The 57671-nt window shown below is 57.0% G+C and carries 50 protein-coding genes and 1 pseudogene (2 of these 51 cut by a window edge); 16 read left to right on the top strand and 35 right to left on the bottom strand.

Features of this window, described 5'->3' with window-relative positions; genetic code table 11:
• Positions 1-1052, bottom strand: partial view of an NAD-dependent malic enzyme gene (locus B498_RS09080; RefSeq protein ID WP_008501758.1) — the 5' portion only. The gene continues 634 nt to the left of window position 1, outside the view; 1052 of the gene's 1686 nt are visible here — the first part of the coding sequence; the start codon lies at positions 1050-1052; its stop codon lies off the left edge, out of view.
• A gap of 415 nt (positions 1053-1467) precedes the next feature.
• Here B498_RS09080 and B498_RS09085 point away from each other — a divergent pair, with 415 nt between their 5' ends.
• Both B498_RS09085 and B498_RS09090 read left to right on the top strand, forming a co-directional pair.
• The gene (locus B498_RS09085) at positions 1468-2799 is read left to right on the top strand and encodes a 2-hydroxycarboxylate transporter family protein (protein ID WP_008501757.1); all 1332 of its coding nucleotides are present in this window, start codon (positions 1468-1470) and stop codon (positions 2797-2799) included.
• 121 nt (positions 2800-2920) lie between these two features.
• A complete protein-coding gene (locus B498_RS09090) occupies positions 2921-3562 on the top strand; it encodes a helix-turn-helix domain-containing protein (protein ID WP_008501756.1) in 642 nt (213 codons plus the stop codon).
• Here B498_RS09090 and B498_RS09095 read toward each other — a convergent pair.
• Positions 3555-3854 (bottom strand): ArsR/SmtB family transcription factor, encoded by a 300-nt coding sequence (locus B498_RS09095; protein ID WP_008501755.1) that lies wholly within the window; start codon positions 3852-3854, stop codon positions 3555-3557. The two genes, B498_RS09090 and B498_RS09095, sit on opposite strands and share 8 nt — an antisense overlap.
• Positions 3855-4014: 160 nt before the next feature.
• On the opposite strand from B498_RS09095, the gene fusA reads away from it, so the two are divergent.
• Entirely contained in the window at positions 4015-6114 is a 2100-nt protein-coding gene (gene fusA / locus B498_RS09100) for an elongation factor G (RefSeq protein ID WP_008501754.1), read from the top strand.
• A gap of 83 nt (positions 6115-6197) precedes the next feature.
• Here fusA and B498_RS09105 read toward each other — a convergent pair whose 3' ends face one another.
• The 3 genes from B498_RS09105 to B498_RS09110 all read right to left on the bottom strand — a co-directional run bounded on the left by B498_RS09105 (position 6198) and on the right by B498_RS09110 (position 7684).
• Positions 6198-6623 (bottom strand): DUF3828 domain-containing protein, encoded by a 426-nt coding sequence (locus B498_RS09105; RefSeq protein WP_008501753.1) that lies wholly within the window; start codon positions 6621-6623, stop codon positions 6198-6200.
• Positions 6623-6985 carry a hypothetical protein gene (locus tag B498_RS0121495; RefSeq protein WP_032622944.1) on the bottom strand — a complete coding sequence of 121 codons (363 nt, stop codon included), beginning with the start codon at positions 6983-6985 and terminating at the stop codon, positions 6623-6625. Before B498_RS0121495 ends, B498_RS09105 begins: the two co-directional genes overlap by 1 nt.
• 126 nt (positions 6986-7111) lie before the next feature.
• Positions 7112-7684, bottom strand: a complete 573-nt coding sequence (locus B498_RS09110) for a flavin reductase family protein (RefSeq protein WP_008501752.1) — start codon at positions 7682-7684, stop codon at positions 7112-7114.
• Between the two features lie 108 nt (positions 7685-7792).
• Between B498_RS09110 and nhoA the strand changes: the two genes are divergently transcribed.
• Positions 7793-8638 carry an N-hydroxyarylamine O-acetyltransferase gene (nhoA, locus tag B498_RS09115; protein WP_008501751.1) on the top strand — a complete coding sequence of 282 codons (846 nt, stop codon included), beginning with the start codon at positions 7793-7795 and terminating at the stop codon, positions 8636-8638.
• Positions 8639-8732: 94 nt separating this feature from the next.
• Positions 8733-9182 carry a hypothetical protein gene (locus tag B498_RS09120; RefSeq protein ID WP_008501750.1) on the top strand — a complete coding sequence of 150 codons (450 nt, stop codon included), beginning with the start codon at positions 8733-8735 and terminating at the stop codon, positions 9180-9182.
• Between the two features lie 86 nt (positions 9183-9268).
• On the opposite strand, the gene narI is transcribed toward B498_RS09120, so the two are convergent.
• The 6 genes from narI to B498_RS09150 form a co-directional block, all read right to left on the bottom strand.
• A complete protein-coding gene (narI, locus tag B498_RS09125; protein ID WP_008501749.1) occupies positions 9269-9949 on the bottom strand; it encodes a respiratory nitrate reductase subunit gamma in 681 nt (226 codons plus the stop codon).
• Entirely contained in the window at positions 9946-10641 is a 696-nt protein-coding gene (gene narW, locus B498_RS09130) for a nitrate reductase molybdenum cofactor assembly chaperone (RefSeq protein WP_008501748.1), read from the bottom strand. The genes narI and narW overlap by 4 nt, the downstream gene beginning before the upstream one ends.
• Positions 10641-12185, bottom strand: a complete 1545-nt coding sequence (gene narH / locus B498_RS09135) for a nitrate reductase subunit beta (RefSeq protein WP_008501747.1) — start codon at positions 12183-12185, stop codon at positions 10641-10643. The genes narW and narH overlap by 1 nt, the downstream gene beginning before the upstream one ends.
• Entirely contained in the window at positions 12182-15922 is a 3741-nt protein-coding gene (locus B498_RS09140) for a nitrate reductase subunit alpha (protein WP_008501746.1), read from the bottom strand. The genes narH and B498_RS09140 overlap by 4 nt, the downstream gene beginning before the upstream one ends.
• Before the next feature lie 27 nt (positions 15923-15949).
• Entirely contained in the window at positions 15950-17338 is a 1389-nt protein-coding gene (locus B498_RS09145) for a NarK family nitrate/nitrite MFS transporter (RefSeq protein ID WP_008501745.1), read from the bottom strand.
• A 206-nt stretch (positions 17339-17544) separates the two neighbouring features.
• Positions 17545-18120 (bottom strand): TetR family transcriptional regulator, encoded by a 576-nt coding sequence (locus B498_RS09150; RefSeq protein WP_008501744.1) that lies wholly within the window; start codon positions 18118-18120, stop codon positions 17545-17547.
• A 117-nt stretch (positions 18121-18237) separates the two neighbouring features.
• Between B498_RS09150 and B498_RS09155 the strand changes: the two genes are divergently transcribed.
• A complete protein-coding gene (locus tag B498_RS09155) occupies positions 18238-19725 on the top strand; it encodes an MFS transporter (protein WP_008501743.1) in 1488 nt (495 codons plus the stop codon).
• A gap of 66 nt (positions 19726-19791) precedes the next feature.
• Here the strand turns inward: B498_RS09155 and B498_RS09160 are convergent, their stop codons facing one another.
• From B498_RS09160 to B498_RS09190, 7 genes are read right to left on the bottom strand one after another with little or no spacing between them, the layout of a single operon-like run.
• Complete coding sequence (locus tag B498_RS09160) at positions 19792-21018, bottom strand: Zn-dependent hydrolase (RefSeq protein WP_008501742.1); 1227 nt, start codon at positions 21016-21018, stop codon at positions 19792-19794.
• Entirely contained in the window at positions 21015-21497 is a 483-nt protein-coding gene (locus B498_RS09165) for an L-2-amino-thiazoline-4-carboxylic acid hydrolase (protein WP_008501741.1), read from the bottom strand. Before B498_RS09165 ends, B498_RS09160 begins: the two co-directional genes overlap by 4 nt.
• Positions 21498-21514: 17 nt before the next feature.
• Positions 21515-22672 carry a branched-chain amino acid ABC transporter substrate-binding protein gene (locus tag B498_RS09170; protein ID WP_008501740.1) on the bottom strand — a complete coding sequence of 386 codons (1158 nt, stop codon included), beginning with the start codon at positions 22670-22672 and terminating at the stop codon, positions 21515-21517.
• Between the two features lie 28 nt (positions 22673-22700).
• Entirely contained in the window at positions 22701-23420 is a 720-nt protein-coding gene (locus B498_RS09175) for an ABC transporter ATP-binding protein (RefSeq protein ID WP_008501739.1), read from the bottom strand.
• A complete protein-coding gene (locus tag B498_RS09180) occupies positions 23413-24180 on the bottom strand; it encodes an ABC transporter ATP-binding protein (RefSeq protein ID WP_008501738.1) in 768 nt (255 codons plus the stop codon). The genes B498_RS09175 and B498_RS09180 overlap by 8 nt, the downstream gene beginning before the upstream one ends.
• Positions 24177-25283: a branched-chain amino acid ABC transporter permease gene (locus tag B498_RS09185; protein WP_008501737.1), complete on the bottom strand. Its 1107-nt coding sequence runs from the start codon at positions 25281-25283 to the stop codon at positions 24177-24179. Before B498_RS09185 ends, B498_RS09180 begins: the two co-directional genes overlap by 4 nt.
• An 8-nt stretch (positions 25284-25291) precedes the next feature.
• Positions 25292-26242, bottom strand: coding sequence for a branched-chain amino acid ABC transporter permease (locus B498_RS09190; protein WP_032622943.1), 951 nt, complete (start codon positions 26240-26242; stop codon positions 25292-25294).
• Between the two features lie 170 nt (positions 26243-26412).
• On the opposite strand from B498_RS09190, the gene B498_RS09195 reads away from it, so the two are divergent.
• Positions 26413-27357, top strand: coding sequence for a LysR substrate-binding domain-containing protein (locus B498_RS09195; protein ID WP_008501734.1), 945 nt, complete (start codon positions 26413-26415; stop codon positions 27355-27357).
• 52 nt (positions 27358-27409) lie between these two features.
• Here the strand turns inward: B498_RS09195 and B498_RS09200 are convergent, their stop codons facing one another.
• Both B498_RS09200 and yddG read right to left on the bottom strand, forming a co-directional pair.
• A complete protein-coding gene (locus tag B498_RS09200) occupies positions 27410-28519 on the bottom strand; it encodes a porin OmpC (RefSeq protein WP_008501733.1) in 1110 nt (369 codons plus the stop codon).
• A gap of 629 nt (positions 28520-29148) precedes the next feature.
• Complete coding sequence (gene yddG / locus B498_RS09205) at positions 29149-30027, bottom strand: aromatic amino acid DMT transporter YddG (protein ID WP_008501732.1); 879 nt, start codon at positions 30025-30027, stop codon at positions 29149-29151.
• Positions 30028-30247: 220 nt separating this feature from the next.
• Between yddG and fdnG the strand changes: the two genes are divergently transcribed.
• Genes fdnG through fdnI form a run of 3 tightly spaced genes read left to right on the top strand, consistent with a single transcriptional unit; the run spans position 30248 to position 34840 of the window.
• Positions 30248-33295 (top strand): formate dehydrogenase-N subunit alpha, encoded by a 3048-nt coding sequence (gene fdnG / locus B498_RS09215; protein WP_085930309.1) that lies wholly within the window; start codon positions 30248-30250, stop codon positions 33293-33295.
• Positions 33296-33306: 11 nt separating this feature from the next.
• Positions 33307-34191, top strand: a complete 885-nt coding sequence (gene fdxH, locus B498_RS09220; RefSeq protein ID WP_008501729.1) for a formate dehydrogenase subunit beta — start codon at positions 33307-33309, stop codon at positions 34189-34191.
• Positions 34184-34840: a formate dehydrogenase-N subunit gamma gene (gene fdnI, locus B498_RS09225; RefSeq protein WP_008501728.1), complete on the top strand. Its 657-nt coding sequence runs from the start codon at positions 34184-34186 to the stop codon at positions 34838-34840. Before fdxH ends, fdnI begins: the two co-directional genes overlap by 8 nt.
• Positions 34841-34898: 58 nt before the next feature.
• On the opposite strand, the gene ppk2 is transcribed toward fdnI, so the two are convergent.
• Positions 34899-35717: a polyphosphate kinase 2 gene (gene ppk2 / locus B498_RS09230; RefSeq protein WP_008501727.1), complete on the bottom strand. Its 819-nt coding sequence runs from the start codon at positions 35715-35717 to the stop codon at positions 34899-34901.
• A 166-nt stretch (positions 35718-35883) separates the two neighbouring features.
• On the opposite strand from ppk2, the gene araJ reads away from it, so the two are divergent.
• On the top strand, positions 35884-37059 hold the full coding sequence (araJ, locus tag B498_RS09235; protein ID WP_008501726.1) for an MFS transporter AraJ: 1176 nt from the start codon (positions 35884-35886) through the stop codon (positions 37057-37059).
• 6 nt (positions 37060-37065) lie between these two features.
• On the opposite strand, the gene B498_RS09240 is transcribed toward araJ, so the two are convergent.
• From B498_RS09240 to B498_RS09275, 8 genes are all read right to left on the bottom strand, one after another.
• Complete coding sequence (locus B498_RS09240) at positions 37066-38157, bottom strand: alkylhydroperoxidase domain protein (RefSeq protein ID WP_008501725.1); 1092 nt, start codon at positions 38155-38157, stop codon at positions 37066-37068.
• 10 nt (positions 38158-38167) lie between these two features.
• On the bottom strand, positions 38168-39157 hold the full coding sequence (locus B498_RS09245; protein WP_008501724.1) for a putative FMN-dependent luciferase-like monooxygenase: 990 nt from the start codon (positions 39155-39157) through the stop codon (positions 38168-38170).
• On the bottom strand, positions 39154-40761 hold the full coding sequence (locus tag B498_RS09250; RefSeq protein WP_008501723.1) for a dipeptide ABC transporter ATP-binding protein: 1608 nt from the start codon (positions 40759-40761) through the stop codon (positions 39154-39156). Before B498_RS09250 ends, B498_RS09245 begins: the two co-directional genes overlap by 4 nt.
• Positions 40758-41609 carry an ABC transporter permease gene (locus B498_RS09255; protein WP_008501722.1) on the bottom strand — a complete coding sequence of 284 codons (852 nt, stop codon included), beginning with the start codon at positions 41607-41609 and terminating at the stop codon, positions 40758-40760. Before B498_RS09255 ends, B498_RS09250 begins: the two co-directional genes overlap by 4 nt.
• Positions 41606-42550 carry an ABC transporter permease gene (locus tag B498_RS09260; protein WP_008501721.1) on the bottom strand — a complete coding sequence of 315 codons (945 nt, stop codon included), beginning with the start codon at positions 42548-42550 and terminating at the stop codon, positions 41606-41608. The genes B498_RS09255 and B498_RS09260 overlap by 4 nt, the downstream gene beginning before the upstream one ends.
• 10 nt (positions 42551-42560) lie before the next feature.
• Positions 42561-44180 carry a TIGR04028 family ABC transporter substrate-binding protein gene (locus tag B498_RS09265; protein ID WP_008501720.1) on the bottom strand — a complete coding sequence of 540 codons (1620 nt, stop codon included), beginning with the start codon at positions 44178-44180 and terminating at the stop codon, positions 42561-42563.
• 149 nt (positions 44181-44329) lie between these two features.
• Complete coding sequence (gene adhP, locus B498_RS09270; protein WP_008501719.1) at positions 44330-45340, bottom strand: alcohol dehydrogenase AdhP; 1011 nt, start codon at positions 45338-45340, stop codon at positions 44330-44332.
• 197 nt (positions 45341-45537) lie between these two features.
• Entirely contained in the window at positions 45538-47247 is a 1710-nt protein-coding gene (locus B498_RS09275; protein WP_008501718.1) for an ABC-F family ATP-binding cassette domain-containing protein, read from the bottom strand.
• A 654-nt stretch (positions 47248-47901) separates the two neighbouring features.
• Between B498_RS09275 and B498_RS09280 the strand changes: the two genes are divergently transcribed.
• Entirely contained in the window at positions 47902-48939 is a 1038-nt protein-coding gene (locus B498_RS09280) for an HNH endonuclease signature motif containing protein (protein WP_157179052.1), read from the top strand.
• Between the two features lie 3 nt (positions 48940-48942).
• Positions 48943-49470: a YrhA family protein gene (locus tag B498_RS09285; protein ID WP_032622941.1), complete on the top strand. Its 528-nt coding sequence runs from the start codon at positions 48943-48945 to the stop codon at positions 49468-49470.
• Between the two features lie 606 nt (positions 49471-50076).
• On the opposite strand, the gene B498_RS09290 is transcribed toward B498_RS09285, so the two are convergent.
• From B498_RS09290 to B498_RS09305, 4 genes are all read right to left on the bottom strand, one after another.
• The gene (locus tag B498_RS09290) at positions 50077-51774 is read right to left on the bottom strand and encodes an NAD-dependent malic enzyme (RefSeq protein WP_008501715.1); all 1698 of its coding nucleotides are present in this window, start codon (positions 51772-51774) and stop codon (positions 50077-50079) included.
• Between the two features lie 176 nt (positions 51775-51950).
• Positions 51951-52088, bottom strand: a complete 138-nt coding sequence (sra, locus tag B498_RS09295; RefSeq protein ID WP_008501714.1) for a stationary-phase-induced ribosome-associated protein — start codon at positions 52086-52088, stop codon at positions 51951-51953.
• Positions 52089-52183: 95 nt separating this feature from the next.
• Positions 52184-52399, bottom strand: a complete 216-nt coding sequence (gene bdm / locus B498_RS09300; protein ID WP_008501713.1) for a biofilm-dependent modulation protein — start codon at positions 52397-52399, stop codon at positions 52184-52186.
• A gap of 232 nt (positions 52400-52631) precedes the next feature.
• On the bottom strand, positions 52632-53483 hold the full coding sequence (locus B498_RS09305) for a Vmh family MBL fold metallo-hydrolase (RefSeq protein ID WP_008501712.1): 852 nt from the start codon (positions 53481-53483) through the stop codon (positions 52632-52634).
• Positions 53484-53593: 110 nt separating this feature from the next.
• On the opposite strand from B498_RS09305, the gene B498_RS09310 reads away from it, so the two are divergent.
• Positions 53594-54469: a LysR family transcriptional regulator gene (locus B498_RS09310; protein ID WP_008501711.1), complete on the top strand. Its 876-nt coding sequence runs from the start codon at positions 53594-53596 to the stop codon at positions 54467-54469.
• 19 nt (positions 54470-54488) lie between these two features.
• Here B498_RS09310 and B498_RS0121490 read toward each other — a convergent pair.
• Positions 54489-55428 (bottom strand): annotated as a pseudogene (locus B498_RS0121490) (hypothetical protein).
• Between the two features lie 132 nt (positions 55429-55560).
• Between B498_RS0121490 and B498_RS09315 the strand changes: the two are divergent.
• On the top strand, positions 55561-55989 hold the full coding sequence (locus tag B498_RS09315) for an OsmC family protein (protein WP_008501708.1): 429 nt from the start codon (positions 55561-55563) through the stop codon (positions 55987-55989).
• Between the two features lie 23 nt (positions 55990-56012).
• Here the strand turns inward: B498_RS09315 and B498_RS09320 are convergent, their stop codons facing one another.
• The gene (locus B498_RS09320) at positions 56013-56918 is read right to left on the bottom strand and encodes a LysR family transcriptional regulator (protein WP_008501707.1); all 906 of its coding nucleotides are present in this window, start codon (positions 56916-56918) and stop codon (positions 56013-56015) included.
• A 116-nt stretch (positions 56919-57034) separates the two neighbouring features.
• Between B498_RS09320 and B498_RS09325 the strand changes: the two genes are divergently transcribed.
• A protein-coding gene (locus B498_RS09325) for an SDR family NAD(P)-dependent oxidoreductase (RefSeq protein ID WP_008501706.1) crosses the window boundary here: on the top strand, positions 57035-57671 show its 5' portion. 113 nt of this gene lie beyond the right edge of the window; only the first 637 of its 750 coding nucleotides appear in the window; its start codon is at positions 57035-57037; its stop codon lies beyond the right edge, outside the window.

The raw sequence follows: 57671 nt of genomic DNA, 5'->3' as shown, positions 1-57671 counted from the left end.
AGGTTTTTCTGGAAATCGAGCAGGTTGGTCATGTCGTCGGTCAGCAGGCCGAAGCGATCGACCATAAAGATCCGGCTGCGGGCTTCCGACTCGCTCAGGCCGTCATCGACCATCAGCGCCACAATTTTTTCAGCAATCCCGCATCCGGCAGAGCCGCTGCCCAGGAACACCACGCGCTGATCGCGAATGCGCGTCCCCGCCGCGTGGGCTGCCGCGATCAGCGTCCCTGCGGTGACGGCTGCCGTGCCCTGGATATCATCATTGAAGCAGCACAGCTGGTCGCGGTAGCGCTGCAGAAGTCGGGTGGCGTTTTTCTGCGCAAAGTCTTCAAACTGCAGGAGGACGTTGGGCCAGCGCGCCTTAACCGTACTGATAAACATATCCATAAATTCAGCGTACTGGTCATCGCTGATGCGCGGGTGACGCCAGCCCATGTACATCGGGTCGTCGAGGTGTTGCTGATTATTGGTGCCGACATCCAGCATAATCGGCAGGGTGGAGGCCGGATGGATCCCTCCGCAGGCGGTATAGAGCGACAGCTTGCCAATCGGTATGCCCATACCGCCGATACCCTGGTCGCCGAGGCCTAAAATGCGTTCTCCGTCCGTTACCACAATCACCCGAACGTCGTTGCGCGAGAAGCTTTGCAGCATCTCATCAATGCGGTGGCGGTTAGGCCATGAAATAAACAAGCCGCGCGCGCGGCGATAAATCGTGGAGAAATGCTCGCAGGCTTCACCCACTGTCGGGGTATAGATAATCGGTAACGTCTCTTTCAGATGCGAACGCAAGAGGTTGTAAAAGAGGGTTTCATTGGTGTCCTGAATATTGCGCAAATAAACATGGCGGGAAATATCGCTTTTAAAATGGCAGAACTGCACCCAGGTACGCTCCGTTTGCTCCTCAATGGTTTCAACGTTATGCGGCAATAACCCATGCAGATTAAAATTATCCCGCTCTTCCTTAATAAAGGCGAGGCCTTTATTTAATAACGGATTTTCCAGCAGTACGGCGCCATTATAGGGCGTGTACAGAACGTCTTTACGAGACATGGTTAACTCCTGAATATTTAAACGAAACAGAAATAAGACTAGCAAAAACAGTGACTTTAAGGATGATAAAGACACGGAGTTTTCTGTGTTTTGTTGGGGAGCTAATTTAGCGCTTAGCTAACGTAGCAGGAGTGATAAGGGTCACATTATTTCTGGTTTTATTAATTTCAAAAGAATTGCATTGAATGCCATGAATAACTTTAGTTACATAATAATGAATTAAATTATTTAAAAGGAAAGGGCTGTTGTGTTCACATTTCTCTTCGAAAGCCCATGTTAATTTCACGCTGAGCCTGTTTTTGAGAAAAGGCCACCAAAGTCATTATTTTCTATTTAAGAACATTTATTCGAATCAGGAATAGTTTTCCGCTTATTCCTTTCTCTGTATATCCGAACACAAATTTCAGGTGATTATATGAAAGATAATCCTGTACCGACTTCCGCGCTGTCGACCTCGCGTTTTGCTTTTGGGCTTAACACGACCGAGGTGGGCGCGGTTCCGCTGATGCTGTTCGTCGGGATTGCCGCGATTGTGGCGACGTCCGCCTGGGCAGGGCTGCTGCCGAAAAATATGATAGGCGGACTGGCGGTCATCATGACCCTTGGCTTTGCGTTTGCCAAAGTGGGGCGTCAAATCCCCGTGCTGAAGGACATCGGCGGCCCGGCGATCCTGTGTCTGATGGTGCCTTCCGTGCTGGTCTATTTTGGCGCATTCGGGAAACAAACCCTTGATACGGTGCATCTGCTGATGAAGGAGGCGAATCTGCTCTATTTCGTCATCGCCTGCCTGGTGGTCGGCAGCATCCTGGGGATGAACCGGGTGCTGCTGATCCAGGGCATGATGCGCATGTTTGTTCCGCTGGTGGCGGGGACACTGATGGCCGTGCTGAGCGGGCTTATTGTGGGAACGCTGTTTGGGTATACGCCTTACCACACCTTCTTCTTTATCATTGTCCCTATCATTGGCGGTGGAATTGGCGAGGGGATTTTGCCCCTGTCTCTGGCCTATTCGGCAATCCTGGGGCAGACGCCGGACGTCTTCGTGGCGCAGCTGGCTCCCGCTGCGGTCGTCGGAAATATCTTCGCCATTATTTGTGCCGGCTCGCTGGCGCGTCTCGGGACGAAACGTCCTTCGCTTTCGGGAAACGGCATGCTCACGCGGAGTAAAGACGACGCCAGCCTGTTCGCCGGGGCGCCTGGCGCTCAGCAGACGGATTTTCATCTGATGGGCGGCGGATTGCTGATGGTGTGCGCGTTTTTCATCGTCGGAGGCTTGTTTGAAAAACTGGTCCATATTCCCGGCCCGGTGCTGATGATCCTGATTGCCGTCCTGTGTAAATACTTCAGGGTGATCCCGGCCTCAATGGAGCAGGGGGCGCACAGCTGCTATAAATTCGTTTCGGCTGCGCTGGTCTGGCCGCTGATGATCGGCCTCGGGATGCTATACGTGCCGCTTGAAAGCGTGGTGTCGGTCTTCTCGGTGGGCTATGTAGTGGTATGCGGATCGGTGGTGATTGCGATGGCGCTGAGCGGCTACGTGATTGCGTCGCGTCTGAATATGTACCCTGTGGAAGCGGCGATTGTAACCTGCTGCCACAGTGGGCTGGGCGGTACGGGAGATGTGGCCATTCTGTCCGCCTCCAACCGCATGTCGCTTATGCCGTTCGCGCAGATCGCGACGCGTATTGGCGGTGCCTCAACGGTGATTTTCGCCACGCTGCTGATGGGCTGGATTATGGCGCACTGATTCGAATCGTCAGGATACTGAATCGCAACGACATTTACAGCGTGTCGCTGCGGTTCAGTCCTTTATAAAACTCACCGCGCTGTATAGAATTACCGCAGCCACAGCGACGGGATAACACACGATGACCAGAAGAGTTGATTATCAGATTGAAAAATATCTCCTGACCGAAGCTGCCGAACCGGAGCGCCTGACGCGCCAGTGGGCAGAGGTTCTGGAGGAGTGTCGTGAGCAAAAGGCCGGTGCAGAGGAGCGGCTGCGCCTCGCGTTGCTTAATGTGGATTACGTTACCAGCTTCGAGCTGCCCTTCAGGCTGCTTCTCACCCGTGCGCCCCAGTTGATTGATGCCGTCAGGAAAGAGCTTCAGCTCAGTCAGAAAAATGTTCTGTTTAACGGCAAGCGCTTTGGCTGCGTCTACAGCCTTAAACGGGATCTGGACGGCATACCTGACGAGTTTACCTATCACCTGAAGACGCGGATCCAGCGCAGTGACGCCACGGGCGCGACGGAAGCGTCTTACCGACAAATTGCCCAGCAGGTGAAAGCGCCAAAGGAGCGCCTCAAACTGGCGCTGGACAACGGGCTGTCTGTAACCGCGCTTGACGGGCTTTTCTGGTTTGGCATTCAGCGCATCGCGGCTGATGTACAACGGTTACGCAAAACAGGGATGCGGATCGTGACGTCCAACGCCGAGGTGTTCGATACGCTTACCAAAACAACCCGGCAGGTCCCGGTCTATCGCCTGGAAGGAACTCAAATTACTTAACCTGCAGCAGGATCGCCATCAGCCCCGGAAAACGGGTATCCAGATCGTCTCGTCGCAATGAAATCATGTTTTCGCGTCCCTGCGGACGCTGCCAGATGACCCCGCTGTCGCGCAATACGCGCCAGTGATGGGTCATCGTGGACTTCACCACGTCCTCCGGGCGCAGCGCGTTACAGCTCAGTTCGCTGCCGTCGGCGAGCCGGCGAATAATCGATAGCCGGAGCGGGTTGCCGAGGGCAAACAGCACATTTTCCAGCAGTATTTGTTCAGTTTCAGGGTGGTTAGGGATCATCGTTTTCCTGCGTATGGCGTCAGATTGAGCTATATCAACAATAGGTCAACCCTTAAAAAATAGTTCGATAATACTCGTACAATAGGACTATTATAGCAAACGAACGAATGCACGACCATCCTGGTCGTCACAAACACGTCATACTGACTAAGGAAATATCATGCCCCGACCCATCCCTCTCGAACGTTATCGCAACATCGGTATCTCCGCGCATATCGATGCCGGTAAAACCACCACCACCGAGCGCATCCTGTTTTATACCGGGATGAGCCACAAGCTGGGTGAAGTACACGATGGCGCGGCAACCACTGACTGGATGGCGCAGGAGCAAGAGCGCGGGATCACCATTACGTCCGCGGCGGTTAGCTGCTTCTGGCCAGGCATGGACAGAGGCTATGAGCCGCACCGGATTAACATCATCGACACCCCGGGGCACGTGGATTTCACCATTGAGGTGGAACGTTCCATGCGCGTACTCGACGGTGCCGTGATGGTGTATGACTCCGTGGGCGGCGTGCAGCCGCAGTCGGAAACCGTCTGGCGTCAGGCCAATAAATATCACGTACCGCGTCTGGCCTTCGTCAACAAAATGGACCGTCCGGGTGCCGACTTCTTCCGCGTCGTGCGGATGATGCAGGAACGCCTGAAGGCCAATCCGGTGCCGATTGTCATCCCGGTGGGTGCCGAAGATCATTTCACCGGCGTGGTGGATCTGATCAAAATGCGCACCATTCTGTGGGACGATGCGACGCAGGGTATGGTGTTTACCTATGCCCCCGTGCCGGACGATTTAGCCAGTACCGCCCAGGAATGGCGGGAAAAAATGGTCTCTGCGGCGGCGGAAGCCAGCGATGAACTGATGGACAAATACCTGGAAACCGGCGACCTGACGGAAGCGGAAATTATCAAAGGGCTACGTATTCGCACCATTGCCGGGGAAATCCAGCCGATGCTGTGCGGCAGCGCGTTCAAAAACAAAGGTGTACAGCGCATGCTCGATGCGGTGATCGAGCTGATGCCGTCGCCGCTGGACGTGCCGGCCATTGATGGCGTGGATGAAAAAGGGCAGCACGCGGAGCGTCACCCGAGCGATGATGAGCCGTTCTCGGCGCTGGCGTTCAAGCTGATGAGCGACCCGTACGTCGGGCAGCTGACCTTTATCCGCGTCTACTCTGGCGTGCTGCGTAAAGGCGACGCGGTGTATAACCCGGTGAAAGGGAAGAAAGAGCGCATCGGGCGAATCGTACTGATGCATGCCAACGATCGCCACGAGGTGGATGAACTGCGCGCCGGGGATATCGCGGCCTGCGTCGGGCTGAAAGACGTGACCACCGGTGACACGCTCACCGATCCGAACGCCGTCATTACGCTTGAACGCATGGAGTTCCCGGATCCGGTGATTTCGCTGGCGATTGAGCCGAAAACCAAAGGCGATCAGGAGAAAATGGGCATTGCGCTGCAGCGTCTGGCGGCGGAAGATCCGTCTTTCCGCCTGCACACTGACGAAGAGTCCGGTCAGACCATTATCTCCGGGATGGGTGAGCTACACCTTGAGATTATCGTCGACCGCATGAAGCGTGAGTTTGGCGTCGAGGCAAATATCGGTCGTCCGCAGGTGACCTACCGTGAAACCCTGCGTAAAACGGTGAAGGACATCGAAGGCAAATTTGTCCGACAGTCCGGCGGTAAAGGGCAGTACGGCCATGTGGTCCTGAGTCTGGAGCCGCTGGAGCCCGGAAGTGGTTTTAAATTTGAAGATGCCACCAAGGGCGGCGTGGTGCCGCGCGAGTATATCCCGTCCGTTGAGAAAGGGCTGCGGGAAGCGATGAACAGCGGCGTGCTGGCGGGCTATCCGGTCGTCGATGTTAAAGCGACGCTGACGTTTGGCTCGTATCACGACGTCGACTCTTCGGAGATGGCGTTCCGCATGGCGGCGATCCTCGGTTTTAAAGAGGGCGCCCGCAGGGCGGATCCGGCGATCCTTGAGCCGATCATGCACGTGGAGGTGGAAACACCGGAAGAGTACGCCGGTAACATCATGGGCGATCTCTCTTCCCGCCGCGGCATGGTGCAGGGGATGGCTGAGCAGTACGGCAGCCAGATTATTCGCGCTGACGTGCCGCTGGCGGAGATGTTTGGTTATGCCACGACATTGCGCTCGATGTCCCAGGGACGCGCGACGTATACGATGGAGTTCCATCATTTTGCGGAAGCCCCGCGGAATGTTGCGGATGAGATTATTGCACGGCGTGCGAAGTAGTTAAGTAATTGTACAGGGTAGCTGCCAGGCTACCCTGTGCTTTTTCACCCTCACGAGGGGGCGCTTCTTTCCCTGGCCCGTGGTTACTTAATCAGCGTGGCCGAACGAACTTTCCATTTTCCTTTTTCCTGAACGAGACAATCTGCGACAACGTGATCTTGTTTCTGACCGAATGCGACATAAACGTTGGTGCAAACGGCATCAAAATCAGAATGCAGAACGGTTATCTGATCCCAGTCCTCATCCCAGTCCTGCGCTTTAATGAACATATCCGCATCGGGCATGTCTTTTTCGTTACTGTCTCCTGAATACATCTCCTTAATTGCAGCAATAGTCCCTGAGGCAACGTATTCATTCATAATGTCTGGATTCAGAACTGGCGGTTTTTCCTGCTTCAGCTGAGCGATATACCATTGATTGAATTTGAGCGCAGCCTGTCCCGGTGCATAAATGTTATCTGCGACAGCAAACGGAGACAGGGTGCAGAGTAAAAAGAAGAGTGTTTTCATTAGTCATGCCTGAACAGTTCGTAATGAGGCTGTTTGTTTCGGTAAGCCTGTCCTGGATAAAGAGAGTGTTGTACAAAATCGCTGATCCATTGCTGACCATCGTATAGGCAAACGTGCCCTCTATCGTGACCCGCAATATTTTGGATAACGGCTACGTCACCGGCATGAGGTTGATCGTATACCAGGCGAAAGCCAGCGTTGACCAATGTCCGCCCCATATCTTTTGCCAGACGCGTATTGGGGATTTTTAATCTTCCCCCCGTTCTGATCGCTTCGGTGACGTAGTGAGCACAATACCCCGTACTCTTCGGTTGGGCGTGTGATTTGGCATACGAGATTGCGCCATCTTTATTCCATGTCATTGATATTTCCTTAATGCGAGAGTGATGATGCTGCAACTCTGGAAATATCCTCCGTTTTACCACGCAAGAGTAAACATAAAGTGCCATAGAAATTTACTATAATTCAGTAGGATATGATTAAGAATATCAATCCAGCGCCTTCACCATCTTCCCGCTCGCCACAAACGTCCCGGCTCCAAGATGATGCAGGGTATTGAGCTTATCCCCGTCAAACTGCCAGCGTCCGGCAATAAAGGCCCGCTCATCCGCTGCCGCTGAAACCACTTCACCAAACAGCGTGTCATATTTCTCTGCCGCAGAGGTCACGGGTAATAACCGGCATTCCATCCACGCCAGGCATTTCTCTTCAATGACCGGCAGGCCGAGCTCCGGGCCATTCACGACCGGGATCCCGTAACAGTTGAATTTGTCCTCGTCGCGCCCGCTGACGCTGCCCACCGCGTAAGTCCAGTTGGCCGCCGCCACGCCGGGAATGACGATGCCAAATTTCCCGCTGCGTTCGATAAGCTCGCGTGACCAGGTACTTTTATCCACGACTATCGCGATGCGTGGCGGTTCAAACTCAACGGGCATGGACCATGCGGCGGCCATAACGTTACGTCTGTCGAGCGTTTCATCACGACTGGTAATCAGTACGGTAGGACCGTGGTTCAGCAGACGGCTGGCATGACGTAATTCAACAGGGCGAAAGTGGCTCATAGGATCTCCTCATCTGTAACGATGAGTATGACGAAAAAGCACGTAAATCAAAGTGAGCGCGTAGAATTAGTTTATAAACACAGCATCACTATCAAAGGAAACTGATATATGTCCCCCTTTCTGACCGCCTATTTCGCCCGCATCGGCTGGAAGCAACCGGCTTCTGCTGATATAGACACCCTGCGCGCACTGCATATACATCACAACTGCGCGATCCCGTTTGAGAATATCGATGTCGCCCTGCCGCGCGAAATCCATCTCGAAGACCAGTGTCTGGTCGACAAATTGCTGACCGCCCGCCGTGGGGGATACTGCTTTGAGCAAAACGGCCTGTTTGAGCGGGTATTGCGTGACGTAGGGTTTACCGTGCGCAGCGTATTGGGGCGCGTGGTATTAGCGAGCCCGCCGCAAATGCCGCCGCGCACGCACCGCCTGCTGCTGGTGGAGCTTAACGGTGAGCGCTGGATTGCCGACGTGGGGTTTGGCGGCCAGACGCTGACGGCGCCGATTCGTTTACTCGCTAACGAGGAGCAGGAAACGCCGCACGGTCTGTATCGTCTGCTGAGCGAGGGCAACGACTGGGTGCTGCAGTTCCGCCACCACGAGCACTGGCAGTCGATGTACCACTTTGACCTGACGACGCAGTATTTCAGCGATTACGTGATGGGGAATTTCTGGTCGGCGCACTGGCCGCAGTCGCATTTCCGCCATCATCTGCTGATGTGCCGCCATCTGCCGGACGGCGGCAAGCTGACGCTGACCAACTTCAACTTTACCCACTGGCAGAACGGTCATGTGGAGGAGCAGATCCATTTGCCGGATGCGGAGGCGCTGTATAAGCTGCTGCAGGAGCGGTTTGGCCTGGGCGTTGATGACCCGAAGCACGGCTTTACCCTGGCCGAGCTGACGGCGGTGATGGCGGGGTTTGATACGCATCCGCAGGCCGGGAAATAGCCCGGTGGCGGCTACGCCTTACCGGGCCTACGGGTGATCGAACACAGGCCGCCACCCGGCAGATTAGTTTAAACATCGTCAAAGGCATGCTGATATGGAAATCTTGTTGCGGAATAAATTCAGTTCAGTGGGAATGTTACTCGGGGTTATTGCACTGCTTCTCTCATTAGTGCAGTTCACCTTTGGTCCTTTTTCGACAAAGTCGACGGCGCTTGAAATTGTTGTGGCTGAAAAGGTTTCGGCGGTAAAAAAAGGGATCATTGCTGGCATAAAGGGAGAACAGCCGGTCGTTGAGGCAAAAAAGAAAGCGTTCGATATCGACAGCATTCTTATCAATAGCGGAATCATTTTATCCGTTGTGGCATTAGGGCTTGCCTTCACGGCTGGGATGCGCAAAGAGAACAGATGGGGGGTGAGTGGTGCACTGTTTTTTTCCGGGGCCACGCTCGCTTTTCATGCGGCGTTACTGGCTTTTGGTCTGATTGTCGCAGTGTTGCTTCTGCTGTTGGTTATTTCAGTCGTCAGCGGAAGTACTTTGTTCTGACATTGCGGCCCGGTGGCGTCTACACCTGACCGGGCCTACATGCGTGTGAACGTAGGTCGGGTAAGGCGTAGCCGCCACCCGACAAATCAACGGCGCGATCTCACCACCTGATACCGCCGCGTAAAGTACTCAAACGGCGCGCTCCACACGTGCACCAGGCGGGTGAAGGGGAAGATGAGGAAGATCGTCATCCCCAACACCAGATGCACGCGGAAGATCGGCGCCACGCCGCTCAGCATTTCTGATGAACCGCCCTTAAACGTCACGATCCCCTGCGCCCAGCCCACCAGCTTAATCATCTCGCTTCCGTCAGGATATTGCGCGGAGAAAGGAATGGTTGAAAGCCCGAGGATGCACTGTATCAGCAGGATACTCATAATGATGATATCCGGTGTGGTGGAGGTGGCACGCACCCGCTGGTTGAACAAGCGGCGAATCAGCAGCATCGACCCGCCGATCAGCGTCAGCACGCCGCAAATTCCGCCCGCAATCATGGCCAACTGCTGCTTAACCGCGACGGGTAAAAACCAGGCGTACATCCAGTGCGGGGTTAACATGCCGAACAGGTGCCCGAAGAAGATCCCCAGAATCCCGATATGAAACAGGTTAGAGGCCCAGTTCATCCCGCGCTTGCTGAGCATCTGGCTTGACGAGGCGCGCCAGGTGTACTGTCCGTAGTCGTAGCGCAACCAGCTGCCGAGGAAAAACACGGTGGCGCAGATGTACGGATAAATGTCATAGAAAAACACGTTCAGGTAGTGTGTCATTTTGGGCCTCCGGCGCTGACGTCCACGTACTGCGGCGCGACGTCCTGGCTAAAGCGTCGTTGATATTGCTGCATCGGCGAGCTGTCGCACGATGTGGCGTTGTCTTCGATAAACTTCACCTGTTCCTCTTCCCACACGGCGTCCAGCGCCTGACGGGTATCATCCCGTTTTTCACCGGACACCTGTTTCGCCACGCTGTCGCTGGAAAGCCGCGTTCCCGCCAGCGCCAGCAGAGCGTCAAACAGCTGATAGTGCGCCACGCCGCGCTGTTTCAGGCGGCCGCCAATCAGCGCCAGAATTGGTGCGACGTTTTGCAGCCCGTCACGCGCTTCGTCATCGGATACGATGCTCAGGTATTCCAGGTAGAGCGGCAGGTAGTCCGGCAGCTCGCGGCAGTCCAGCTCAAGACCCGCTTTCTCATACTGGCTCATCAGGTCGACCATCGCCTGGCCGCGATCGCGGGACTCGGCGTGAACGTGCTCGAACAGCAGCAGCGACGTCGCGCGACCGCGCTCAAACACTTCGCACCATTCGGCCTGTTTATCCAGCAGCGGGGCGCTCAGGTGCTGCCGGGCAAACGGCAGCAGCAAGGGCGCGTCCTGCGCAATTAACGAAAGCGCTTCATCACGGTTTTCCCACAGGGTCTCATCGGGATACTCGATCAGCAGCGCGATGATTTTGAGGATCTGCATTACTCTCCCTCCCCATGTTCGCGCACCTCGGTGATGTTGATCGCGTCGATGCGGCTGCTGTTGAAGAGGTTGAATTTCGTATCGGAGCCGTGGCAGCCGTCGCCGAAGGTGAAGCCGCAGCCGTTTTTCTCCGGGAAGGCGTCGCGCGCCATTTCGCGGTGGCTGGTCGGGATCACGAAGCGGTCTTCGTAGTTGGCAATCGCCAGATAGCGGTACATCTCCTCAACCTGCGCTTCGGTCAGGCCGACCTCTTCAATGGCGCGGGTATCGGTCACGCCTTCCACGGTCTGGGAACGCTTGTAGTGACGCATTGCCATCATGCGCTTCAGCGCGCGCAGCACCGGGCCGGTATCGCCCGCGCTGAGCATGTTCGCCAGATACTGCACCGGAATGCGCAGGCTTTCGACTGCGGGAAGAACGCCGTCGCTCTGCGGCAGGCCGCCGGCGTCCGCGTAGGACTGGATCGGCGACAGCGGCGGCACGTACCAGACCATCGGCAGGGTGCGGTATTCCGGGTGCAGCGGCAGAGCCAGCTTCCAGTCCATCGCCATTTTGTAGACCGGGGAACGCTGGGCGGCGTCAATCACGTTCTGCGGAATACCCTGCTTCAGCGCTTCCTCAATGACCGCCGGATCGTTCGGGTTGAGGAACACGTCGCACTGGCGCTCGTACAGATCGGTTTCATGCTCTGTGCTGGCCGCCTCTTCAATACGGTCCGCGTCATACAGCAGCACGCCGAGATAGCGGATGCGCCCGACGCAGGTTTCCGAGCAGACGGTCGGCTGGCCGGACTCAATGCGCGGGTAGCAGAAGATGCATTTTTCAGACTTGCCGCTCTTCCAGTTGAAGTAGATTTTCTTGTAGGGACAGCCGCTGATGCACAGGCGCCAGCCGCGGCATTTGTCCTGGTCGATCAGCACAATGCCGTCCTCTTCGCGCTTGTAGATGGCGCCGCTCGGACAGGTGGCCACGCAGCTCGGGTTGAGACAGTGCTCGCACAGGCGCGGCAGGTACATCATGAAGGTATTTTCGAACTGGCCGTACATCTCCTTCTGGATCTTCTGGAAGTTACGGTCGCGGGCGCGTTTTTCGAACTCGCCCCCCAGCAGCTCCTCCCAGTTGGGGCCCCAGACGATTTTGTCCATCCGCTTGCCGTCAATCAGCGAGCGCGGGCGGGCGGTAGGGAGATGATCCCCCTCCGGGGCGCGGTGCAGATCCTGATAGTCAAAGGTGAAGGGTTCGTAATAATCGTCAATCTGCGGCAGGACGGGGTTGGCGAAAATCTTCGACAGCACGCCCATTTTGCCGCCGAGGCGTGGGGTCAGCTTGCCGTGAATGCCCCGGATCCAGCCGCCTTGCCACTCCTCCTGATCCTCCCAGTTTTTCGGATAGCCGATCCCCGGTTTGGTCTCCACGTTGTTGAACCACGCATATTCCATCCCTTCACGCCCGGTCCAGACGTTCTTGCAGGTGACCGAGCAGGTGTGGCAGCCGATGCATTTATCGAGATTCAGAACCATGCCAACCTGTGAGCGTATTTTCATTTTTTCGCCTCCTGGACCTGATCCCGACCTTCGCCGTCCAGCCAGTTAATGTTTTTCATTTTGCGGATCATGATGAACTCGTCGCGGTTGGAGCCGACGGTGCCGTAATAGTTGAAGCTGTACGCCAGCTGGGCGTAGCCGCCGATCATATGCGTCGGTTTCGGGCAGACGCGGGTGACAGAGTTGTGGATCCCGCCGCGCCGTCCGGTCACCTCTGAGCCCGGAATGTTCAGGATGCGCTCCTGAGCGTGGTACATCATGGTCATGCCCGGCGGCACGCGCTGGCTGACCACCGCGCGGGCGGTGAGGGCGCCGTTGGCGTTGAAGGCCTCGATCCAGTCGTTGTCCTCAATGCCCAGCTCGCGGGCGTCGGTTTCGCTGATCCAGACGATGGGGCCGCCGCGCGACAGGGTCTGCATCAGCAGGTTTTCGCTGTAGGTGGAGTGAATGCCCCATTTCTGGTGCGGCGTCAGGAAATTGAGCGCTTTTTCCGGGAAGCCGTTCGGCGGGATCTCGCGCATATGGGTGACGCTGCGGGTGTCAATCGGTGGACGATAGGCCACCAGACTTTCGCCGAAGGCGCGCATCCAGGGATGATCCTGATACAGCTGCTGGCGGCCGGAAAGGGTACGCCACGGGATCAGCTCGTGGACGTTGGTATAGCCCGCGTTATAGGAGACGTGCTCGCTCTCCAGGCCGGACCAGGTCGGGCTGGAGATGATTTTACGCGGCTGCGCCTGGATATCGCGGAAGCGGATCTTCTCATCTTCCTTGTTCAGCGCCAGATGGGTGTGATCGCGCCCGGTCAGCTCGCCGAGCGCTTCCCAGGCCTTCACCGCCACCTGGCCGTTGGTTTCCGGCGCAAGGGCGAGGATCACCTCTGAAGCGTCAATGGCAGTTTCAATGCGCGGGCGGCCTTTCGCCGGGCCGTCGAGCTTGACGTAGTTGAGCTTTCCGAGGAAATCGACCTCGCTCTGCGTGTTCCACGATATGCCTTTCCCGCCGTTGCCGAGCGTGTCCATCAGCGGGCCGAGGGCGGTGAAGCGTTCGTAAGTTTCCGGGTAGTTCCGCTCGACGACCGCGATGTTCGGCGCCGTTTTACCGGGGATCAGATCGCATTCCCCTTTGCGCCAGTCCTGAATATCAAACGGCTGCGACAGCTCCGCGGGGGAGTCGTGCTGTAGCGGCTGTAACACCACGTCGGTTTCGGTGCCGAGATGCCCGACGCAGACCTCGGAGAAGACGTTGGCGATGCCCTTGTAGATCTCCCAGTCGCTGCGGGACTCCCACGCCGGGTCGACGGCGGCCGAGAGCGGGTGAATAAACGGATGCATGTCCGAGGTATTCATATCGTCTTTTTCATACCAGGTGGCGGTCGGCAGGACGATATCCGAGAACAGGCAGGTGCTGGACATGCGGAAGTCGAGCGTCACCAGCAGGTCGAGCTTGCCCTCAATGGCGGCGGTCTGCCACTCCACTTCCTCAGGCTTCACGTCGTCGGTTGAGCCCAAATCCTCGCCCTGAATCCCGCTCTCGGTGCCGAGCAGGTATTTCAGCATGTACTCGTGGCCTTTCCCGGACGAGCCGAGCAGGTTAGAGCGCCAGACGAACAGGTTGCGCGGATGGTTCTTGCCGTTGTCCGGCTGCTCGCAGGCGAAGCGGATATCGCCCGATTTTAACGCCTGAACGGTGTACGCCTGCGGCGTGATGCCCGCCGCGTCCGCGCGGGCTTTGATGTGCAGCGGGTTGAGGTTGAGCTGCGGCGCCGACGGCAGCCAGCCCATGCGCTCGGCGCGGACGTTGAAATCAATCAGGTGGCCGGTGAACCTCGAGGCGTCCGCCAGCGGAGAGAGCAGCTCCTGCGCGGTCAGCTTCTCGTAGCGCCACTGGCTGGCGTGGTTGTAGAAGAAGGAGGTGCTGTTCATCTGGCGCGGCGGGCGGTTCCAGTCCAGCGCGAAGGCCAGCGGCAGCCAGCCGGTTTGCGGGCGCAGCTTCTCCTGGCCGACATAGTGCGACCAGCCGCCGCCGCTCTGCCCGACGCAGCCGCAGAAGACCAGCATGTTGATCATCCCGCGGTAGTTCATGTCCATGTGGTACCAGTGGTTCACCCCTGCACCGAGAATGATCATCGACCGGCCGTGGGTTTTGTGCGCCGTGTCGGCAAACTCGCGGGCGATTTTTTCAATCAGCCGGGCGGGCACGCCGGTGATCTGCTCGCCCCAGGCGGGGGTATAGGCTTTGACCTGGTCATAGCTCTCTGCGGCGTTGCTGTCCTCCAGACCGCGGTCGAGACCGTAGTTCGCCAGCACCAGATCGTAAACGCTGACCACGCGCTTCTCGCTGCCGTCGGCGAGGGTCAGGGTTTTGCTCGGCACGCGGCGCGTCAGCACCGGCTCCTGCTTCACGCTGCGGAAATGCGGGTTCTCGTTGCCGCCAAAGTAGGGGAAGGCGACATCGGCCACGCTGTCGTGGGTAATGAGCAGCGACAGCGTCAGTTCGGTGTCGTGGCCCGCAGCCTGTGGCTCCAGGTTCCATTTGCCTTTTTCTCCCCAGCGAAAGCCGATGGAGCCGTTTGGTACTACCAGATTTCCGGCGATATCAAAGGCGACGGTCTTCCACTCCGGGTTATTGGCTTCCCCCAGCCCGTCGACAAGGTCCGAGGCGCGCAGCATACGTCCCGGCACCACGCGACCGTCTTCCTGCTCGTCCAGCAGCACCAGCATCGGCATATCGGTATAGCGGCGGCAGTAGTTAAGGAAGTAGTCGCTTGGGTTATCGAGGTGAAATTCTTTGAGGATCACGTGGCCCATCGCCATGGCGAGGGCGCTGTCGGTGCCCTGTTTGGGGGCCAGCCACTGGTCGCTCAGCTTCGCGACTTCCGAGAAGTCCGGCGTGATGGCGACGGTTTTGGTGCCCTTGTAGCGCACCTCGGTGAAGAAATGGGCGTCCGGAGTACGCGTCTGCGGCACGTTCGAGCCCCAGGCAATGATGTAGCTGGAGTTGTACCAGTCGGCGGACTCCGGCACGTCGGTCTGCTCGCCCCAGGTCATCGGCGACGCCGGCGGCAGGTCGCAGTACCAGTCGTAGAAGCTCAGGCAGGTACCGCCCAGCAGGGAAAGATAGCGCGTGCCGGCGGCGTAGGAGACCATCGACATCGCCGGAATAGGGGAAAAACCGGCCACGCGGTCCGGACCATAGTTTTTGATGGTCCAGACGTTGGCGGCGGCAATCAGCTGGTTCAGCTCTTTCCAGTTCGAGCGGATAAACCCGCCTTTACCCCGTGCCTTCCTGTAGCTTTGCGCCTTTTGCGGATCGCTCTGGATGGCGTCCCAGGCCAGCACCGGATCGGTATGCTGCGCCAGCGCCTCGCGCCACAGCTCAATCAGCCTGCGGCGCACCAGCGGGTATTTAAGACGGTTGGCGCTATAGAGATACCACGAGTAGCTTGCGCCACGCGGGCAGCCGCGCGGTTCGTGGTTGGGCAGGTCAGGGCGGGTGCGCGGATAGTCGGTCTGCTGGGTTTCCCAGGTCACGAGGCCGTTTTTAACGTAAATCTTCCAGCTGCAGGAGCCGGTACAGTTCACGCCGTGGGTGGAGCGCACGATCTTGTCGAACTGCCAGCGCTGACGGTAGCCGTCCTCCCAGTCGCGGTTGGTGTTATATACCTGCCCGTGCCCGTTGGCGAAGCTGTCCCCCTTTGTTTTGAAATAACGAAAGCGATCCAACAGTTTGCTCATGACATTTCTCCTGCTTCGGACGTGTAGTTATTCTTGTTTTGCGGATTTGCGGCCATACACCAGCCAGGTAACGAGCACGCAGACGATGTAAAACACGAGGAACACCTTCATGGCGCCGACCGGCGATCCGGTCATCGCCAGCGAGGTGCCAAAGGCTTTGGGAATGAAGAACCCGCCAACGGCGCCGATAGCGGAGATAAAGCCCAGCGCGGCGGCGGTCTCTGTCACCGCTTCGTGCTGCGCCTGCTCGTCCGTGCCGCCCTGTTTTTTGACGCGGTCGAGCGTGATTTGGCGGAAGATAATCGCGATCATCTGGAAGGTCGATCCGCTGCCGAGCCCGGCGGTGAGGAACAGCCCCATAAAGACCAGATAGAACGCGACAAAGCTGCCGGAGCCAGAGCCGGGCAGCGTCAGGAAGATCAGGGCGCTGAAGAGGGCCATAAAAACGAAGTTAATCAGCGTGACCCGCACGCCGCCCAGTTTGTCAGAGATCATCCCGCCCGCCGAACGCGCCAGCGCACCGATTAGAGGGCCAAAGAAGGCGAGGTGCAGAATGTTGACGTCCGGAAACTGGGTTTTTGACAGCATGGCAAAGCCCGCCGAGAAGCCGATAAACGAGCCGAAGGTCGCCAGATAAAGCAGGCTCAGCAGCCAGAGATGAAAGCGCTTCAGCACCGGGAGCTGGCTGGCGATAGAGGCCTTGGAGCTGGCGATATCGTTCATTCCAAAGAAGGCCGCAAGGGTGGCCAGCAGCAGCAGCGGCGCCCATATCCAGGCCGCATTGGCCAGCCACAGGGTGGAACCGTCATCCTGCGGTACGCCCTCCACGCCCAGGAAGGTAAACATCGGCAGGAAGATCACCAGCGGCGCGACCAGCTGCATCACGCTGACGCCCAGGTTGCCGAGCCCGCCGTTAATACCGAGCGCGCTACCCTGTTTTGCCTTGGGGAAGAAGAAGCTGATGTTGCCCATGCTGGAGGCAAAGTTGGCGCCTGCAAAGCCGCAGAGCAGGGCAATCACGATAAAAATCCAGTAAGGCGTCGCGGTGTTCTGAATGGCAATCCCCAGCCAGACGCAGGGAATGATCAGGATGACGGTACTCAATACCGTCCAATATCGTCCGCCAAATATGGGCACCATAAACGAATAGGGGACGCGCAATATCGCGCCGGAGAGAGAAGGTAATGCCGTTAGCATAAAAAGTTGATCGGTGGTGAAATTAAATCCGACTTTATTCAGATTGACGGCAATGGCGCTAAATAACATCCAGACGCAAAACGCTAACAGCAAACAGGCGACAGAAATCCACAGGTTTCTTCGCGCGATATGTTTTCCTTTGTTTTCCCAAAATTGCACATTTTCCGGTTTCCAGTTACTTAACAGATGCGGATTACTCTTCTCACTTTGTTGTGACATATCACCCTCTTGCTCGCCAGATGAAGAGAAAACAAATGAAAACAGTTAGATAGATGTGAGTGCGCTGGTTGGTTTATTGGATGTTTTTGGATACAACTGAAAGGATAGATAAAAAAGCGAACCCCTGAGATTCGAAAGGAAATATGGGTTCGCTTAATGTGTTACTAATTGTAAAACTCGCGGTAAATAATACTCCGTTGGGAGTATTAACCCAATTCGAGGGAGATAAGTTTATCGAGATGCTTATTAAATGCCGCATCGTCCATTTCGGGCATATTTAAAATCGTGATCCCATCAAGCCCACAAACCAGCCCGATCAAACGCCAGGCAATATTTTCCGCGCGATCGGTAAGCTTAAAGGCGTTGGCCTCCGCCCCGGCGCGGATAATCGCCACGGTCTCCTGATGCCACATCTCCATGGTCAGGGCGTAAGCCGCGTTGATTTCAGGATCCCGGCTGGCGAGAATTTGAGCTTCCCGCCAGAGGCGAATGTAAGGCTCAAGCCCGCCGTCGTCACTGCCGAGCATGCTGTGCAGCCGTTCCCGCCAGCTGGCGTTTTCACCCACCACGTCGGCATCCAGCAGCTCGCGGATCACGCGCACAAAGGCCAGCGATTTTAGCTCGCCGCCGGAGGCGAAGTGGTGGTGGACCTGTCCGGTCGCGACGCCTGCTTCTGCGGCAATTCGCCGTACCGTCATGGCTGCCAGCCCCTCGGCCAGCGCCACGCGCATCGCGGCCTGCAGGATCGCTTCCCGTCTCTCTTCCTTGCTCAAATATTGCATTTTTTCACTACTCTCAATAGGAATGAAACGAGTGTAACAAAAAGCTGGACACGCGTTCAACTTTACGTAGGATCGCAATCTGGACATGTGTCCAGGTTTGAGATGAAAAGGAAATTTATGTTTCGTCAGTGGTTAGCGTTAGTGATTATCGTGCTGGTGTATATCCCGGTGGCGATTGACGCGACGGTGCTGCACGTAGCGGCGCCGACATTGAGCATGACGCTGGGCGCCAGCGGCAATGAACTATTGTGGATGATCGATATTTACTCGCTGGTGATGGCGGGAATGGTGCTGCCGATGGGCGCCCTGGGTGACCGCATCGGTTTTAAACGGTTGTTGATGATCGGCAGCACGCTGTTTGGCCTGTCATCGCTGGCGGCAGCGTTTGCTCCCTCAGCAGGGTGGCTGATCGCGGCGCGCGCCTCGCTGGCGATTGGTGCGGCCATGATCATTCCTGCCACTCTGGCGGGGATCCGCACGCTCTTTACCGACGCGAAAGATCGCAACATCGCGCTCGGCGTCTGGGCGGCGGTCGGTTCCGGCGGGGCAGCGTTTGGCCCGCTGATTGGCGGTATGCTGCTGGAGCATTTTTACTGGGGATCGGTGTTTTTGATCAACGTACCGATTGTGCTGGTGGTGGTGTCGCTGGCCGCGCGTTTTGTCCCCCGTCAGCAGGGCCGACCAGAGCAGCCGCTGAATATCAGCCATGCCATCATGCTGATTGTGGCGATTTTGCTGCTGGTCTACAGCGCCAAAACCGCGCTTAAGGGCGCTCTGGCGCCGTGGCTGGTGGCGTGTACCCTGCTGACGGGGGCCGTGATGCTGTTTATTTTTGTGCGCATCCAGCTTCGCGCCCGCGTGCCGATGATCGACATGCGCCTGTTCTGTCACCGCATCATTTTAAGCGGCGTGGTAATGGCGATGACGGCGATGATCGCCCTGGTGGGCTTTGAATTGCTGATGGCGCAGGAACTGCAGTTTGTCCATGGCTTTACGCCGTTCGAGGCGGGCATGTTTATGCTCCCGGTAATGGTGGCCAGCGGGTTCAGCGGACCGATTGCCGGTGTGCTGGTGGGCCGTCTGGGGCTACGCATTGTCGCTGCGGGTGGCATGGGGCTGAGCGCGGTCAGCTTTATCGGCCTGTCGACGCTCGACTTCAGCACGCAGCAGTGGCAGGCGTGGGGGCTGATGGTGCTGCTCGGCTTCAGTGCCGCCAGCGCGCTGCTGGCCTCGACCTCGGCCATTATGGCGGCCGCGCCGAAAGAGAAGGCGGCTGCCGCCGGAGCCATTGAAACCATGTCCTATGAGCTGGGGGCCGGGCTGGGGATCGCCATTTTTGGCCTGCTGTTGACCCGCAGCTTCTCGGCGTCGATTGACTTGCCGCAGGGGCTGAATGCCTCGCTCGTCGATAAAGCCTCGTCATCGATTGGTGAAGCGATGAAGGTGGCGCAGGAATTGACGCCGACGCTGGCGGAGGCGGTGATTGAGGCGGCGAAAAGTGCGTTTATTACTTCCCACAGCGTGGCGCTGGGGAGTGCGGGCGGAATGCTGCTGTTGCTGGCAGGGGGGATCTGGTTCAGCTTGGCGAAGGTGACGAAGGGGTAAAACACGCCCGGTGGCGCTGCGCTTACCGGGCCTACGGGCGCGGTTGTCCGAGCCGCGCCACCCGGTTTATTTTTCCTGGGCCGCGGCCAACACGCTGTGCAACAGCACGTTTGCCCCTTTCTCTGACCACTCCGGCAGGATCCTTTCCGCTTCGTTATGGCTGATGCCCTTCACGCAGGGGATAAAAATCATGCTGGCAGGGGCAATTTTGCTCACATAGCAGGCGTCGTGTCCCGCGCCGGAGACCATCGGTTTCGCCGAGTAGCCCAGTTCCGCCACGGCCTTCTCCGTGCGGGCCAGACATTCGGCATCAAACGCGACGGGCGCGTAGTCAAAGATGCGCTCAACGACAGCCGCCACCCCGCGCAGGCTCAGGCTTTCAGCCACCTTATGCAGCGCTGCCTCCATGGCTTCCAGCGCCGTCTGCGCCGGATGGCGAAACTCCACGCTGCAGACCACCCGAGACGGCACGACGTTGCGCGAGTTTGGCGTAACCTGCGCCATACCGATCGTCGCCCGTCCGTCCGGCGCATGCCGATAGCCAATCTCCTCCACCTTCAGCGCCAGCTCCGCGAAGGCGGTCAGCGCGTCGCGGCGGCTGTGCATCGGCGTCGTTCCTGCATGGGCGGCAAATCCGTCCAGCGTCAGGGTGAACCAGCGCTGGCCCATTGCCGCGCGGACGAGCCCGATATCCAGACCTTCGTCCTCCAGAATCGGGCCCTGCTCGATGTGCAGCTCGTAGCAGGCGTGAACCGGAAACGCGCGGGCAGGGGCTTCACCCCGGTAGCCGATGTTATCCAGGGCTTCACCCACGGTGATACCGTTGCTATCCGCGCGGGCATGGGCGTACGCTTCGTTAAATTGCCCCGTCCAGACCCCTGAAGAGAGCATGGCTGGCGCGAAGCGCGCGCCTTCTTCGTTGGTCCAGTTGACCAGCACAACGTCACGTTCCGTCTCAATGTGATGGTCGTTGAACGTTCGCAGCAGCTCCAGCCCGGCCAGCACGCCGTAAACCCCGTCGTAGTTCCCCCCCAGCGGCTGCGTATCCACGTGCGAACCGGTCAAGACCGGGGCAAGCTGCGGATTTTTCCCCGCACGACGGATAAACATATTGCCCATGCTGTCGACGTCACAGGTAAAACCGGCGTCCAGCGCCCAGTCGCGAAGCAGGTCACGCGCAATACGATCTTCCTCGCTCAGTGCCAGACGGGTGACGCCACCGGCGGGCGTACCGCCGATCTGCGCCATCATCTCAAGCGTTGACCACAGCCGTTCGGCGTTGACGCGGATCATGGCTTGTCCTTACTGCTGCGGTAACGGAAATCACAGCACGCGCCGCCCTGCATAATGGTGGTGGTGCGGGTTAGCTCTACGTCGGGTGCATAGCCCACGATGAATTTTTCATCGCGCGCGCAGGAGAGCAGGTGACCAATTTCGCCCAGCCCCATCTCGTGGTACATCTCCGCGTAGCGACAGCGGGTCACGTTGTAGTTGTACTGCTGGTCGTCGGCGTCAATCACCTTCACCTCCAGGGCGTTATCTTTCTCCCACAGATACTGCAGGGCGATAAAGCTCTTGATGTTTGCGCCGTTGGGTTCTTTGCTGGCAAACCCTTTGCCAGCGTCAATCGCGGCCTGCTCAATGGCCTCACCAATCACCGCCTGGGCGCGGTCTTTCCCTATCTCGCGCACCAGGATTTCATAAATTGGCTTAATAATTTCGGCTTCAATTTTGCGGCGGGCGAGAATGCCCAGCTCATTATTATCACTCATCACATTGCCTCGCTGCGTTACTTCGCTTTTGCGCCGCCCAGCACGGTCTGCGGCTGCCATTTGCCGTCGACAACTCTGTAGACCGTGAACGACGGCGATTTCAGGTTGCCCTCTTTATCAAACGCGATCTGTCCGGTCACGCCGGAATAGCTGATGGCGCGCAGGGCGGGCAGATAGTCGGACGGCTCAACGGAGTCTGCTTTTTCCATCGCCGCCACCAGCACGCGGGTGGCGTCATAGGCGAACGGGGCGTGCAGTTCGATATGGGTGTGGTAGCGGGACTGGTACGCCTGCTCGAACGCTTTACCACCCGGCATCTGGTCAACGGGCAGACCCGGCTCCAGCGCCACAACGCCTTCGCCTTCTTTCTGCGCCAGCTTGAGGAACGTCTGGCTGACGAATCCGCCTGCGCCCATCAGCGTGGCATTCATGCCCAGCTGTTTGATGCGGCGCGCCAGCGGTGCGGCCTGGCTGTCGACGCCGCCGAAGAAGATCAGATCGGCGTTTTTACTGCGGATGGCGGTCAGTACGGCGCTGAAATCGACCGTTTTGTCATCCACGTACTGACGATCGACAATTTTCACGCCCTGCGCTTCCAGCGATTTAATAAACTGGTCTGCCAGACCCTGACCAAATGCGGTGCGGTCGTCGATCACCGCAATGCGTTTGGCTTTCAGGGTGTTAACCGCGTACTGACCGGCGAGCTGGCCGCCGTCATCGTCGTGGCCCATCACGCGGAAGCTGGTGTCAAAACCCTGTTGGGTATAGGCATGACCGGTTGCGACCGGCGCCACCTGGGCGATGCCTGCATCGTGATAAATGCGGGCCGCCGGAATGCTGGTGCCGGTATTCCAGTGACCGACCACGCCCGCCACGCCGCTATCCACCAGACGCTGCGCGACGGCTACGGCAGTGCGCGGGTCGGACTGATCGTCTTCGGACTGCAGTTTGAAGGTCACCGCTTTGCCGCCGATGGTCGGGTGCTGCTTGTTGATGTCGTCAATGGCCAGCTGCGCGCCGTTCTCCAGATCTTTCCCGATACGGGCAGACGGGCCGGTCAGCGGGCCTGCTAGTCCGATGACCACGGTTTCACCGTCAGCGGCCCACGCGGACGTTGAGGCAAAACCACCGAGCAGAATAGCGGCGCTGAGCGCGCTGATTTTTACTGTTTTCATTGTATTTCCCTGATGTTGGCTGGTGTGGTTAAACGGGCATTTCGCCCAAATAAATCTGTGCAATCTGGTCGTCGTTGAGCAGCGCTGTCGATTCGCCATGATGAACAATGCTGCCGCTGTCCATCACCCACGCGCTATCGGTCACCTCCAGCGCGAGCCGGGCGTTTTGTTCGATAAGCAGCAGGGCGACGCCGCGCTCGCGCAGCCCGGCAATAACGGCAAATATGTTCTCGACCATCTTCGGGGCAAGGCCCATTGACGGCTCGTCGAGGATCAGCAGGCGCGGGCGGCTGAGCAGGGCACGGTTAAGGGCCAGCAGCTGTTGCTCGCCGCCGGACAGCAGACCGGCAAGCTGATGCTGGCGTTCGCCCAGACGCGGGAAGCGTTCGAAAATCTCGTTCATCTCGCGCCTGGCGGTGACAGTGTCACGCCTGAGCCAGGCGCCCATCTGCAGGTTTTCCAGCACCGTCATGCGGGAGAAGATCCCGCGGCCCTCCGGGACCATCACCAGCCCGTCGCGAAGCAGGGTCTCCGGGCTCTGTTTGCATACCGCTTTACCGCTGAAGACAATGCTGCCGCTAAAGTTTTCCAGCCCGGTAATGGCGCGCACGGTGGAACTTTTCCCCGCGCCGTTAGCGCCGATCAGCGTAGCCTGTTCGCCCTCGCGCAGGGCAAATGAGACATCGCGTACGGCCTGAATGCCGCCGTAATGCACGTCCAGACGTTCTACCTTCAGTAATTCAGACATGGGCGTTGCCTCCAAGCCAGGCGGCGATCACTGCCGGGTCGCGCCGCACGTTTTCCGGCGTGCCGCTGGCGAGCGTTTTGCCGTAATCAAGCACCGTCAGGCGATCGCAGATGCCCATCACCAGCTTGACGTCATGTTCAATCATCAGCAGGGTTTTGCCGTGATCGCGGATGCGGATGAGCAGCTCGCCGAGCGCCACTTTTTCCGCCGCGTTCATCCCGGCGGCGGGTTCGTCCAGCGCCAGCAGCAGCGGATCCGTTGCCAGCGCGCGGGCGATTTCAAGGCGACGCTGATGGCCATAGGCCAGATCGCAGGCGCGATAGTGGGCGAACTGCGCAATGCCGGTATAGTCCAGCCAGTGCCAGGCCAGCTCGCGGGTCTGCTTCTCTTCTTCGCGAGCGCGTTTATGGCGGCTCAGCGCGGCCCACAGGCCGTTACGGGTGCGCACGTGGCGGCCCACCATCACGTTTTCCAGTACCGACATGTCGTTGAAGAGGCGCACGTTCTGGAAGGTGCGCGCAATCCCGGCGGCGGTCACTTTCTCTATGTGTTTTGGGAAATAGGGCTTATCCGCTATCGAAAACTCGCCGCTGTCCGCCGGATAAAGGCCGGTGATGAGGTTAAAGCAGGTGGTTTTTCCCGCGCCGTTGGGGCCGATCAGTCCGTAGATCTCGCCTTTGTTCACGGTTAAGGAAACGTCATCTACAGCAGTCAGCCCGCCGAAGCGTTTTGTCATGTTGCGTACGGTTAACAGTCTCATGCCTTCGCCTCCTTGTGGCGTACCGGCCAGATCCCGGACGGGCGCACCAGCATAACCAGCACCAGTGCCAGACCGTAAAACAGCTGGCGCAGCACTTCCGGGTCAATCAGCACCGTACCGAACAGCGCCTGCTGAACCGGTGCTGCCTGGCTGCGCAGCAGTTCCGGCAGGGCGGTAAGCAGTACCGCGCCCAGGATCACGCCCGGAATGTGCCCCATGCCGCCCAGCACCACCATCGCCAGTACGGCAATCGATTCCTGTAACGTGAAGGACTCCGGGGAGACAAAGCCCTGAAACGCGCCGAAAAGCGCACCCGCCACGCCGCCAAAGGAGGCGCCCATCGCAAAGGCGAGCAATTTATAGTTACGCACGTTGATGCCCATCGCGCGCGCCACATCTTCATCCTCGCGGATGGCGTGCCAGGCGCGACCAATTCGGGAATGCTGCAGGCGCAGGCAGACAAAAATAATCGCCACAATGACCAGCATCAGCAGGTAGTACCACAGCCACAGGGCAGGCACTTTGAAACCAAACCAGTGGTATACGCCGCTGAACTTCAGGCCGAACAGGTTCAGCGTATCCACTCCGGTTATGCCCTTTGCGCCGTTGGTGATGTTCACCGGACGGTCGAGGTTACGCATCAGGATGCGGATAATTTCGCCAAAGCCGAGGGTCACTATCGCCAGGTAGTCCCCGCGCAGCTTGAGCGTAGGAGCACCGAGTAAAATCCCGCAGACTGCCGCGACGAGGGCGGCCAGCGGAATAATGAGCAGATACGAGGTGTGCAGCCCGTCCGGGAACCAGACGCAGAGGATCGGAAACACCTCCAGCAGGTGTGGGGAGGCCATCAGTGCCGCGAGGTAGGCGCCGACCGCGTAAAAGGCGATAAAGCCCATGTCCAGCAGGCCGGTATAGCCCACCACAATGTTTAGCCCGAGCGCCAGCATGATGTAGAGCAGGGCGAAGTCGATAACGCGCACCCAGTAGTTGCCGCCAAGCTGCGTGGCCACTACGGGAGCAATCAGCAGCGCGAGGCAGAACAGGCTCATGCCTGACCAGAATTTGCGTGTCGTCGTCGGGGTCTGGAGTTGAAGTGTTGTCATGGTATTCCTTACGCCCTGTGCGCCACGCGCTCGCCCAGCAGGCCAGCCGGACGGAAGACCAGCACCAGGATCAGCACCACAAAGGCAAAGACATCCTGATAGTTGCTGCCAAATACGCCGTGGGTCAGTTCACCCAGGTAGCCTGCGCCCAGCGCTTCGATAATGCCGAGCAGGATGCCGCCAATCATGGCGCCCCGAATGTTGCCAATGCCCCCCAGCACGGCGGCGGTAAAGGCTTTTATCCCGGGCAAAAAGCCCATCGAGAAGCTGGCGTTACCGTAATTGCTGGCCATCATCACGCCTGCCAGCGCGGCAAACGCCCCGCCAATGGCAAACGTCAGGGTGATGATGGCGTTTGGGTTAACCCCCATCAGCGTGGCCACGCGCGGGTTTTCCGCCACGGCGCGCATGCCGCGCCCCAGGCGGGTGTATTCCACCAGTAGCCACAGCCCGGTCATCACCGCCAGCGCAAGGACAACGGTGACGATACCGGTGACGGTGACGATGGCAGGAGGATGCGCTTCGCTGCCGGACGTGACGCCGATAGGGTCCATCGGCAGGATCTGCGGGAACATCAGCGGGTTGCGCGTCCAGATAATCATCGCCACGGTTTGCAGCAGGACCGAAACGCCGATACCCGAGATCAGCGGCGCGAGGCGCGGGGCGTTGCGCAGTCGACGGTAGGCAAAGCGTTCCACGGCCATCGCCAGCAGGGCGCAAACGGCCATGGCAATCATCAGGGCAACGCCGAGCTGCAACAGCTGCGGCATATGCGGAAAAGTGGTATTCAGGGCGTTACTGGCGGAGAGCGTGGTGAGCGCGCCGACCATCAGAATATCGCCGTGAGCAAAGTTAATAATGCGCAAAATGCCATACACCATGGTATAGCCCAGCGCGATCAGCGCGTAGATGCTTCCCAGCATCACACCGTTGATCAGTTGTTGTATGAGTGTATCCAACGTCTGTACCCGCAAAGTGCTCGTTCTGCGGCTACCATCCAATAAATGAATTAAATTGTAAAATACGCATCTATTATTTCTTATGATAAATAGATATTGTTCTATATTTATGATTTATATAAATATAATTAAGGCCTGCTTTTGGGTGAAAAGCCTAAAGAAATCAACATATGAATAAAACAGAACAATTGGTTGGCCTGCCTGCGTATGCAGAAAGTCGCCTGGCAAACGATCCGCCGCTTCGGGCTGTGCGTGCCTTTGAGGCCATCGCCCGGCTGGGCAGCGTCACGCTGGCCGCGCAGGAGCTGGACATTTCTCCGTCGGCCGTCAGCCATCAGCTCAGGGTGCTCGAAGGGTACCTGCAAATGCCGTTGACGGAGCGTCAGGGGCGCAGGCTGGTGCTGAGCCAGCACGGGCGTGAATACTACCGCTCGATCCGTGCGGCGTTTAACGTGCTGCGCCAGGCGACGGAGCACCTGGCGGAGCAGGCGCAAACGCGTCAGGTCACCATCAGCCTGATCCCGCTTTTTGGTATGGGGTGGTTTATCCCGCGCTTGCCTGCGTTCATGCGCGCCAACCCGCAGACCGAGATCAACGTGGTGTATGCCAACCATCGTAACTATCTGAGCGACGCGTCGGATATGTCGATTCGTTTTGGCAACGGTCAGTGGGCGGGCTATCAGAGTGAAAAGCTGATTTCCGGACAGATGGTGCCGGTGTGCAGCCGCGCGTTTTTGCGTATTCACGGCCATATCGACACGCCTGAGCAACTGCTGCAGATGCCGCTGCTGCACGATGAGGAGCGCACGACGTGGGCGCAGTGGTTTGTACAGCAGGGGGTGAAGCGTCCCGTTCGCCGCAGCGGTCCAATGTTTGAGGACGGTCTGCTGACGCTGGCGGGCGTACAGGCGGGTCTGGGGTGTGCGCTGATGCGGGAGCCGCTGATTGCGCCGTATCTTGAGAGCGGCGAGCTGGTGAAGATCTTTGACCTACCGATTGATGACGGACGCGACTATTACCTCTGCGTGCGCTCAGATTCAGAGATGACCGAAGACGGCAAGCTGCTGCAAAACTGGCTGCGGCGGGCAGCGGGCGGGGAGTCGTCTGGCGGGTAAAAGAGGGCGATAAAAAAGCCAGCTGTTCAGCTGGCTTTTGGAGAGACAAGATTTAGAACTGGTAGGTCAGACCCAGCGCTACGATGTTGTCGGTACCGATGCCTGCCTGGCGAGTGAACTTGTTGTCATCGAGCAGGTTGATTTTGTAATCCACGTAGGTGGACATGTTTTTGTTAAAATAATAGGTCGTGCCAACATCGATGTATTTCACCAGATCCTGGTCGCCGAAGTTTTCGATGTCTTTGCCTTTAGACTGCAGGTAAGCGATAGACGGACGCAGGCCAAAGTCGAACTGATACTGGGCCACAACTTCGAAGTTTTGCGCCTTATTTGCAAAGCCGTAAATGTCGGTACGCTTGTTGTTAGAGGTACCGAAACGGGTTGCATTGTAGGTCTGAGAGTATTGCGCCGCGAGGTAAATGTTGTTCGCGTCGTATTTCACACCACCGCTGTATACTTCTGCGCGGTCGCCTTCACCGTATACGCCAGCCGCATTCTGGTCAGCGGTACGACGGGAGGAGGACATTGCACCACCTACGCTGAAGCCTTCGCCCAGATCGTAAGTCAGGGATGCGCCATAGCCGTCACCGTTCTGGTTCAGCAGGCTGCGGCCGCTGGTGTTTTCACCACTTACGCTGCCGTTTTTACCCTGATACTGCAGAGCAAAGTTCAGGCCGTCAACCAAACCGAAGAAGTCCTGGTTACGGTAGGTTGCCACGCCGTTAGCACGAGACTGCAGGAAGTTGTCGGCACCGTAGGTGTCACCGCCGAATTCTGGCAGAACGTCGGTCCAGGAGGTCACGTCGTAAATCACGCCGTAGTTACGACCGTAATCGAATGAACCTGCTTCCGCGAACTTCAGACCTGCAAACGCCACACGAGTCCAGGACTGGTTGTCGCCTTCGTCCTTGTTGCCCTGAATCTGGTATTCCCACTGGCCGTAACCGGACAGCTGATCGTTAACCTGGGTTTCACCCTTGAAGCCGATACGCATGTAGGTTTTATCGCCATCTGCGCCAGCATCATCAGAGAAATAGTGCAGACCTGTCACTTTACCGTACAGATCCAGTTTGTTACCGTCTTTGTTGTAAATTTCGGCAGCGTTAACAACGCCTGCTGCCAGCATGGAAGTGACTGCCACTGCAACTAATTTAAGTTTCATCTTAAATGTTCCTTATAATTTTTTTCGGTATTTCCTGAACCACTTTGAACGATTTCTAAACGAGGCTGTTCGTCAATGGCATGCTATTCTTAAAAATCTCGTAGTCTTATTTCAATAATAAGTTTCAAAATATTAGAGATAATTTCAATTAGTGTGATCTCGATCGTGTGAGAAGGCGATCATTCAAACAATATGGTCGGAATTTATACGATTAATAGTTATTTAGTCAGTGGGATTATTGCTTTTACTATAATTTCTGATGGTTTTTGTTTATCGCGTTAAATTTCGCAATTTCCGAGGGTTTAATGAGGGTGGCATTGCTGCTTTTCTTTAAAAACAATGGGTTGTTTTAATTTTTCAGCGTCTATTCCGCATATTATCATTAAACTGTCAGAGCTGAATTATTGCACGCCATGCTATCCAGAGCGTTAATATTCATCACTCACTAATTTCATTGGGTTGTCAGTTTGTGTCAACTCGCTTCAGGTGGCTTTACAGAAGGCGTTCAATATAAACCGAACTTAAACAGATGCTCTATTATCATGATAAATATTCTGATGTCTGATCACATTTTAAATTTATGTTAATTATGTTGCCGGGTTGAAATTCCCCCGGCCAGTCGAGCAGCGTTATTTTCGTGTGGCGTACCAGCAGAGCAACGACCCGGCGCAAACCATCAGCGCGCCTTGCCAGAACGAGAATGAAAGGGGGGAGCTTAGCACCGCGGCGGCAAGCGCGGCAGAAAGCACGGGGGTAAAATAGGATACGGCAGCCAGAACCGTGACGTTACCGTGCAGGATGCCAATATTCCAGGCGGCGTAACCAAACCCAAGCGCGATACCGCACATAACCAGCTTCACTACTACCGGAAGCGTGAACACCATGTCGGGCTGATCGCTCAGGGCATATTTCACCCACAGACTCAGCGCGGTCAGCAATACAAACAGGGTGATGCCGTTTTGCCCTTTCGCAAATTTGCTGGTGACGGTGCAATAGGCGGCCCAGATAAAGGCCCCGGCAAACGCCAGCGCATAGCTGAGAGGGCTGGAAACGACATTGCGGGTTATTTCCTCAAGGTGTAATCCCTCTTCGCCACCCAATACCCAGCAGACGCCCAGCAGCGAAATGACCAGGCCTGGGATCACCCACAGGGTAGATTTTTGCCCGTTGAACAAAATCGCAAATACGATCGTCAAGCTCGGCCAGAGGTAATTCACCATACCGACTTCAATCGCCTGCGCGCGCGTGGCGGCATAGCCCAGCGACAGCGCCAGACATATTTCGTAGCTGACAAATAAAACGCTGCCGGCAATAAGATAGCGGGGAGAAAACCGTCGGATATCAGGAAATCCTACCGTCACCAGACACAGTAATCCGCTGAGGGTGTAAATCATCGCGGCACCGCCAACAGGCCCCAATCCCTCACTCACGCTGCGAATAAGGCCGACCATGGTGCTCCATAACAGTATTGCCGCCAGCCCAATAAGCGTTGCTCTCTTTCTGTCCATTACTCGCCATCACAATAAAAATTAAAGGAAAAATGTATCGCATTACGCCTGTCGCTGTCGTGAATTATTCTCTTAAGCCGTTAATCAAAAAGGGGTAATGAAACGTTGCGGAGGTGACTATTAAGGGGGGGAAGGCTGATGACCTTGATTTGACGCAAAAAAATCAGGGGCTTTGCTGTTAGTTTGCGGCGCGAAGTCTTTTCAGATAACGAGGACAGCAATGGACGTCAGCCGCAGACAATTTTTTAAAATCTGCGCGGGCGGTATGGCCGGAACAACAGCCGCAATGCTGGGATTTGCTCCCAAAATGGCGCTGGCTCAGGCACGCAACTATAAACTGCTGCGCGCCAAAGAGATCCGTAACACCTGCACATACTGCTCCGTGGGTTGTGGGCTTTTAATGTATAGCCTGGGCGATGGCGCGAAGAACGCCAGAGAAGCGATTTATCACATTGAAGGGGATCCGGATCATCCGGTGAGCCGCGGGGCGTTATGCCCGAAAGGGGCGGGGCTGCTGGACTACGTCCACAGCGAAAACCGCCTGCGCTACCCCGAATACCGCGCGCCGGGCTCCGACAAATGGCAGCGTATCTCCTGGGATGAGGCCTTCTCCCGTATTGCGAAATTGATGAAAGCCGACCGCGACGCCAACTTTATTGAAAAGAATGCGCAGGGCGTGACGGTCAACCGCTGGCTTTCCACCGGCATGCTATGCGCTTCGGCAGCCAGTAATGAAACCGGCATGCTGACGCAAAAATTTGTGCGCTCGCTCGGCATGCTGGCGGTAGACAACCAGGCGCGCGTCTGACACGGACCAACGGTAGCAAGTCTTGCTCCAACATTTGGTCGCGGTGCGATGACCAACCACTGGGTTGATATCAAAAACGCGAACGTCGTGGTGGTGATGGGCGGTAACGCCGCTGAAGCCCATCCGGTGGGGTTCCGCTGGGCGATGGAAGCGAAAAACAACAACGATGCGACGCTTATCGTCGTCGATCCGCGCTTTACGCGTACGGCATCGGTGGCCGATATCTATGCGCCGATCCGCTCCGGTACGGACATTACGTTCCTGTCCGGCGTGCTGCTGTACCTGATCGAAAACAACAAAATCAACGCGGAATACGTTAAGCACTACACCAACGCGAACCTGCTGGTGCGGGATGATTTTGCCTTCGAAGACGGGCTGTTTAGCGGCTATGACGCCGAAAAACGCCAGTACGATAAAACGTCCTGGAACTATCAGTTCGATGAAAACGGCTATGCGATGCGCGATGAAACGCTCACGCATCCGCGCTGCGTGTGGAACCTGCTGAAGCAGCACGTCTCCCGCTATACGCCGGACGTCGTGGAGAACATCTGCGGCACGCCGAAAGCGGACTTCCTGAAGGTGTGTGAAGTGCTGGCTTCCACCAGCGCCGCCGACAGAACCACCACGTTCCTGTACGCGCTGGGCTGGACGCAGCACACCGTGGGCGCGCAGAACATCCGCACCATGGCGATGATCCAGCTGCTGCTCGGCAACATGGGGATGGCAGGCGGCGGCGTGAACGCGCTGCGCGGCCACTCAAACATTCAGGGCCTGACCGATCTCGGTCTGCTCTCCACCAGCCTGCCGGGCTACCTGACGCTGCCGTCTGAAAAACAGACGGATTTGCAAAGCTATCTGGCGGCGAACACGCCAAAAGCGACGCTGCCGGATCAGGTGAACTACTGGAGCAACTATCCGAAGTTCTACGTCAGCCTGATGAAATCCTTCTACGGCGATGCGGCGCAGAAAGAGAACGACTGGGGCTTTGAGTGGCTGCCGAAGTGGGATCAGGCTTATGACGTCATCAAGTATTTCAACATGATGGATAAGGGCGACGTCACGGGGTATATCTGCCAGGGCTTCAACCCGGTGGCCTCCTTCCCGGACAAAAACAAAGTCGTTCGCAGCCTGAGCAAGCTGAAGTACATGGTGGTTATCGATCCGCTGGTGACCGAGACCTCCACCTTCTGGCAGAACCACGGGGAGTCAAACGATGTCGATCCGGCGTCAATTCAGACCGAAGTGTTCCGCCTGCCGTCCACCTGCTTTGCGGAAGAGGACGGCTCTATTGCCAACTCCGGCCGCTGGCTGCAGTGGCACTGGAAAGGCCAGGACGCCCCGGGCGAAGCGCGTAACGACGGCGAGATCCTGGCCGGGATTTACCACCGCCTGCGCGAAATGTACCGCACCGAAGGCGGCAAAGGTGCAGAGCCGCTGCTGAAGATGAGCTGGCACTACAAGCAGCCGGATCGTCCTGAATCCGAAGAGGTCGCGAAAGAGAACAACGGCGTGGCGCTGGCGGATCTGTATGACGCGAACGGCAATCTGGTGGCGAAGAAAGGCCAGCTGCTGAACAGCTTCGCGCTGCTGCGTGACGACGGTACCACGGCATCATCCTGCTGGATCTACACCGGCAGCTGGACGGAGCAGGGTAACCAGATGGCCAACCGCGACAACGCTGACCCGTCAGGCCTGGGTAACACGCTGGGCTGGGCTTGGGCATGGCCGCTGAACCGTCGCGTGCTGTACAACCGTGCGTCCGCCGACGTGAACGGCAAGCCGTGGGATCCGAAGCGCATGCTGATCCAGTGGAACGGGACGAAGTGGACGGGGAACGACATCCCGGACTACAGCACCGCCGCGCCGGGCAGCAACACCGGGCCGTTTATCATGCAGCCGGAAGGGCTGGGACGCCTGTTCGCCCTCAACAAGCTGGCGGAAGGGCCGTTCCCGGAACACTACGAGCCGATGGAAACGCCGCTCGGCACCAACCCGCTGCACCCGAACGTGGTCTCCAGCCCGGTGGTGCGTATCTACGAAGACGACGTGCTGCGCCTGGGCAAAAAGGACAAGTTCCCGTACGTAGGGACGACCTACCGCCTGACCGAGCATTTCCATACCTGGACCAAGCACGCGCGGCTTAACGCCATCGCGCAGCCGGAACAGTTTGTGGAGATAAGCGAAACGCTGGCGAAAGCGAAGGGCATCGCCAACGGCGATCGCGTGAAGGTGAGCAGCAAGCGCGGCTTTATCCGCGCGGTGGCGGTGGTCACCCGCCGCCTGCAGTCGCTGAACGTGCACGGCCAGCAGGTGGAAACCGTCGGTATCCCGTTGCACTGGGGCTTTGAAGGGGTGGCGCAGAAAGGCTACATCGCCAATACCCTGACGCCAAACGTCGGCGATTCCAACTCGCAAACGCCGGAGTATAAAGCGTTTCTGGTCAACATCGAGAAAGCGTAAGGAGCGATTAAATGGCGATGGAAACACAAGACATTATTAAACGCTCCGCGACCAATCCCATAACGCCCGCGCCCCGCGCGCGGGACTACAAGGCAGAGGTCGCCAAGCTTATCGACGTCTCCTCCTGCGTGGGCTGTAAGGCCTGTCAGGTGGCCTGTTCGGAGTGGAACGATATTCGCGACGAGGTAGGGCACTGCGTTGGGGTGTACGACAATCCGGCGGATCTGAGTGCCAAATCCTGGACGGTGATGCGCTTTAGCGAAACCGACCAGAACGGCAGGCTGGAGTGGCTGATCCGCAAAGACGGCTGCATGCACTGTGAAGATCCGGGCTGCCTGAAGGCGTGCCCGTCTGCCGGGGCAATTATCCAGTACGCCAACGGGATCGTCGATTTCCAGCAGGACAACTGCATCGGCTGCGGGTACTGCATCGCGGGCTGTCCGTTTAATATCCCGCGCCTCAATAAAGAGGATAACCGGGTATACAAATGCACCCTGTGCGTGGACCGCGTCAGCGTCGGGCAGGAGCCTGCCTGCGTGAAGACCTGTCCAACCGGCGCCATTCATTTCGGCACCAAAAAAGAGATGCTGGACGTGGCGCAAGAGCGCGTCGATAAGCTCAAAGCGCGGGGCTACGACAAAGCGGGCGTTTACAACCCGCAGGGCGTGGGCGGCACGCACGTCATGTATGTGCTGCACCATAGCGACCAGCCGGAGCTGTACCACAACCTGCCGAAGGATCCGGCGATCGATACCGCCATCAACCTGTGGAAAGGGGCGCTCAAGCCGCTCTCCGCGGCGGGCTTTATCGCCACCTTTGCCGGGCTGATTTATCACTACATCGGTATCGGGCCAAACAAAGAGGTGGATGACGACGAGGAGGAGCATCATGAGTAAGTCGAAAATGATAGTGCGCACCAAATTTGTCGATCGCGCATGTCACTGGACGGTAGTGATCTGCTTCTTCCTGGTGGCGGTATCGGGAATTTCGTTCTTCTTCCCGACGCTGCAGTGGCTGACCGAAACCTTCGGTACGCCGCAGATGGGGCGCATTCTGCACCCGTTCTTCGGCGTGCTGATTTTCGTGGTGCTGATGTTTATGTTCGTGCGCTTCGTCCATCACAATATCCCGGACAAGCAGGATATCCCGTGGGTGAAAGGGATCGTTGAAGTCCTGAAGGGTAACGAGCACAAAGTCGCGAAGGTGGGGAAATACAACGCCGGGCAGAAGATGATGTTCTGGACCATCATGAGCATGATTTTTGTGCTGCTGGTGACCGGGGTGATGATCTGGCGTCCGTATTTTGCACACTACTTCCCGATACAGGTGATTCGCTACGCGCTGCTGATCCACGCGACGTCGGCCATCATTCTGATTCACGCCATCCTGATCCATATGTATATGGCGTTCTGGGTGAAAGGATCGATTAAAGGCATGATTGAAGGGAAGGTGAGCCGCCGCTGGGCGCAGAAACACCATCCGCGCTGGTACCGTGATGTGGAACGGCTGGAAGCGAAACAGGAAAGTACGGAAGGGATGAAGTAAAACCTGCGCCGTCGGCTTTGCCCGGCGGCGCTGCGCTTGCGCGGGCCTACTCTTCAAATCAGAACCGCTCTTCCACATACCGGAACGGATATTTCGTGGGTTTGACCTTGCCGATTTTGCGCTTCGGTAAATCCACCTTGTCGACGTGAATTTCTTTATACGGGATCTGCGAAAGCAGATGCGAAATAATATTCAGGCGCACGCGTTTTTTATCCTCTGAACGCGCCACAAACCACGGCGCCCAGGCGGTATCGGTGGCTTCAAACATGGCGTCGCGCGCAAGGGTATACTCATCCCAGAGGTTAAAGGATTTAATATCCATCGGCGACAGCTTCCAGATCTTACGCCCATCGTTAATACGGTCGCGCAGGCGGCGCTCCTGCTCTTTCGGCGTCACCTCCAGCCAGTACTTCAGCAGGATAATGCCGGCATCGACCATCGCTTTTTCCATAACCGGCGCGCCGTCTAAAAATTTCTCCGCCTGTTCCTCCGTGCAGAACCCCATCACTCGTTCCACGCCCGCGCGGTTATACCAGCTGCGATCGAAGATCACGATTTCACCCGCCGAAGGCAGGTGGGGCACATAGCGCTGGAAGTAGAGCTGGCTTTTTTCTTTTTCCGTTGGGGCAGGGAGCGCAACAACGCGAAACACGCGCGGGCTGACGCGCTCGGTGATCGCTTTAATGGTGCCGCCTTTGCCGGCGCCATCGCGTCCTTCAAAAACAATACACACTTTTAAACCTTTGGCGACGACCCACTGCTGGAGCTTAACCAGTTCGACGTGCAGGCGGCGGAGCTCTTTTTCATACTCTTTGGTCTTAAGCGGTGCATTCGATACAACATCAACAGCGACAGGGGTTTTCTTTTTGCTTCCCATGATTGTCATCCTCAGGTTGTTCGGCACGGAAAAAAGCGAGGCCGCACTATGAAGTGTAATCCACCTGAATTAATGGATTAACCTGTCAGCCACCTGATTTGAACTGGCTCACCATACAAGATTATTTAATAATGCCCGCTGCGAGTGATTAACCCGTGGTTGAGGTATGAAAAAGACAATATTTTCGTTGGCGCTTGGCACATTTGGCCTGGGCATGGCTGAATTTGGCATCATGGGCGTGTTAACCGAGCTGGCGCATGACACCGGTATTTCGATTCCCTCCGCCGGGAATATGATCTCGTTTTATGCCTTCGGCGTGGTGATTGGCGCCCCGATTGTGGCGCTCTTCTCCGGCAAGTTCTCGTTAAAAACCACGCTGCTGTTTCTGGTGGCGATGTGCGCTGTTGGCAATGCCCTGTTTACGTTTTCTACGTCATATTTCTGGCTGGCGCTGGGGCGGCTGATTTCCGGTTTCCCGCACGGCGCGATTTTCGGCGTAGGGGCGATTATTCTGTCTAAAATTGCGCCGCCGGGGAAGGTTACGGTCGCGGTGGCCGGGATGATCGCCGGAATGACCGTCGCCAACCTGGTGGGTGTGCCGCTCGGCACCTGGCTGGGGCACCAGTTCAGCTGGCGTTATACCTTTTTCCTGATCGCCCTGTTCGATGCGCTGGTGATCCTCTCGGTGCTGATCTGGGTGCCGGACATTCATGACAAATCAGAAATTAAACTGACCGAGCAGTTCCAGTTCCTGAAGAAACCGGAGCCCTGGCTGATTTTTGCCGCCACCATGTTTGGTAACGCCGGTGTATTCGCGTGGTTCAGCTTCGTTAAACCGTTTATGGTCAACCTTTCTGGCTTTTCTGAAGGCATGATGACGATCATCATGATGCTGATGGGCCTTGGCATGGTGTTGGGCAATCTGTTGAGCGGCAAACTCTCGGGACGCTTTAGCCCGCTGCGCATTGCGGCGACTACCGACATGGTGATTGTCGCCTCGCTGCTGCTGCTTTTTGCCTGCGGTGAACTGAAAACGGCCTCGCTGGTGATGGGCTTTATCTGCTGCGCCGGGCTGTTTGCGCTCTCTGCGCCGCTGCAGATCCTCCTTCTGCAAAATGCGAAGGGCGGCGAGATGCTGGGGGCCGCGGGCGGGCAGATGGCGTTTAATCTCGGCAGCGCGATCGGGGCGTACTTTGGTGGGATGATGATTACCCTCGGCTTTAGCTGGCGCTACGTCACGCTGCCTGCGGCGTTACTCTCGTTCTCGGCCATGAGTGCATTACTGATCTACGGTTACCTGCGTGCCAGGCAGGCTCAGGCTAACGCGCGTGCGCTAGCCTGATGGAAGTCAGGCAAGCCAGGGCTCGCCCAGGGTCAGCATCAGGCGGTTGGCCCAGGCGAAGAACGCGGCGGACTGCACCAGATCAAGCTGGGCTAAGGTGTCCAGCCCCTCTTTTTCCAGCGCGGCAAGGTGCAGCGGCGTGGCGGCCGGCGGCGTAACCGACAGCGCTGCCGCAAAATTAATCTCCGCCTGCCAGCGCGCAGACTGCCCCTCGCTCAGGGACTGTTCCGGACGCACGGCCAGCAGGGCCTCTACCGCCGCGTCATCCTTAGACAGCTGGCTGGCTTTCCGCGCATGGACAGATGCGCAGTAAATGCAGCCGTTGATTTTACTGGCGACCGTTGCCGCCAGCTCGCGCTCGGCGCGCGGCAACCCCCCCGGCGTATAAAAAATCCCCATATCCGTTAGCGTGCGCTGTTCAAGCACCGGCAGGTTGCGCCCCAGCAGGCGGAAATAGTCGGAATCGGTGTGGCCAAACTTCGCCAGGATCGCAACCTCGTCATCACGAAAATCCGCCAGCGGTTTGGCGGCGATCCACGGCTCCCAGCCCAGCTCCTGCTGGGTGAAGGCGACGGGAGCCGCCTTCACGGTGGCCGTGGTGGCGGTCGTGTGCCAGACGCCTGCCGCCACTGGCGCATCGCTTTTGGCGACGGGCCTGTCGTTCAGCAGCCGCAGCCCGGCAATCAGTCGGCTCTGGAAGCTGACAAAGGCGATAAGCTGCGCCAGCGTCACGATGCCTTCCTTGCTCCAACCCGCCTGGGTCAGCGCCCTTAACGATGTCGGCGTGGCTTCAACGGGCGAGAAGGTCAGCAGGCGCGCGAAATTCAGCGCCGGGGTCAGACGGTCTGAGGTCGGGTCTGCCAGGCCAAACCCCGCATAGTGCGCGGCCAGCGCCTCCGCGTTGTGCCACCTGGCGACTTTTGCCGCGACGGCGAAGCGCTCGTCCAGCGCAAAATCGCTATCCTGCTGAGTAAATAAGATTTCGTAGCTGCCTTGGGCGTGGCGCGTGGCGGCGTCCCGCGTGGCGCGCGCCTCTGCCAGAGGGGAACCGGGTTTGATTTCCGCCAGCTCGGCGAGAATGTCGTGACTTAATGACATAGGTGTCTCCTCAAAGGATGTGGGGGGCAATATGTTCGGCGATCAGTTCGATAGAGCGCAGGGTGTCGCGATGGGTGGGCTCGACCGAATGGACCTGGAATGAGATGTCCGTGGCGCGCCGGAGAACGGAATCGGCCTGCAGCGAACGCAGCACCGTCTCGGGCGAACCGATGTGGGCGTCGAACTGGCGACGAAAATCGGTGACAGTGTCACCTTTAACCGCGTGTCCGGCAGCGCGATGCTGCTGGGCCTGTCTGGTGAGACCCGGCGTCGCAACCTTCAGCGCATAGTCATCGCTGTCGGCGACGAATGCCGTACGGGAGGCCAGAATACGCGGTGCGATACCGGCAGGCAGGGCCTCAAGGTAGGCATCCACAATCGGGTTCTGGATCGCGTCGAGCGTGAGATCCAACTGGTCTGCCGGACGCGGCTGCGTGCGGGAGAGCATCAAACCGTGTCCGGCCCGCGCGGCGCGAACGGCGCCGTCGACGGAAAAGGTGGCAATCCAGATCCTGTCAGCCAGCTGTGGCGCTGGCGGGTAGAGGTGGTTATCCGGATGGGTAAGCGAATCCCCGCGCCAGGCGCTCTGGATCACATGTAAATGGTCGGCAAAGGCCGCGCCGCGCTGTTCAAACGTCAGTCCGAACGGCAGGAAAGAGGTCGGCGTGCCGCCCGAACCAAAACCGACTTCGAGACGTCCATCGGCGAGTAAATCCAGCACCGCCGCATCTTCCGCCACGCGCAGCGGGTTTTCCATCGGCAGGGTGATGATGGCCGTGCCCAGCCGGATGGTTTCGGTATGCGCCGCAACGTGGGCCAGAAACAGCAGCGGCGACGGCAGGCCGCCTTCACTTTCGTGGAAGTGGTGCTGGGCAATCCAGGCGCTGTCAAAACCGTGGCGTTCAGCGTGGCGGATCTGTTCTGTAGCCAGTCGATAGCGCTCTTTCGGCGTGGCGTCGTCAAGCAGGCGGGTGAAAAATCCCAGGCGTTTTCGCGTCATGCGAACTCCTCCGTAGCGGGTGAAAAATGGGGAATGGCGGCAATCAGCTCGCGGGTATAGTCGTTCTGCGGTGACGTGAATAAGGTCTCGACGTCACCGTGTTCGACCACCTGACCGCTGCGCAGCACCGTGACGCTGTGGGCGATCCGGCGAACGGTAGAGAGATCGTGCGTGATGAACAGGTAGGTTAATCCCAGCTGCTGCTGCAGCTGCTGAAGCAGCGCCAGGATCTGCGCCTGGACGGTGACGTCCAGCGCGGAGGTGGCTTCGTCCAGCACCAGAATGGTCGGCTCCAGGATCAGCGCCCGGGCGATGGCCACGCGCTGTCGCTGCCCGCCTGAAAGCTCTCTGGCGGTGCGGGTCAGGAGTTCGACGGGCAGGGCAACCCGCTGCGCCACGGTCTCCACCCGGGCCTTTCGCTCCGCCTTGGCGAGGCGAGAAAAGTTCTTCAGGGGCTCTTCGATGATGTCAAACAGCGTCTGACGCGGGTCGAGAGAGGCGAACGGGTTCTGGTAGACAAACTGGATCTTCTGGCGCAGTTGACGGCGGGCCTCGCGGCTGAGCGCGGTGGCATCAATGTCATCAATAATGACCTGTCCGTTATCCGCCTGTTCAAAACCCAGCAAAATACGGGCGAGAGTGGTCTTCCCGGAGCCGGACTCACCGACCAGCGCATGGGTGCTGCCGCGTCTGACGTCAAACGTCACCCGATCCAACGCCTGAAGCTGATGACCTTTACCCAGCGAGAACCGTTTGCTGATGGCCCGGGCGCGAATGGCCGGTGACGCGAGCGGGAGACCGGCTACCGGGGCGATGGTCAGGCGCTGGCCCTGAAGATCGCTCAGCAGCTGACGGGTGTAGGCGTGCTGCGGCGTGCGGACGATATCGGCGGTGTCGCCATGCTCCTGAACCTCACCGTTGCGAAACACCAGCAGCCTGTCCGCGCGCTGGGCTGCCAGGGCCAGATCGTGGGTGACAAACAGAACGGCGGTGCCCGATTCCCGGCGCAGGATATCCAGCAGGTCGAGAATGCGTTTTTGCACCGTCACGTCCAGCGCGCTGGTGGGCTCATCGGCAATGATGACGTCCGGGCTCAGGGCAATGGCGATGGCAATCAGCACGCGCTGTTTCATCCCGCCGGAGAGCTGATGCGGATACTGCGTCATGCGCTGTTCGGGGTGGCTCAGGCCGACCTTTTTCAGCAGGGCGAGCACCTGCTCGTCGCGTTGGGCGTGAGTCACCTTCTGGTGCAGCTGAATAATTTCCCCGACCTGCGCGCCGATCGTCTTCACCGGATTGAGTGAATTACCCGGATCCTGCGGAACCAGGCTGATTCGCGCCCCGCGAAGGGTATCGAGTCGCTTCGCTGACCACCGGCTAATCTCCTCGCCGTTGAGCACGATTTTCCCCGCATCCCGACGGGCGTTATCCGCCAGCAGGCCGATGATCGCCTGCGCCGTGGTCGTTTTGCCGGAACCGGATTCGCCGACAAAGGCCAGCATTTCCCCCCGCTGAAGGGCGAAGCTGACGTTATGCACCACCTCGCGCCACCGGCGCGCGGTACGGTAGCTGATGGTCAGGTTTTCTACCGAGAGTACGGTCATTTCAGGCCTCCGCTGAACTGCTGGCTGATACGGTTGGTGGCCAGCACGACGGCGATGACGACCACGCCGGGGAAGGTGGTTAACCACCAGGCGGTAGAGAGATAGTTACGCCCTTCGGCAATCAATAAGCCCCATTCCGGTACGGGCGGCGGGGTGCCGTAGCCGAGAAAGCTCAGCGTGGACAGGGCCAGAATGGCCTGACCAAACTGTAGCGTGGCAAAGGCAAGGACGGCGGTTAAGGCGTTGGGCAGGATGTGTCGCCATAGCACCGCCAGGAACGTCCCGCCGCTGCCAAACGCCGCCTCGACATAATCCGTATGGCGGATGCGCACCACTTCACCGCGCGCGAGGCGGGCGAAGCTGGCAATGGAGGCCACGCCGACGGCAATGGCGGCGTTAACGGTGCCAAACCCGAGCAGAATAATGACCGTCAGCGAGAGCAGCAGAGACGGAATGGACAACAGCACGTCGACAAAACGCATCAGGAAAGACTCGACGCGTCCTGCGAACGCCCCGGCGATCACCCCGAGACCGGTGCCCACCACCAGCCCCATCGTGACGGCAGCGAGCGCCGCGCTCAGGGAGTGGGACGCACCGTACACAATACGGGTGTAAACATCGCGGCCAAGCTGATCGGTGCCGAGCCAGTGGCCCGCCTGCGGCGCCAGACGTTGCGCTCCGGCGATGCCCTCAATCGGGCTGTAGTGGGTTAACAGGCCGGGCGCCACGGCGGCAAAAACCGCGAGAATAATCACCGCCCACGCCAGCCACAGTCCCGGCTGCCATGCGACGCCCTGCCAGCCGGGAACGTGTTTTCGCGCCGCGGCAGCGTAATCGACCAGGCTCATGATGCACCTCCGGTAACGGTTTGCAGGCGGGGATCCAGCAGCGGCATCAGCAGGTCCACCAGCAGATTGATCAGGACAAAGCCGAGGGCGGAAATCATCACCACCGCCTGAAGCACGGCGATGTCCTGGTTATTTACCGCCTGCTGGGTCAGCTGCCCGAGCCCGCTGCGGCCAAAAACGGTTTCCGTGATCAGCGCTCCGGCAATGAGCTCGCCCAGCAGCAGCCCGGCAATATTGAGTACCGGCAGCAGCGCGTTGCCGGTGACGTGGCGCCACAGGACGGCGGTTTCACTCAGCCCTTTGGCGCGGGCAACGGCAACAAACGGCTGCGTCGCCACCTGGTCCAGGCTGCGCATCAGGATTTGCGCCAGCGGGGCGGAGATCGGGATGGCGACGGTCACGATCGGCAGGATCAGCCCCTGCAGCGGCGTCGGGTTAATTACCGGGATCAGCCGCAGCTGAAAAGAAAAAAGCTGGATCAGGGCAATTCCCAGCCAGAACGTCGGTAACGAGATAAACAGGACCGGCAGCGACTGGAGGGTATTACTTAGCCAGCGCAGACCCGGCAGGCGCGACGCAAAGGCCAGCGCAAACGCCAGCAGGACCGCGAGTAAAAAGGCGGGCAGGGCGAGGCTCAGGGTATCCGGCAGATTGCTGGCAATCAGCTCGCTGACCGGCACCCCGGCCTGTAACGAATAGCCGAAATCCCCGTGCAGCATCGCCAGCAGCGTATGGCCGTATTGCTGCCACAGCGGGCTGTCCGCGCCGTAGGCCACGCGCATCTCCTCGATTTGCGCCGGGCTTAAGCCCAGGTCCGGGTTCTGAAATTTAATCAGCACCGCGTCGCCCGGCAGCACCTGGAGCAACACGAACGAGAGGGTAAAGGCGGCCCACAGCACCAGCAGCCCGTGCCCAAAGCGTTGAAGAAGTGCGTGGCGCATCGTCAGCTCCTCAGTGTTTCTCAAGCCACGCGCCGTAGAACGACGGGCGGCCGACCGCTTCAAAATTCACGCCTTTCAGCCATGGCGCACCGGCAAAGACCTGTGGTTCCTCGAAGATCGGAATGACGTAGGCGTTATCCAGCAGGTAGCGCTGGGCATCGCCGGTCAGCTGCAGGCGTTTTTGCGGGTCGACTTCGGCGGAGATATCCACCAGCAGCGCATTCAGCTTGTCGTCACGGAAGCTTTTGACCTTGTCGCTGGAGCCGCCTTTTTGCAGCAGCGCGTCGCGGTTAGCGGGGTAGAACATGCTTTTCACCACGTCAGGATCGGCGCGGCCTACTTCGGAGACGGTTAACGGGGTTTTCAGCGGGTCAAGGTTATCCAGCGTACGGCTGCCTGCGTCACCGGCTTTCACGCTCAGCGCCACGCCCACCTGACGCCACTGCTGGGCAACCAGCTGCAGTACCTCTTTATTTTGCGGCTGCGGCAATGACTCATATACCGTCAGCGCCAGCCGCTGGCCGTCTTTGGTGCGGATGCCGTCGCTGCCCGCTTTCCAGCCCGCCTCGTCCAGCAGCTGGTTAGATTTAGCCGGGTCAAAGGTCAATTTGTCGCTGAGATCGACAAAGCCAGCGGCGGAATCGGCAATCACCGACTTCGCCTGCGGATAGTTAGCCGAGAAGAGGGTCTCAACCACCTGTTTTGCATTCGTGGCATGCAGCAGCGCCTGGCGCACGCGAATATCGGAGACCAGCGGGTTATCCGGGCGGAAACTGATGCTGTCGTTCACCCCGCGCGTTGGGGCAGCGTAGATTTTATAGCCCTGGTCTGTCGCCTGCTTTTCGTCATACGCCTGCACCTGGCGAATAAAGTCGGCCTGACCGGCCAGCAGGGCGCCGACGCGCACGCTGTCTTCCTGAGTCACGATAAACTTGATGCCATCAAGATTGGCTGGCCCCTGTTGCGCCAGATTTTTGGGCCCCCACTGGTAATCTTTGCGGGCTTCAAGCGTCACTTCGCGCCCCAGCTTTTCGTCTTTCACCACAAACGGGCCGGAGCCAATGATGTGGTGCGCATCCCCCAGCTCTTCAAAGTTGCGTTTCAGGGTGCTGAGCGACACCAGACCCGAGCCAATGGTGGCAGTGCCCTGCAGGAACCCCGGTGACGGTTTTTTGAAGTAGAACTTCACGGTCAGCGGGTCGACCACTTCGCTGCGATCGTAGTTATTGATCACTTCTGACACCGGCAGGCGCTGCGCCTTGTTACCTAAGCCGTAGGTATCAAAGTTTTTTGCTACGGCGTTGGCGTCCAGCGGCGTGCCGTCGGAGAAGGTGATCCCCGGGCGAATTTTGAAGGTGTATTCGGTTTTATCGGCGTTGGTGGTCCAGCTTTCGGCCACCCACGGTTCGACCTGCAGCGTCTTTGGGTTCTGCCAGGTCAGCTTGTCGGTGATTTGGTTCAGGATGCCGCCGTTCGGGTAGAAGCCGCCGGCGGGCGGGTAGAGGTTGGTGTGCGCCTGTTGCTCCAGATAAATCAGCGTACCGCCTTTGACCGGCGCATCAGTGGACCAGGCTGCGGTGGTCGTCAGAATGAGCACCGTCAGCAGCGGCAGACGAAATGGGGTTTGCATGGTGAATTCCTTTGTTATCTTCTTGTTAGCGTCGGATTCATCATCGGGCGCGGGGGAAAACAAGGGAACAAAGGAATTAAGATAAGGATTGCCGGAAAATGGCTATAAAAAAACCGCCCCGGAGAGGAGCGGCGATGTACGGTGGGTGATTACGAACGCAGGTCAATCACCATACGGCCACGGATCTGGCCCTGTTCCATCTCTTTAAAGATGGCGTTGATGTCCTCGATCGGACGCATCGTTACTTTCGGCACCACTTTACCTTCAGCGGCGAACTGGAACGCCTCCTGCAGATCCTGACGGGTACCGACCAGCGAACCCACCACCTGAATGCCGTCCAGCACCAGACGCGGAATATCGAGGCTCATCGCTTCCGGCGGCAGGCCAACCGCGACCACGCGGCCACCGGCACGCACGGCATCAACGGCAGAGTTGAATGCTGCTTTTGCGACGGCAGTGACGACTGCGGCATGCGCGCCGCCGGTTTTTTCCTGCACAATCTTAGCGGCATCTTCGCTGCGGGAGTTGATGGTGAGGTCCGCGCCCATGCTGGCCGCCAGCTTCAGCTGTTCGTCGTTCACGTCAAGGGCGATGACTTTGGCGTTAAAGACGTTTTTGGCGTACTGCAGCGCAAGGTTGCCCAGCCCGCCGAGACCGTAAATCGCAATCCACTGGCCCGGCTTAATACCCGACACCTTCACCGCTTTGTAGGTGGTCACGCCAGCGCAGGTAATGCTGCTGGCCGCCGCCGAATCCAGACCGTCCGGCACTTTTACCGCGTAATCCGCGGTGACGATGCACTCTTCCGCCATGCCGCCGTCGACGGAGTAACCGGCGTTTTTCACGTCACGGCACAGGGTTTCATTGCCGGAATTACAGTATTCGCAGTGGCCGCAGCCTTCAAAGAACCAGGCCACGCTTGCGCGGTCGCCGACTTTCAGCGACTTCACGCCAGGGCCGACTTCTTTCACGATACCAATTCCTTCATGGCCCAGGATAACCCCGGTCTTGTCGCCAAAATCACCGTTCTTCACGTGAAGATCGGTATGGCATACGCCACAGCACTCCATCTTCAGCAGGGCTTCCCCATGCTTAAGCGGGCGTAAGGTTTTTTCGGTGACGTTGACCTGGTGGTCCTGAGTGACAACAGCAGCCTTCATGTGTATCTCCTTGTTCATGATAAGAATCTGCATAGCAGGTGTAATACCCCTTAAGGATTAATACATTAGCCTGGTAATGCAAGGCTGCGGCAACATAATGTCATCATTTGATTCGATTTCAGATTAAGAATACGGCGATCCTCTAATAATTAAGGGGGGAAAATGCTGGCCCGGCGAGGTGCTCGCCGGGCGCAGACTTACAGCTGGGCTTCTATCTCCTCAATCTCTTTACGCCATTGCGCCTGGAGCTGCGGCTTTTGATGCTTTGGCTTGCGCGCCAGATCGTCTTCCAGCAGCGTTTCCAGCGCGATCAGCCGCTCAAGCAGATCGTCATGCGGCGAGGGGTGAACCGTCGCGGCGACAGCGGGCGCAGTGGCTGTCACCAGCCCCGCGCGTTCACGCAGCCGCTCAAACACCGCTTCTGCATCGTGCCATTCGCTCAGCGTACCGTCCTCAATCAGCCAGAAACGGTTGCAGCTTTGGCTAATTAACTGACGGTCATGGCTGACCAGCAGGACGCCGCCTTCGAACTGTTGAAGGGTGTGCGCCAGCGCCTCTTTGCCTTCCATGTCCAGGTGGTTGGTGGGCTCATCCAGCATCAGCAGGCTGTAGCGGGCAAGCGTCAGGCCCACGAACAGCAGGCGCGAGCGTTCGCCGCCGCTGAGCGTGCTGACTTTCTGCCCATGGCGGGACCACGGGAACCCGGCGCTGATGAGCGCCATTTTGCGGTTCTGCGGATCCGGTGCAAAAGGCTCCAGCGCGTCGAGCAGCGTGGCGTTGTCCGGCAGCTGATGCAACGTCTGGTCGTAGTAGCCCGGCGAGACGCGCGGATGGATTTTCAGCCCGCTGTCCGCCGGTTCATCGGAAAAATGTCGCCAGATAAGCTTCATCAACGACGATTTACCGCAGCCGTTACGACCGACAATCGCCACGCGATCGCCGCTTTTCAGCCGCGCCGTTTCGATGTTAAACAGCGGCGGTAGCCCAGGCGCGGGCGGGACGCCGAGGTTTTCCATCTCCAGCAGACGGTCAGCCCGCAGCGCGTCGCCGCGCAGGGTTAACGTCCACGGGCTGCCCGCCGTGAGCGCGGTCTGGCTCTCTTTGAGCCGTTCGACCTGTTTTTCCATCTGTTTGGCTTTGCGGGCCAGGTCTTCGTTATCGTAAACCTTACCCCAGGTCGCCAGACGTTTGGCGCTGGCGGTCACGCGGTCGATCTCCTTTTGCTCCGCCTTGTGGCGCTGCGCGTCGGTCTCATCTTTGGCTTCCAGCGCCTGACGTGCCGCCGTGCAGGGAAGGGCAAAGTAGTGCAGTGTTTTATCGCGCAGGATCCAGCTGCCGTTGGTGACGGCATCCAGCAGCTGTCTGTCATGCGAGACCAGCACAAAGCTGCCCGACCAGGTCTGTAAAAAGTGCTCCAGCCAGAGCATGGTCGGCAGGTCAAGGTGGTTGCTGGGTTCATCCAGCAGGAGCAGGTCCGGCTCGTGAATCAGCGCCCGGGCCAGCAGCAGGCGGGTGTGCTGCCCGCCGCTCAGCGTGGCGGAGTACAGCATCATATCCTGCGGCGTAAAGCCCATGCCTGCCAGCAGCGTTTCGGCTTTCCAGCGCAGGCTGTCCCGTTCCGCTACGGGCAGCTGGGCCAGGACGGCATCCAGCATGGTGAGCGGTAAAATAGCGTCCGGGAGATGTTGCTCCACGCGCGCCATCAGGCAATGCCCGGCCAGCGCTACCGTTCCGGCAGCAGGGGAATCCGTGCCGTCCAGCACCTTCAGCAGCGTACTTTTACCGCAGCCGTTGTCGCCCAGCAGGCCAATGCGGTCGCCTTTTTTCAGCGTAAAGGAGAGTGAGTCGAAGAGCGTGCCAAACGCCGTATCAACGCGTAAAGATTGTGCAGTGAGTAAAGTGCTCATTGTTGCTTACCCAAGAGTTACAGGCATGTTTATGCCTCGTCAAACATCGCTGACGATAACTCAGTAAGCCCGAGAGAAGGGATTTCAGGGGTTGGTGTCTTCGCTCAAGCCGAAGTTATCGCAGCACGATACCGATAACGCTTGAGCGGGTGCGATCACCAAATGTATGTGAAACATTGAAAATTTCACGATACAGCATAATTGGCCTCCTTATATATTCAGTGGGTTAATGGATGAAAGGAGTGTAGCGGGGGAAAAGGGGTTTGGCTAGTGGGTATTCGAGGGTGCGGTTTGTTGCCCTCACCCTGACCCACAGGGAGAGAGATATGCAAACTCGCTGGCTATAATTTAATCGCAGAATTGTTGTAACACGCTGATTAAAAAGAAGAGTAAAAATAGCATTTTGAAGTATATAAATTCCGGATTGCAAAATTCAACAATTCGGATTTTATTTAAGTTAATCCAGTATGATATGCATCATAAAGCTGATATTTATTTCCTCTATTGCTGTAGTCATTTATAACGATTAAAAAATAGAGGGATACTATGTTCAGATTATGTGAGATCTATGACTTTGAGCGAGATGCTACTCTTTTGGACTTCGAAAATATAGTGAGTCCAAAGCGGGGCTTGGAATTGGCATGTTATTACTATGTGTTAGACTACAGCGCGTATAAGTCAAGGTTATATTTTGATATACCTAATAGAAAATGGAATGGCGATAGGCATTTTGGTGAGAAATTTAAAAGGCAACCTTTAACGTACTATGATCCGATTTATGATGATTTAGAAAGGGAGTTGTTGCTCGGTCGAATAGTTGCTGTAGATACAGATAAACATTGGACTTGGTATAATAACCCTTTTTCTTTTGATGATAACGGTGAAATAGTTTACGAGCCGTTTATGCCTGGTTCTTGGGAATGTTCATTCCGTGATTCAGTGTTGAGCGCATATCATGTAGTGCTGGAGCGTAATCAACGTATCAAACCACGTCCTACACAGGAAATACAGTATGGCGCACCTGGATATGTTGAACCTGAGCAACATGCTCAGTCAGCAAAGACCATAAATAACAAGAATGTAGGGCGTCTGTTAGCCGCTGGCGGCGTTTATAATGGTAACGTTGAGGGATTTAGAAAGACTGCTGAACAACTGGGTGGAGAAGCTTTAGAAGGTTATAAAGGCGTTATGACCGATACTAACATTGGAATGGGTATAGCTGCTGCATCAATTCTTTTGGTAAAAAATCCTGCGATGGCTGAAGAACTAACAGGATTTTTAGGGAAAACAAAAAATACAAAAGTCTTCTTACAGAATGTAAAAGTTGAACAAATAAATTACTTACGCAGACCACGTGATGAATATTTATCACTTAGAAAAGAATTTGATAATACAGTCAGAAAAAATTTTATGAAAAGCTTATCAGTCGAACCAGGTATTGATCATTACTTTAATACTTCTCAAATTGAATTAATGGCACATGGAGGTGTTCCTGATTCCTGGCAGGTTCATCATAAATTACCTCTTGATGATGGGGGCGACAACAGTTTTGGAAATTTGATACTAATACAAACAAAGCCATATCATAATGCATTAACTGGGGCACAAAAATCCGTTACTAAAGATTTGATGCCAGGTCAAAGCATTGATACATTATGGCCTATGCCAAATGGAACATTTTTCAGTAAATAGGTGATGGAAATGGAAAATATAAGTTTTCAAGATATTGATAAATCAGTTGAAATTTTAAAAAACAATATGATTAAATATCATTATAATATTGCAACACCGCTTCCTCAAGAAATACAGGAATTTATTCAAAGCGACGTGCCTCCCGCAGACTGGAATGAAATAAAGAAAAATATACACAAAGACATAAAAACATTATTTGACGAAGTGGAGGAGGTTAAATATTTTTATACAAAAATTGATGGTTTAGAATTTAATGCAGCGACGATATATGGGTTCAGTCAGATTGCTGATGGGGAAATGCTGTGGTCAAATATCTATACAATGAACTTTTATAATAGAGATAATGAAATATTCATTGATCCGGACTTAAAAGATAACATTGTTATTGGTGAAGATAGCATGTCATACTTTTTATATAATATGGAATGTAAAACCTTTGAAATTAGAGATAAGATTGCCCCTGGCGTTCTAGAATCATTCATTGAATTCAACGGCATTCTGAAGTATATAATTAGAACGACAGAACTTTGAAGATAAAAAGGGGCTCTATTGAGTCCCTTTGCTATTTTATTCCAGCGCACCATATATTGGTTCAGCAATCCAGCCATACGTAGCTGCCGGAAGCAAGCCACTAACCCCGTAAGGACGCAGCAGGGAACGTTCTTGGGCTGGCGTGAAGATGAGTATCAGAAATTTGTTTTAACGGGCCAGGTCGAAGATTAATAAAAATCCCGCCATTTTTGGCGGGATTTTATTTTTTCAACTTTTAATAGAAGCTTTAACTTCTCAACATCATCATTGCTTAAAGCTCTTTTGAACTCCACACTTCCACATCATAAGCAATCATAAGCAATCATAAGCAATCATAAGCAATCATAAGCAATCATAAGCAATCATAATGCTCATTTCGTAAACCGTTGCAGTGGGGACTTACCGATTTACGTACACTAATTATTTGTTGCTTCTTCCAGCAAGATGAATGCATACGATAATGAGGCATTACAACACCCACAACAGCAGCCATTCAATTTTTTTTCAATGACTATTATTCGAGTAAGTGATTAAAAATATAAGCCTTTGTTTTAAATTTGTCTTATACGACCCTCTCCCACCGGGAGAGGGAACGGGCGGAGCGGATCAAATCGACGTACGGCGATAGCTGCGGTATTCAGGCTTCCAGAAGTTGTCGTCGATGGCCTGCTGCAGCGCGTCGGCAGAGGTTTTCACCGCCACGCCCTGCTGCTGCGCCATTTTACCCACCGCAAACGCGATAGCGCGCGACACCTTGTGAATGTCCTTCAGCTCGGGCAGAACCAGACCTTCGCCGTCGTTGACCAGCGGCGAGTGGCCCGCCAGGGTCTCGCTCGCCGACATCAGCATTTCGTCGGTGATGCGGGACGCGCCGGAGGCGATAACGCCCAAACCAATGCCCGGGAAGATATAGGAGTTGTTGCACTGGGCAATCGGATAGGTTTTATCCTTCCACACCACCGGATCGAACGGGCTGCCGGTGGCCACCAGCGCATTACCTTCGGTCCAGGCGATGATGTCCTGCGGCGTCGCCTCCACGCGGGACGTCGGGTTAGACAGCGGCATCACGATAGGGCGCTCGCAGTGCTTGTGCATCTCGCGAATAATCTCTTCGGTGAAGAGACCGGTTTGCCCGGAAACGCCGATCAGAATATCCGGCTTCACGTTGCGCACCACGTCCAGAAGGGAAAGGACTTCGTTGTCGGTATCCCAGTTTTTCAGGTTTTCGCGTTTCTGCACCAGCTTCGTCTGGAACGGCAGCAGGTTCGGCATGCCGTCGGTCAGCAGGCCGAAACGGTCCACCATAAAGACGCGGGAGCGGGCCAGCTCTTCGCTTAAGCCTTCGCGCTGGGTCTGGGCGATAATCTGCTCGGCAATACCGCAGCCCGCGGAGCCTGCGCCCAGGAAGACGATTTTCTGATAGCTCAGCTGGCTTCCCGCTGCACGGCTGGCGGCGATGAGCGTACCCACCGTCACGGCCGCGGTGCCCTGGATATCGTCGTTAAAGGAGCAGATCTCATCGCGATAGCGGTTCAGCAGCGGCATCGCGTTTTTCTGCGCAAAGTCTTCAAACTGCAGCAGCACGTCCGGCCAGCGGTGCTTCACGGCCTGAATGAAGTCGTCGACAAACTGATAGTACTCGTCGTCGGTAATACGCGGATGGCGCCAGCCCATATAGAGCGGGTCGTTGAGCAGCTGCTGGTTGTTGGTGCCGACGTCCAGCACCACCGGCAGGGTATACGCCGGGCTGATGCCACCGCAGGCGGTATACAGAGAGAGCTTACCGATGGGGATCCCCATCCCGCCAATGCCCTGGTCGCCGAGGCCAAGAATACGTTCGCCGTCGGTCACCACAATTACTTTGATATTGTGGTTCGGCACGTTCTGCAGAATATCGTCCATGTTGTGACGGTTCTGATAAGAGATGAATACCCCGCGGGAGCGACGGTAGATCTCTGAGAAACGCTCGCAGGCGGCACCCACCGTCGGGGTGTAGATCACCGGCATCATCTCTTCGAGATGGTTTTGCACCAGGCGATAGAAGAGGGTTTCGTTGGTGTCCTGGATGTTGCGCAGGTAGATGTGTTTGTCGATTTCCGTTTTGAAACCCTGGTACTGGATCCACGCGCGCTCTGCCTGTTCTTCAATGGTTTCAACCACTTCTGGCAGTAGACCCAGCAGGTTAAAGCTGCTGCGCTCTTCCATGCTGAAGGCGCTGCCTTTGTTGAGCAGGGGGAATTCGAGTAAAACCGGTCCGGCGTATGGGATGTATAAGGAACGATGTTTTTTCAGTTTGTTGTCCATGTCACTCACTCTTTTTATGAAGATCCGTCCCTGACACTGCTGTTTGTCATCTTTCTGGCCTGTGCGATGGGGTGCGGTCCGGCGGTATTATAAAGGAGCTAAATATTAATTACCGCAACACATAAACAAAAACACCATCGGGATTACCGATGGTGTTCTGGATCTCAGTCTGGAACTTACTTGCCGGCGTGGCGTTTTCTGCCGGTGGCGTGAGTGACTTGCGTTTCATGGTCGCCTTCAATCACCACTTTGCGCTGATTAGAAAGCTTGTAGTTCAGTCCCAGAATATGGCGTGCCTGACGGTTCGATTTCATATTAACTCCTCAATCCTGTTGATAGTTTTAAGGACCAGTTTGCTTACGCAAACGAAATGTAACCCCTTAGGTTGCAGATCCAGCTTAGCAGGTTTTTACAAGGGTGCGTTTTGCCCGCTGACGACGTAGTTAATGGTCTGCTGGTAGATGTCACTGAGGATGTCATTATCTGTGGATTCCACCCACCTGGTCAGTTCCATCAAAATGTCATCTTCAGTCACAGCACCGTGCTCGGCGTGAAGACCCTGTGCAATCGCGTTAACGAGTTCAGGTTGTGCTGCTGCGGTATTTGCCGGGTAATAAGTAAACATGCTGCCTCCGTGTCGTTGTCTGTTTAATGGTACGGCTCGCAAAAAATTTAATTCACAAACAGAATGGCAAATATTTTCACGGTTGTGGCTCAGATTCATCTTAGAAATAAAAATGACATAAGTGTATGCTTTTGTGTGCTTTTGAAATGCGGGGGTAAATCGACGTGGCGCTGAGAGAATATTATGACGGTGCTCCTGCTATCTCGAAAAAATAGCAGGAGCAGCGTTTAAATTACCACTTCATTTCGCCGGTATTCACCTTAGCGCTTAATTCCAGCGAGCTCTCTTCAGCCAGATTCGGATACTGTTTTTTCAGGGTGCTGATGACGCCCGCAGAATCTTTATGAACGGACAAGGCCTTTTCAAAGCGCTGGAGATAGTCACGGGTAAAATCAATCGCACCCGTCCCGGCTGGCGGGGTACCCAGATAGTGACCCGGGATCACGCGCTCGGGTTTGTGCGCCGCCATGTTCACCAGCGTTTCCCGCCACTGCTTACGGCTTTCCGCTGTCTGGGTGTCCGCCGTCCAGACGTGAATCCCCCAGGCTACGCCAGTGCCGCCGAGGATGGTCTTTGCGGACGGGATCCATACATAGGCCGCATAGCTGTCAGGCTGTTCGATGTCGATCTTCTCCCCGTCAACCATAAACGTGGTGGAGGCGAGCACCTGCGGGACGACCAGCTCCGTTGGCGCGCCGTCTTTCATCTGCGGACCCCAGAAGGCGAGCTTGGCGTCTTTAGTGGCCTTGATGTGATCAACCACGTGCTGCGTGGCCACCACTTTGGCGTTCGGGAAGGCTTTGACCAGCGGCTGCAGGCCAAAATAGAAATCCGGATCGCCGGAGGTGATCACAATCTTGTTCAGGGTCTTACCGCTTTGACGAATTTTCTCTACCAGCGCTTCGCCATCCTTCACGCTGAACTGCGCGTCAAACAGCACCGCTTCTTTCGGGCCGGAGACCAGCGTGGAGGAGACCGCGAAAATGCCTTTCTCCTGCGGGTTATAGGTATCAATGCTTAACGGCGCGGCAAAAGCAGCCGGCGTGAAAAGCGTGGAAAGCAGGGCAAGGTGAGTGAATTTCATGCTGTTGTCTCTGTTGTTCAGGAATGTCTCTATTGTACGGAAATTCGCATTTGCCAGAATTCCTGAAACAAGACATGCTTAGTTTCATAAATCGAGCAGATGGAGTTGATATGGATCGCGTGATTGCCGCTCAGGTTTACAACCGAATATGCGAGCTGGGAAGTTTGAGCGCGGCGGCCCGGGCGCTGGGTATTTCCCGCCCAATGGTGAGCCGCTATCTTGAACAGATGGAGAAATGGGCGGGCACGCGGCTGGTAAACCGCTCCACGCGCAAGCTGACGCTGACCGCGGCAGGCGAAAAGGTGCTGCAAAAAACGCGGACGCTCTCGCAGATCTCGCAGGAAATTGAAGGCCAGTCGGAAAAAGATCTCCCGTCTGGCACCCTGCGGGTGGCCTGCGCGCACTTTACCGCCATGCACCTGATTGCGCCGGTCCTGCCCGGTCTGCTCTCGCGCTACCCGCAGCTGCGCATCGAACTGGATGTGAACAACCATCCGGTCAGCCTGGTGGGAGAGCGCATTGATGTTGCCGTACGCATTACCGATAACCCTGAACCCGGCATGATTGCCCGTCGGCTGGGGGAGTGTCGCTCGGTCCTTTGCGCCTCGCCGGACTATCTGGCGCAGCACGGTACGCCCGGCAGCCCCGAAGAACTCGCGCAGCATAACTGCCTGCACTACAGCTTTTTTGCCGGGCAGTCCTGGCACTTCCTGACGCCGGAGGGCGAAAGCCTGAGCGTGGCCGTCAGCGGCAACCTGAGCGCCAGCATCTCTTCGCTGCTGATGGACGCGGCGATTAAGCACAGCGGTATCGCCATGCTGCCGGAGCGCGAAGCGCGTGCCGCGCTGGAGCAGGGGTTGCTGGTGCCGGTACTGGAGGCGCTGGAGCCGAAGCCGCTGGCCATCCATGGTATTTATCAGTCCCGGGAATACCAGCCTGCCGCGCTGCGGGCGTTCCTTGATGAGCTGGCCCGCTATCTGGCATGAGCGCGGCGTTTGCCGTCGTTTACTTAGCCTTTAGCCAGGGGGAGGCCGTGCTCCAGAAAATAATATCCGCCCCGAGATAATTTTCCGCGAACCGATCAAATTCTGCTTTGGTGAAGGGCTTGCCGGTCTCAGGGTTCTTATAGGTCAGGGTCGGTTCCTGAACCGCCATGGCGATAAGCGGCAGCGTCTGTTTATTTTTATGGAAGAAAGGATAAGCATTCTTCATATGCGCCTTGCGGTTGGGAACAATGTCCGGCCCACCGAGGCCAACACTGTTGGCGCTGGCATACGCAAAAAGACGCCCCATGTAGTTGTGGTCATTATCCCATTCGCACGGCCAGAAGTTCACGTATTGCACCACGTGTGATTTCTGAAAAGCCTTGCGCGCAAAGGCCAGGTTTTCCATTTCTCCCGCAAAATAGCTGTCGCAGGTAAATCCGGCGGGCGGATTTTTTTCGTCAAGATCGATGGCGGTTTCAGGCAGGTTTACGCCATATACCTCGCCATCAAAGCGTTTCGCGAGGGCGGCCAGCAGCGCCTGGTAGCGCTGGCGCACCGCGGGATCCCACTGACGCGTCACCCAGCCTGAACCGACCGGCTTCCCTTCGCCGGGGTTATCGAACTGCGGCGCAATCCCGCCTCCGTATTGCTTATCGTGCATCAAATAATCCGGCACGTAGCGCGCGTCCGCCTCAAAGAAACGGTCCTGAATCTGGATGAAGAGCCTTTTCCTGGCAGCCTTAAGACGCGCGAGATCCCGTTCAATGCGCGAGAAATCGTAGCTATCCTTCTCAGGCTCAAGCGCGCCAGTTGTAGACGATCTGTACGCCGCCGATATCGCTTCGCGTAACGAGCGGGAACGCCGCGTCGAGCTCGCCGGAGCTGGTATAGATAAAGTTCTCGGGCGTTTTCGCCTGCAAAGACCACGATAGAGCGAGGGTAGCGATCGCAACGGCCATCCTGATTTTTAGCGCCATAGGTTTATCCTTTTGTCGGTCCAGCAGGTGTAAGTCCCGGAATTGTCTGTGTTCCAGGGGCAGTCAGATGCGTAGTCTATACTTAACCCTTTGTAAGCCAAAAGGAGAGCAAGAATGACTATTCATAAGCACGGTTCGGCACACTGGTCTGGCGACATTAAGCGCGGTAAAGGAACGGTTTCCACCGAGAGCGGCGTTCTCAATCAACAGCCTTATGGCTTTAATACCCGTTTTGAGGGTGAAAAGGGGACCAACCCCGAAGAGCTGATCGGCGCGGCACATGCGGCCTGCTTCTCGATGGCGCTGTCGCTGATGCTCGGCGAAGCGGGCTATACCGCCGACGCCATTGATACCACCGCGGATGTCTCTCTCGATAAAACGGACGGCGGTTTTGCCATCACCAAGGTTGCCCTGAAGAGCAAGGTGACCGTTCCCGGCATCGCCCCTCAGCAGTTCGACGGTATTATTCAGAAAGCCAAAGCGGGTTGCCCGGTTTCGCAGCTACTGAAAGCCGAAATTACGCTGGACTATACGCTTAACTAAGCCTCAGCCGGGCTGGCGCCCGGCTATCCCTTCAGCGCGGCGGGAAACACCTCCGCCAGCCAGGCAATAAACACCTTCAGACGGTGCGTCAGATGGCGGTTCTGAGGGTATACCACGTGAAACGGATAGGCGGCAGGGCGCCAGTCGCCCAGGATCGGCGCCAGCGTTCCCACCTGTAAATACGGCTTTGCCGAATACTCAAACGTCTGCACGATCCCCAATCCTGCCACGGCCGCCGCCAGGTGGGCATTACTTTCATTTATGCCGAGATAATGGGGGATATTGATTTCCATCGCCTCGCCATGCCGCCTGAAGCGAAAGGGAAACGCCCGCCCGGTGACGGGCGAGAGGTAGCTAATGAGCTTGTGGCCGTTGCACAGCTCCTGTGGATAGGCTGGAACGCCATGGTTTTTCAGGTAGCCCGGCGTCGCGCAGGTCACCATTTCGGCGTTACCAATATGGCGAGCGATAAGGGTCGAATCGTCCAGCGGGCCGCCGCGGATCACGCAGTCTACGTTACCGCTGATCAGATCCACCGGACGATCGGCCACGCCAAGGTCGATGCGGATATCCGGGTAGCGCCGCATAAAGTCCGGCAGCAGGGGGATGAGCACGTCCCGGGCGGTGGAGCCGCCCACGTCAACCCGCAAATGCCCTTTGGGCGTCGCGCGGGAAACGCGAAACGCGGTGTCGATATCTTCGATATCTATCAAGACCCTGAGCGCTTTTTCATAGTATTCCATCCCTTCCGGCGTCGCGACCACCCGGCGAGTCGTCCGGTGCAGGAGGCGTATCTCCAGATGCGTCTCAAGCGATTTCACCAGCTTGCTCAGCGTGGCGATCGGCATGTTCAGCGAGTCCGCCGCGCGGGTAAAGCTGCCGGTTTCCACCACCCGGGTAAAGGCGCGCATCGCCATGAGCTGATCCATGAGACTCCCTCTTATTATTCCTGTATGTGAATAGTCATTTTCATTTTTGCTGGTTTTTCACTAATCCCGCAAGGGCTAAAGTTTGTCCAACGCAAACCCAACAAAAGGTAAATGACATGAACACGACTCTCTCAGGAAAAATCGCACTGGTCACCGGCGGCAGCACCGGCATCGGTCTTGCCACGGCGCAGGAGCTGGCGGCACAGGGCGCGAAGGTGTACATCACCGGACGTCGTCAGGCCGAGCTGGACGCGGCGGTGGCTGAAATTGCTTCAACGGCAGTGGGCATTCGCGCTGACGTGTCAAAACTGGCGGACCTGGACGAGGTCTATGCCCGGATAGCCAAAGAAGAAGGCCGCCTCGATATTCTGTTCGCCAATGCGGGTGGCGGCGATATGCTGCCGCTGGGCGCGATAACCGAAGAGCAGTTTGACCGGATTTTCGGCACTAACGTCCGCGGGGTGCTGTTCACGGTACAGAAGGCGCTGCCGCTGCTCTCCGCCGGATCGTCGATTATTCTGACCGGCTCGACGGTGTCCATTAAGGGGACGGCAAACTTTAGCGTCTACAGCGCCAGCAAGGCCGCCGTGCGCAACTTTGCCCGCTCCTGGGCGCTGGATTTGCAGGGCCGTGGGATCCGCGTCAACGTGGTGAGCCCGGGCCCGATCAAAACCCCGGGGCTTGGCGACCTGGTGCCGGAAGAACACCGCCAGGGGCTGTACGACGCGCTGGCCGCTCAGGTACCGCTCGGCC

It is taken from the genome of Enterobacter sp. SST3 (genome assembly GCF_000286655.1).
Taxonomy (GTDB): Bacteria; Pseudomonadota; Gammaproteobacteria; order Enterobacterales; family Enterobacteriaceae; genus Enterobacter; species Enterobacter roggenkampii.
The sequence above is the reverse complement of the archived record's forward strand: the minus strand, read 5'-3'. Positions and strand labels throughout refer to the sequence as shown.

Excerpts from the sequence above, each read along its gene's own strand:
- B498_RS09095 (WP_008501755.1), bottom strand. The coding sequence starts at position 3,854 with ATGATCCCTAACCACCCTGAAACTGAACAAATACTGCTGGAAAATGTG.
- B498_RS09240 (WP_008501725.1), bottom strand. The coding sequence starts at position 38,157 with ATGTCATTAAGTCACGACATTCTCGCCGAGCTGGCGGAAATCAAACCC.
- B498_RS09085 (WP_008501757.1), top strand. The coding sequence starts at position 1,468 with ATGAAAGATAATCCTGTACCGACTTCCGCGCTGTCGACCTCGCGTTTT.
- narW (WP_008501748.1), bottom strand. The coding sequence starts at position 10,641 with ATGCAGATCCTCAAAATCATCGCGCTGCTGATCGAGTATCCCGATGAG.
- B498_RS09110 (WP_008501752.1), bottom strand. The coding sequence starts at position 7,684 with ATGAGCCACTTTCGCCCTGTTGAATTACGTCATGCCAGCCGTCTGCTG.
- B498_RS09285 (WP_032622941.1), top strand. The coding sequence starts at position 48,943 with ATGGAAATGGAAAATATAAGTTTTCAAGATATTGATAAATCAGTTGAA.
- narH (WP_008501747.1), bottom strand. The coding sequence starts at position 12,185 with ATGAAAATACGCTCACAGGTTGGCATGGTTCTGAATCTCGATAAATGC.
- B498_RS09320 (WP_008501707.1), bottom strand. The coding sequence starts at position 56,918 with ATGGATCAGCTCATGGCGATGCGCGCCTTTACCCGGGTGGTGGAAACC.
- B498_RS09310 (WP_008501711.1), top strand. The coding sequence starts at position 53,594 with ATGGATCGCGTGATTGCCGCTCAGGTTTACAACCGAATATGCGAGCTG.
- B498_RS09275 (WP_008501718.1), bottom strand. The coding sequence starts at position 47,247 with ATGAGCACTTTACTCACTGCACAATCTTTACGCGTTGATACGGCGTTT.
- B498_RS09160 (WP_008501742.1), bottom strand. The coding sequence starts at position 21,018 with ATGATCCGCGTCAACGCCGAACGGCTGTGGTCAACGCTTGAGATGATG.
- B498_RS09185 (WP_008501737.1), bottom strand. The coding sequence starts at position 25,283 with ATGACAACACTTCAACTCCAGACCCCGACGACGACACGCAAATTCTGG.
- B498_RS09120 (WP_008501750.1), top strand. The coding sequence starts at position 8,733 with ATGGAAATCTTGTTGCGGAATAAATTCAGTTCAGTGGGAATGTTACTC.
- B498_RS09250 (WP_008501723.1), bottom strand. The coding sequence starts at position 40,761 with ATGACCGTACTCTCGGTAGAAAACCTGACCATCAGCTACCGTACCGCG.
- B498_RS09265 (WP_008501720.1), bottom strand. The coding sequence starts at position 44,180 with ATGCAAACCCCATTTCGTCTGCCGCTGCTGACGGTGCTCATTCTGACG.
- araJ (WP_008501726.1), top strand. The coding sequence starts at position 35,884 with ATGAAAAAGACAATATTTTCGTTGGCGCTTGGCACATTTGGCCTGGGC.
- B498_RS09180 (WP_008501738.1), bottom strand. The coding sequence starts at position 24,180 with ATGAGACTGTTAACCGTACGCAACATGACAAAACGCTTCGGCGGGCTG.
- adhP (WP_008501719.1), bottom strand. The coding sequence starts at position 45,340 with ATGAAGGCTGCTGTTGTCACTCAGGACCACCAGGTCAACGTCACCGAA.
- fusA (WP_008501754.1), top strand. The coding sequence starts at position 4,015 with ATGCCCCGACCCATCCCTCTCGAACGTTATCGCAACATCGGTATCTCC.
- B498_RS09150 (WP_008501744.1), bottom strand. The coding sequence starts at position 18,120 with ATGCAATATTTGAGCAAGGAAGAGAGACGGGAAGCGATCCTGCAGGCC.
- B498_RS09315 (WP_008501708.1), top strand. The coding sequence starts at position 55,561 with ATGACTATTCATAAGCACGGTTCGGCACACTGGTCTGGCGACATTAAG.
- B498_RS09090 (WP_008501756.1), top strand. The coding sequence starts at position 2,921 with ATGACCAGAAGAGTTGATTATCAGATTGAAAAATATCTCCTGACCGAA.
- B498_RS09245 (WP_008501724.1), bottom strand. The coding sequence starts at position 39,157 with ATGACGCGAAAACGCCTGGGATTTTTCACCCGCCTGCTTGACGACGCC.
- bdm (WP_008501713.1), bottom strand. The coding sequence starts at position 52,399 with ATGTTTACTTATTACCCGGCAAATACCGCAGCAGCACAACCTGAACTC.
- fdnI (WP_008501728.1), top strand. The coding sequence starts at position 34,184 with ATGAGTAAGTCGAAAATGATAGTGCGCACCAAATTTGTCGATCGCGCA.
- yddG (WP_008501732.1), bottom strand. The coding sequence starts at position 30,027 with ATGGACAGAAAGAGAGCAACGCTTATTGGGCTGGCGGCAATACTGTTA.
- B498_RS09105 (WP_008501753.1), bottom strand. The coding sequence starts at position 6,623 with ATGAAAACACTCTTCTTTTTACTCTGCACCCTGTCTCCGTTTGCTGTC.
- sra (WP_008501714.1), bottom strand. The coding sequence starts at position 52,088 with ATGAAATCGAACCGTCAGGCACGCCATATTCTGGGACTGAACTACAAG.
- B498_RS09155 (WP_008501743.1), top strand. The coding sequence starts at position 18,238 with ATGTTTCGTCAGTGGTTAGCGTTAGTGATTATCGTGCTGGTGTATATC.
- B498_RS09140 (WP_008501746.1), bottom strand. The coding sequence starts at position 15,922 with ATGAGCAAACTGTTGGATCGCTTTCGTTATTTCAAAACAAAGGGGGAC.
- nhoA (WP_008501751.1), top strand. The coding sequence starts at position 7,793 with ATGTCCCCCTTTCTGACCGCCTATTTCGCCCGCATCGGCTGGAAGCAA.
- B498_RS09165 (WP_008501741.1), bottom strand. The coding sequence starts at position 21,497 with ATGAGTGATAATAATGAGCTGGGCATTCTCGCCCGCCGCAAAATTGAA.
- B498_RS09260 (WP_008501721.1), bottom strand. The coding sequence starts at position 42,550 with ATGCGCCACGCACTTCTTCAACGCTTTGGGCACGGGCTGCTGGTGCTG.
- B498_RS09175 (WP_008501739.1), bottom strand. The coding sequence starts at position 23,420 with ATGTCTGAATTACTGAAGGTAGAACGTCTGGACGTGCATTACGGCGGC.
- B498_RS09170 (WP_008501740.1), bottom strand. The coding sequence starts at position 22,672 with ATGAAAACAGTAAAAATCAGCGCGCTCAGCGCCGCTATTCTGCTCGGT.
- B498_RS09200 (WP_008501733.1), bottom strand. The coding sequence starts at position 28,519 with ATGAAACTTAAATTAGTTGCAGTGGCAGTCACTTCCATGCTGGCAGCA.
- B498_RS0121495 (WP_032622944.1), bottom strand. The coding sequence starts at position 6,985 with ATGACATGGAATAAAGATGGCGCAATCTCGTATGCCAAATCACACGCC.
- B498_RS09145 (WP_008501745.1), bottom strand. The coding sequence starts at position 17,338 with ATGTCACAACAAAGTGAGAAGAGTAATCCGCATCTGTTAAGTAACTGG.
- B498_RS09305 (WP_008501712.1), bottom strand. The coding sequence starts at position 53,483 with ATGAAATTCACTCACCTTGCCCTGCTTTCCACGCTTTTCACGCCGGCT.
- fdxH (WP_008501729.1), top strand. The coding sequence starts at position 33,307 with ATGGCGATGGAAACACAAGACATTATTAAACGCTCCGCGACCAATCCC.
- B498_RS09255 (WP_008501722.1), bottom strand. The coding sequence starts at position 41,609 with ATGAGCCTGGTCGATTACGCTGCCGCGGCGCGAAAACACGTTCCCGGC.
- B498_RS09195 (WP_008501734.1), top strand. The coding sequence starts at position 26,413 with ATGAATAAAACAGAACAATTGGTTGGCCTGCCTGCGTATGCAGAAAGT.
- narI (WP_008501749.1), bottom strand. The coding sequence starts at position 9,949 with ATGACACACTACCTGAACGTGTTTTTCTATGACATTTATCCGTACATC.
- B498_RS09290 (WP_008501715.1), bottom strand. The coding sequence starts at position 51,774 with ATGGACAACAAACTGAAAAAACATCGTTCCTTATACATCCCATACGCC.
- ppk2 (WP_008501727.1), bottom strand. The coding sequence starts at position 35,717 with ATGGGAAGCAAAAAGAAAACCCCTGTCGCTGTTGATGTTGTATCGAAT.